Source organism: Streptomyces hoynatensis, from assembly GCF_003626535.1.
Taxonomy (GTDB): domain Bacteria; phylum Actinomycetota; class Actinomycetes; order Streptomycetales; family Streptomycetaceae; genus Streptomyces; species Streptomyces hoynatensis.
Window position 1 is genome coordinate 169,406 of the sequence record NZ_RBAL01000001.1, and the last position, 56,112, is coordinate 225,517.

Here is a 56,112-nt window from a genome sequence, read left to right on the forward strand (position 1 = left end):
AAGACGGTCCTGAAGTCGGGCGACCTGCTGTCGATCGACGCCGGCGCGATCGTCGACGGCTGGCATGCGGACGCGGCGCTCACCGTCTTCGTGGGCGAGGGCCACGCCCCCCGGCTCGTGGAGCTCAACCGGGTGACCGAGGAGTCCCTGTGGGCGGGCATCGCGGCCATGCGGAAGGGCAACCGGCTGGTGGACGTCTCCCGGGCGATCGAGACCTACATCAGGCGGCAGCCGCTGCCCGAGTCCGGCAGGTACGGCATCGTCGAGCAGTACGGCGGGCACGGGATCGGCAGCGAGATGCACATGGACCCGCACCTGCTGAACTACGTGGACCGCAGGCGGGGCCGCGGCCCGCGGCTGATTCCCGGGCTGTGCCTGGCCATCGAGCCGATGATCTCGCTCGGCACCCCGGACACGCACGTGCTGCCCGACGAGTGGACCGTGAAGACGAACGACGGAAGCTGGGCCGCGCACTGGGAGCACTCGGTGGCGCTGACCGAGCAGGGGCCGCTGGTCCTGACGGCACCCGACGGCGGCCGCGAGAAGCTGGCCGCGCTCGGCGTGACGGCGGCACCCGATCCGCTGGCTTAACGATCACTTCCCCTGGGAAGGATCATGGATTCGTCTTTTTGGGTAGGGTGCCGTAGACTGAACAGTCGGTCCTGGTGCCTCCGTGTGTTCAGGGCTGTCCAGGTAGCCGATCCCGGAAGGTGAAGCGCTCAAGCATGGCCAAAAAACAAGGGGCCATCGAAATCGAGGGCACGGTCGTCGAATCTCTGCCGAACGCCATGTTCAAGGTGGAGCTTCAGAACGGACACCAGGTCCTCGCGCACATCAGCGGCAAGATGCGGATGCACTACATCCGTATTCTTCCCGACGACAGGGTCGTGGTGGAGCTCAGTCCCTACGACCTGACGCGCGGGCGGATCGTCTACCGCTACAAGTAGATCTGCCAGTAGATCAAAGACCCGGAGTACCTCACAGCATGAAGGTCAGGCCGAGCGTCAAGAAGATCTGCGACAAGTGCAAGGTGATCCGCCGCCACGGCCGGGTCATGGTCATCTGCGAGAACCTGCGCCACAAGCAGCGTCAGGGCTGACCGACCGCACTTCGCAGCCGCTTCCGCGACGCGAGACGACAAGAAGATACGCAGACACCCGACCCCTCGCGCCGCGCGCTCGCGGCATGCGGGGACGACACCCCCGGTTCGGAGGCCGGGGACCCGGCTCGTAGACACACTTACGGGAACGGTGCTGCGGAAGACCTCCGAAGAGCCCCTCAGGAGCCACATTCATGGCACGCCTCGCAGGCGTCGACCTCCCGCGCGACAAGCGGGTGGAGGTCGCCCTCACCTACGTCTTCGGCATCGGGCGCACCCGTGCCAAGGAGACCCTCGCCCACACCGGGGTCAACCCGGACACCCGCGTCCGCGATCTCGCCGAGGAGGACCTCGTCAAGATCCGCGAGTACGTGGACGCCAACCTCAAGACCGAGGGTGACCTCCGTCGCGAGATCCAGGCCGACATCCGCCGCAAGGTCGAGATCGGCTGCTACGAGGGTCTGCGCCACCGCCGCGGCCTGCCGGTCCACGGTCAGCGCACCAAGACCAACGCGCGCACCCGCAAGGGCCCGCGCCGCGCCATCGCCGGCAAGAAGAAGCCGGGCAAGAAGTAGTCCGCTCCGACTGCGCACAATCCGCGGTCCGGTAGCAGGACCGACCACCTCCACGGGAGTACACCCAGATGCCTCCAAAGGGCCGTACCGCAGGCGCCAAGAAGGTGCGCCGCAAGGAAAAGAAGAACGTCGCCCACGGGCACGCCCACATCAAGAGCACGTTCAACAACACCATCGTCTCGATCACCGACCCGAGCGGGAATGTGATCTCCTGGGCCTCGGCCGGCCACGTCGGCTTCAAGGGCTCGCGGAAGTCCACCCCGTTCGCCGCGCAGATGGCCGCGGAGAACGCCGCTCGCCGCGCGCAGGAGCACGGGATGCGCAAGGTCGACGTGTTCGTCAAGGGCCCCGGCTCCGGCCGGGAGACCGCGATCCGCTCGCTCCAGGCCACCGGCCTGGAGGTGGGCTCGATCCAGGACGTGACCCCGACCCCGCACAACGGCTGCCGCCCGCCCAAGCGCCGCCGCGTCTGACCAGGTGAAGTAGGAGACAAAGAGACAATGGCGCGTTACACCGGGGCCGACTGCAAGCGTTGCCGTCGGGAGAAGCAGAAGCTCTTCCTCAAGGGAGCCAAGTGCGAGAGCGCTAAGTGCCCGATCGAGATCCGTCCTTACCCCCCGGGTGAGCACGGGCGCGGGCGCACCAAGGACAGCGAGTACCTGCTGCAGAAGCGCGAGAAGCAGAAGTGCGCGCGCATCTACGGCGTGCTGGAGAAGCAGTTCCGCGGGTACTACAACGAGGCGAACCGCCAGCAGGGCAAGACGGGTGAGAACCTGCTCCGCATCCTGGAGTCCCGCCTCGACAACGTGATCTACCGGGCCGGCTTCGCCAAGTCCCGCGACCACGCCAGGCAGCTCGTCCGGCACGGCCACATCCTGGTCAACGGCCGGAAGACCGACATCCCCTCGGCGCGGGTGGCGCCGAACGACATCGTCGAGGTCCGCGAGTCCTCCCGGAACCTGACCCCCTTCGAGGTGGCCAAGGCCGAGGCGGGCGACAAGACCGTGCCGGCCTGGCTCGAGGCCATTCCGTCGCGGCTGCGGGTTCTCGTCCACTCGCTGCCCGAGCGCCAGGTGATCGACACCCAGGTGCAGGAGCAGCTGATCGTCGAGCTCTACTCGAAGTAGGGGAGGGCGGGCCCGGGCGCGTCCCGGCGGCCCTCCGAGCCGATCTCGTCCGGGTGGGGCCGCGGAAGTCGCTTCTCGCGGGTTTTCGCGGCCCCACCCGTACCCTTGATCTGAAGAACCCTGAAGAACCCGGAAGAACCCCGAAGAACCCTGAAGAACATCGTCTGGCTCGGCATCAAATAGCGGGTGCCGAAGACTGGAGAATCCATCCCATGCTGATCGCTCAGCGCCCCTCCCTCACCGAAGAGGTCGTCGACGAGTTCCGCTCCCGGTTCGTGATCGAGCCGCTGGAGCCGGGCTTCGGCTACACCCTCGGCAACTCCCTGCGGCGCACGCTGCTCTCCTCGATTCCCGGCGCCGCCGTGACCAGCATCCGCATCGACGGCGTGCTGCACGAGTTCTCGACGGTGCCCGGCGTCAAGGAGGACGTCACCGACCTCATCCTCAACATCAAGCAGCTCGTCGTCTCCTCGGAGCACGACGAGCCCGTGGTGATGTACCTGCGCAAGCAGGGCCCAGGGGTGGTGACCGCCGCGGACATCGCGCCGCCGGCGGGCGTCGAGGTGCACAACCCCGACCTGCTGCTCGCGACCCTGAACAACAAGGGCAAGCTGGAGATGGAGCTGACGGTCGAGCGTGGCCGCGGGTACGTCTCCGCCGTGCAGAACAAGCAGGTCGGCCAGGAGATCGGCCGGATTCCGGTCGACTCGATCTACAGCCCGGTGCTGAAGGTCACCTACAAGGTGGAGGCCACCCGCGTCGAGCAGCGCACCGACTTCGACAAGCTGATCGTCGACGTCGAGACCAAGGAGGCCATGCGGCCCAGGGACGCGATGGCCTCCGCGGGCAAGACCCTGGTCGAGCTGTTCGGCCTGGCGCGTGAGCTGAACGTCGACGCCGAGGGCATCGACATGGGCCCCTCGCCGACGGACGCGGCGCTCGCCGCCGACCTGGCCCTGCCGATCGAGGAGCTGGAGCTGACCGTCCGCTCCTACAACTGCCTCAAGCGCGAGGGCATCCACTCGGTGGGCGAGCTGGTGGCCCGTTCCGAGGCCGACCTCCTGGACATCAGGAACTTCGGCGCCAAGTCCATCGACGAGGTCAAGGCGAAGCTGGCCGGCATGGGCCTGGCCCTCAAGGACAGCCCGCCCGGATTCGACCCGACCACCGCGGCCGACGCGTTCGGCGCGGAGGACGAGGGCGACACCGGTTTCGTCGAGACCGAGCAGTACTGATCGTTTCCGGGGCGGCTCCCGTGGGGGCCGCCCCGGCGCGTGGGGCGCACGCCCACCGGCGGGCCCGGCCGCGAGGCCGCCCGGCCGGAGGGGCCGGCCCCACGGCGCCGGTGCCTGGTACGGCCGGCGCCGTTTCCCGCCTCGGGCGCCCGCGCGGCGCCGCGGGGCAGCCCCGCGGGGGAGGCCCCCCGGGGGACCAGCTGACACCGGTACCTGACACGGCCGGTGCGGATACCGACAGGAGAGAGAGATGCCTACGCCCACCAAGGGCCGCAGGCTGGGCGGCAGCCCCGCCCACGAGCGGATTCTGCTGGCCAACCTGGCCACCGCGCTGTTCGAGCACGGGCGCATCACCACCACCGTGGCCAAGGCCAGGCGGCTGCGCCCGGTGGCCGAGCGCCTGATCACCAAGGCGAAGAAGGGCGACCTGCACAACCGCCGCCAGGTGATGCAGACGATCCGCGACAAGAGCGTCGTCCACACCCTGTTCACGGAGATCGGCCCCAAGTTCGCCAACCGGCCCGGCGGCTACACCCGCATCACCAAGATCGGGCCGCGCCGCGGCGACAACGCCCCGATGGCCGTGATCGAGCTCGTCGAGGCCCTCACGGTGCAGCAGGCGGCGGTCGGCGAGGCCGAGGCCGCCACCAGGCGGGCGGTGAAGGAGGCCGACCAGGCCAAGGCCGACGCCGCGGTCGAGGCGGCCGAGGTCAACGAGGAGGCCACCGAGTCGGCCGAGGAGACCGGCGGGAAGGCCGGCGAGGAGAACGGCGAGAAGGACGCCTGAGGCGTTCCGTTCCGCTCTGCTTCTTCTCCGTGGCTGCCCGCCAGGAAGCCCCCAGCGGCCGCGGCCCGTCTCCCCTTCGCGGGGGAGGCGGGCCGCGGCCGTTTCGCCATTGCGGTGAGAAATCTTGACGGCTGTCCGACTCGGTGCATTCATGTGTCTGGGAGCGCTCCCAAACGATCTGTTCCGAACAGTTCACAAAGGAGCCACACGCACATGCGCCTCACTCGCCTGCCCGGCGCGGTCCTCGCGGCTCTGGCCGCGGTCGCCGCCCTCCTGCTCGGCCAGCCCCTGACCGCCGCTGCCGCCACCCCCGCCGCCGCTGCCGCCGACCCCGTACGCATCATGCCGCTCGGCGACTCCATCACCGGCTCGCCCGGCTGCTGGCGCGCGCTGCTGTGGAACCAGCTCCAGGACACCGGCTACGCGGACATCGACTTCGTCGGCACCCTCCCCGCGCAGGGTTGCGGCGTCGACTACGACGGCGACAACGAGGGCCACGGCGGCTACCTGGCCACGAACATCGCCAACCAGAACCTGCTCCCCGGCTGGCTGTCCGCGACCTCGCCCGACGTCGTCCTGATGCACCTGGGCACCAACGACGTGTGGAGCAACATCGCGCCGGACACGATCCTGGCCGCGTTCACCACGCTGGTGAACCAGATGCGGGCGAACAACCCGGACATGACGGTGCTGGTGGCCCAGATCATCCCGATGAACCCGAGCACCTGCGCCGAATGCGCCCAGCGCGCGGTCAACTTCAACGCCCGCATCCCGGCCTGGGCGGACGCGCTGAGCACCGCCGCCTCCCCGGTGCGCGTGGTGGACCAGTGGACCGGCTTCGACACGGCGACGGACACCTACGACGGCGTCCACCCCAACGACGCGGGCAACGTGAAGATGGCGGCGCGCTGGTACGACGCCCTCACCCCGGTCCTCGACGGCCTCCCCACGGACCCCGGCGACCCCGATGACCCCGGCGACCCGGGCACCGGCGCGGCCTGCACCGCGACCACCCGCACCATCGGCTCCTGGAACGGCGGCTGGCAGGGCGAGGTGACGGTGACCAACAGCGGCTCCTCGGCCCTCTCCGGCTGGCGGGTCACCTTCGTGCTGCCGAGCGGGGTGACGGTGAGCCAGGTGTGGAACGGCACCTACGACGCGACGGCGGGCACCGTCACCAACGCGGCCTGGAACGGCGGCCTCGCCCCCGGCGCGACCGCCGCCTTCGGCTACATCGCCGCGTCCCCGGCGGGCACCCCCGCCGGCCTGACGGCGAGCTGCGCCGCGGCCTGAGCCCGCGCCTCCCCACCCCGGGACACCCGATGCCCGCCCTCCCGTCCTCCAGGGTGGGCATCGGGCCGGGGGCGGCGTTCCAGGGAGTGCTGCACCCGGGAACGGGCGCGCCAGGGCGCCTACCCTCGGTGGTATGGCCACTTCACCGCTCGGGGAGTACCTGAGCAGCAGACGGGCGTGCGTCACCCCGGGCGAGGCCGGGCTTCCCGCGGGCGGTCACCGGCGGGTGCCGGGGCTGCGCCGCGAGGAGGTTGCCCTGCTGGCCGGGGTGAGCGTGGACTACTACGCGCGCCTGGAGCAGGGCCGCGAACGGGCCCCCTCGGCCCAGGTGCTGGACGCGCTGGCCGCGGCGCTGCGGCTGGACGAGGACGGGCACCGGCACCTGTTCCGGATGGCGGGGGTCGCCCCGCGCCCCTGGGCCGCCCCGGCGAGCGATCGGGTCGACCCCGGCCTGCGGCAACTGCTGGACGCCTGGCCGGACAATCCGGCGCTCGTCTACAACCGGGCCTACGACGTGCTCGCCGCCAACGCCCTCGGGGACGCCCTCTTCGGCGGCTGGCCGCGGTCGCGGAACCTGATGGAGGTCGTCTTCTGCGACCCGGGCGCCCGCACCTTCTACCGGGACTGGCCCGAGGTCGCGCGGAACTCGGTGGCCGGCTTCCGCCTCCACCACGGCGAGGCCCCGGGCGCCCCCCGCCTGCGGCGGGTCCTCGCCCGGCTGCTCGCGGAAAGCCCGGAGTTCGCCGAGCTGTGGGCGCGGCACGACGCCCGGGGCAAGGCCCTGGAGCGCAAGCGGTTCCGCCACCCCGAGGTGGGCCCGCTCACCCTGACCATGCAGACCTTCGACGTGCGGTCCTCCCCGGGCCAGGAGCTGGTCGTCTACCAGGCCGAGCCCGGCACCGACAGCGCCCGCGCCCTCGCCCTCCTGGGCACCCTCAGCGCAACGCGGCGCCCCGGGGCACCCCAGCGCCACGGGGCGCCGTAACGGACGGGGCGCGGTGGCGGCGGGGCGCGGTGGCGGCACGGTGCGCGGGGAAGCGGCGTTCGCCGTCGGACGGTTGACCCGCCCGCGGCCCCGGGGCCGGACGGCGGCCGGGCCGTGGCCACGGCACAGCAGCCGTCAGGTGTCCAGATGGTCGACGAAGATGCCCACCAGTACCCGACCGCCCAGGCGCTGCTCGGGCAGCGAGAAGTGAATGCGATCGTGGAGGTGTACAGAAAGTCCCAGAGCGCGCAGCCGTCGAGGCACTCCTGCTGGTCCCACCACTCAGCCTTTGCCACGGCTCGCTCGGTGAGGATGGCCGCCAGGGCATCGTTGAACTCGTCGAATGACGCGGTCAATCGTTCCGGGGCCGTGCCCCTGAAGTCGAAGCTCGTGTCGTCGACGAGCACCCGGAAGCGCTCAGCGTCGGCGTCGGGCACGCGCCAGCCTCCCCAGGTCGGCCTCGATCTGGTCGAAGAATCCCTCGGGCCAGTGCCGCAGTTCCCCTCGCTCGTTGAGTTCGATGGACAGCGGATCTCCCTGGCCGAAGTAGTGAACGAGGGCGTCGTTCGCCCGCAGGGTCTCCTCCTCGGCAACGGCCAGGCGGGCGCCGTTCAGCACGTGGTCGCTGTGTGTCTCGACGATCACCTGTACGCCGCTGCCCGCCACCCTGGCGAGGAAGCGGCCCATCCTGGACTGTCCGGCGGGGTGCAGGTGCGCCTCCGGGTTTTCCACGATCAGGACGTCACCGGGTTCGGTCATCAGTCCCGCGACGATGACGGGCAGCGCATAGGAGACGCCGAAACCGGTGTTGGCCGGGCGGATCACCTCCCCGTACGGCCCCGGGTCCTGGAAGCGGATGGTGCTGGCGGCGATGCCGGGCGCCCACTGGGCGGTGATGCGGAGCGGGCGGATGATGTGCGACGCCCACGCCTCGGCCTGCGACCGCAGGAGCGGCACCTCGGCCTCCGGGTACAGGAGCGGCTCGCGTACCGCCAGCCGCCGGGTGGTCAGGCGTTCCTGCCGCAGCGCGAGGACCTGGGCGGTGTGCTCGCCCTGCACGCCCACGCCGAGGTCGTCGGGTGGAATCGCCGAGACGGAGAGCAGGTCGCGGGGCCCGAGTCGTTCCGCGCAGAGATAGGTGAAGCCGGAACCCGGCCGGTCGAGCCCGGGCGGAGGCTCCGCGGGTGCCGAGGCGATCGAGAGGTGCAGGGCCCGCGCGTCCGGAACACCGAAGCGGTACTCCCAGCTTCCCCCTGCCTCTTCTCCCCCGCCTGCGGTGAGCCGTACGGCGAGTTCGGGGCGCTCGGCATTCGGATGCAGGAGTTCCTGAGCCTCTCCGAGCGCCAAACCGTAGGGGCCGTTGAGTTCGATCGTGCGGGCGCCGGGCGAGGCGGCGGCCTGGCGGGCGAGCAGCACGGCCTGGAGCACCGTGCTCTTCCCCGCGCCGTTGAGCCCCGTGAGGACGGTGAGTGGGCGCAGTGCGAAGTCGGCGTGCGCGAAGCACTTGAAGTGGCGGATGCCCAGGGAGGTGATCACAGACCCGCCCGGGCGTCCTCGGCGGCGGCCTCGAACCGGTAGCGGACCCTGCGTGCGTCTCCGGTGGAGGCCGTGATCGCCTCCAGGTAGCGGAAGTCTTCCGTCATGCGGCGCCGGGCGGCGTGCACGATGGCTTCCCGGCGTCGCTCAAGGTCTGCCGCCTCGTAGAGGGTCAGGGCCACCGACCAGCTTTCGAAGAGGGCCCGGTTGATCGGGTTCCGTGCCTCGGTGCCCTCGGGCCACTTGCGGAAGGCGTACTCGCCGAAGAGCAGGAAGGCGTTGGTCATGGCCGTGCGGAAATCCGCGTACAGGGACTCGACCTTCTCGTCGGGCACCTCTTCGGGGCGGTCGAGCATGCCGGTCACGCGCTCCAAAAAGCTGTCGATCGCCGGTTTCTCCAGATAGGCATCCACGCCTTGCAGCCAGAAGGCCGAAAAGCGCAGAGCCATTTCCCGGTCGTTCATTCGGATGTGGCCGCCGAGGTTGTTGGTCGCGGTGTTGAACTCCGGCATCGAGGTCATGCGTTTGAGGATCTCGCGACTGCGCTTCTTGCTCATGCAGTGCCTGATTTCCTGTGCGTTCAACGGGGTGCCGCCCGTGTTGATGCGTTTGAAGATGTCATACATGACTTCGGTGGGCGTCGCCGGGTCGATGACGTTCACCACGAGCTGGGCGTTGTAGATCCGGCGCTGCCACTGGACCGGCAGGTCCCCGAAGCCGCTGTTCTCCTGGTCCAGGTATTCGAGGCCCTTGAGCCGGAAGCTGTCTCCGCCGCCGCGCACGAAGGCGTGCAGGGTGGAAAGACGTTGCAGGCCGTCGACGACGCGGAAGCGCCCCTCGCTGTCCTCGGCGAAGTAGAAGGCCGGCAGCGGGATCTGGAGGAGCAGGGACTCGACGAGACGGGATTTCTGCTCCGGCTTCCAGACCTTCCCGCGCTGAAAGTCAGGTGCCAGTTCCAAAGACGCTTCGTCGATCATGTCCAGGATGTTGCGCAGCGAGAATGTGCTGGTGGACACCCTGATCTGGGCCGGGTCCCATGGTTTGGCAATCACCGGCTCCGGCGCGGAGGCCGCCGGATCTTCCCGCTCGATCTCGATGCCGGTTGTCTTGCCGTCGAAGACGTCCTCGACGACCTCGGGTGCTTCCTGCGCGTCTGCCGCCGTCATGACGCGATCCTGTCGACGGGCAGCCTTCGCCTTCCGTGGGCGTATGAGGCGATACGGGCGGCGCGGCCACGGCGATACGGGAGGTGCGGCCCGGGAGCGGAAGGCCGGGCCGTGGCCGGTCCGCCCGGCGCCGGCGTGGCGTGCGGGGCCGGTTCAGAAGGTGATGACCGTGGCGGCTTCGAGGGTGTGGCGGAGGAACTCGTCGCGGGCGACGCGCAGGCGCAGGCCGCGGCGGGTCAGTTCGGCCTCGGTGCCCTCGGCGCGGGCCGCGTTGACGCAGGCGGTGACGCGGACGCCGCTCGCGACCAGTGCGTCGATGCGCCGGTTGTAGACCTCGCCCGCCGCCGAGCCGCCGGGGCCGGTGAGGCGCCGCTGGGCCGGGCCGAAGCAGAAGACCTCGACCTCGCAGCCGTGGTCGGCGGCCACCTCGTGGACGCGCTGGGCCGCGCGCGTGCCCAGGGTGAGGGAGTCATCGTCGTCGTGGAACACGTGGAACACGGTCGTGGGCATCGGGCCAGCCTTCCGGTGCGCTGGAGGGGAGGTCACGCAGCCTAGGCCCGTCTCGGATCGCAAGACCGCACGTTTCGTATGGCGAGACGATCGGGAGGGGAGGGGGCCTGCCCCCGGGGCTCTGAGAGGATCGGGGCGTGAGCGGTGAGGTTGCGGATGGGTACGTGCGGGTGCGTCTCGACCTGGCGTACGACGGGCGGGAGTTCTCCGGGTGGGCCAGGCAGGAGGGGCTGCGGACGGTCCAGGGCGAGCTGGAGGAGGCGCTGCGGATCGTCACGCGCTCGGCGCGCGCCTTCGAGCTGACCGTGGCCGGGCGCACGGACGCCGGGGTGCACGCCAGGGGGCAGGTGGCGCACGTGGATCTGCCCGCCGGGGTGTGGGCCGAGCAGGGGGAGCAGCTGGTGCGGCGGCTGGCCGGGCGCCTGCCGCAGGACGTGCGGGTGTGGCGGGCGGAACGCGCCCCGGCGCACTTCGACGCCAGGTTCTCCGCGATCTGGCGCCGCTACGCCTACCGCGTCTGCGACCACCCCGGGGGCGTCGACCCGCTCCAGCGTGGCCATGTGCTGTGGCACAACTGGCCGCTTGACGTGGCGGCGATGAACGAGGCCGCGCGGCTGCTGCTGGGCGAGCACGACTTCGCGGCGTACTGCAAGCGGAGGGAGGGCGCCACCACGATCCGCACGCTGCAGGCGCTGAGCTGGGAGCGGCGGCCCGACGGGATCGTGGAGGGGCGGGTGCAGGCGGACGCCTTCTGCCACAACATGGTGCGCTCCCTGGTCGGCGCGCTGCTCTTCGTGGGCGACGGGCACCGGCCGCCGGACTGGCCGGCGAAGGTGCTGGGGGCGCGGGTGCGGGACTCGGCGGTGCACGTGGTGCGGCCGCACGGGCTGACCCTGGAGGAGGTGGCGTACCCGCCGCGGGACCGGCTCGCCGCGCGGAACCGGGAGGCGCGGCAGCGCCGTTCGCTCCCGGAGGCCGCGGGCTGAGCCGGGTCAGCCGTTGTTGCGGTTGCGCTCCTCGACGATCGCGCTGGCCGAGGCGGAGGCCTGGGCCTCGCCGCGGGCGATGATCCGGGAGAAGGCGTGGTCGTTGCCGTCCTGGGAGGCCTGCAGGGCGGGGGTGTTCTCGCCGCTGTCCGGGGTGCCGTCGCTGTTGCCCGCGATGGTGAAGTAGGCGTACCTGCCCACCTGGTTGGTGGTGATCCGGCAGCCGCCGTTCCCGCAGAAGTCGGGGGCGCCGCCGCCGGTGAGCGGCAGCAGGTTGACCTCGCCGTTCGCGTCGGCCGCCGTGCCGGCGTCCTCGCGGGCCGCCGCGGCCTCGTCCTCGCCGGGGAACTGGGCGACGCCGACGGTCACGGCGACCCCGTCGGCGGTGTAGGTCGCCCGCAGCAGGGTGGCGCAGTCGTGCTCCGTGAGCACCGCGGCGAGTTCGGAGGTGACGGCGTCGGCGCAGCCCTCGGTCGCGTCGCTGGCGGCCAGCGTGTACGTCCGCCCCTCGACCTCCATCGTGTCCCCGGCGAAGAAGGTGCCCGGTTCGAAGGGGGCGAGGTCCTTGTCGGCGTCCGAGATGAATTCCCGCGGCTCCGGCAGGGGCGGCAGCGTCGTCTCGGCGAAGCTCGGCCCGGCGTGGTCGCCGCTCTCCGAGGGGTCGGGCAGGGCGGTCGAGGAGCCGCCTGAGGCGCCCGCCTCGTCGTCGCCGCCCTGGCCCGCGATGACGAACGCCACCACGGTGCCTATCGCGACGGCGGCCAGCACCCCGCCGGTGATCAGCCACGCGCGCCTGCGGCCGCGTTGCCGCTCGGCGTCCGCCGCCAGCGCGTTCCAGTCGGGCTGCCCCTGCGATCCCGCGGGGACCCACCCCGATCCGCCGCCCTGCCCCTGACCCTGCCCAAAGCTCATGGCCGGATTTTATGCGCTGCCGCGGTGCCGGGGACCGCCCGTGGCCGGGCCGCGACGGGCTCGCGACGGCGCCGTGACGGGGGCGGCGGCGCAGGCGGTGGCGCGGGCGGCGGCGCGGGGCGTGCGGGCGGTCGTGCGGGGCGGCGCGGAGCGGTGGCGCGGGGTGTGCGAGGGTGGGGCGCGCAGGGGCGGGGGACCGGCGTGAGACGGCCGTTTTGACCCGGTCGCGGCCGGGGCGGTACCCTGCCTGGTCGAAATATAAAACTCTGCGTATGGCTTGCTCGATCTCACGTGAGGGGCCTTGCGCCGGTCCACCAGGATGGTCCGCCAGCGGCCAGCGCCCGGTTTGCGTCGCCGGAGCGCGGTCGTCACTGCCGTGATCGCCGGGTGGCCTTGTCAGGATCTCTCCACACTGAAGAAGCGAAGGCTACGACCCGTGCGTACGTACAGCCCCAAGCCCGGCGACATCCAGCGGCAGTGGCACGTCATCGACGCGTCCGACGTCGTTCTGGGCCGTCTGGCCTCCCAGGCCGCCTCCCTGCTGCGGGGCAAGCACAAGCCGGTGTACGCGCCGCACGTTGACACCGGTGACTTCGTCATCATCGTCAACGCCGACAAGGTGCACCTCTCCGGCAACAAGGCGACCCAGAAGCTGGCCTACCGGCACTCCGGTTACCCGGGCGGTCTGCGGTCCGTCCGCTACCAGGACCTGCTGGCCAAGAACCCGGAGAAGGCGGTGGAGAAGGCGGTCAAGGGCATGCTCCCGAAGAACAGCCTCGGCCGCCAGATGTTCTCCAAGCTGAAGGTCTACGCAGGCCCCGAGCACCCGCACGCCGCCCAGCGGCCGGTGCCGTTCGAGATCACCCAGGTCGCGCAGTAGTCCGGCCACCCCTAAGACGAAAGAGAATCTGAGGAGAATCGTGGCCGAGCCCACCCCTGAGTCCCTTGACGCCGAGGTCCCCGAGGTCGAGGAGTACACGACCGAGAGCGCGCCGGAGGAGTTCGAGGCCTCGCCCGAGACCGTCGCGGCCCGCTTCGGCGAGCCGCAGCCCGGCGCCGGCACCGGCCGGCGGAAGAACGCGATCGCCCGCGTGCGCATCCTGCCCGGCACCGGCAAGTGGAAGATCAACGGCCGCACCCTGGAGAACTACTTCCCCAACAAGGTGCACCAGCAGTCGGTCAACGAGCCGTTCAAGGTCCTCGAACTCGACGACCGCTACGACGTGGTCGCCCGCATCTCCGGCGGCGGCGTCTCCGGCCAGGCCGGCGCGCTGCGGCTGGGCGTGGCCCGCGCGCTGAACGAGGCGGACGTGGACAACAACCGCGGCCCGCTGAAGAAGGCCGGGTTCCTGACCCGCGACGCGCGTTCCGTGGAGCGGAAGAAGGCCGGTCTGAAGAAGGCCCGCAAGGGTACGCAGTACAGCAAGCGCTAATCGGGTACTTTTCGGCGCCCCGGCAGCACCTCCGTGCTGCCGGGGCGCTCGTTTTATAGGGTTTACGCGCCGGCGATTCTGCCGGAACTGGGCGGAAACTCGGAGGAAAAACAGTGGGAAGACTCTTCGGCACCGACGGCGTGCGGGGCGTCGCCAACGCGGATCTCACGGCCGAGATGGCCCTCGGCCTGTCGGTTGCCGCCGTCGGCGTGCTCGCGGCCCCCTCGGGCGACGGCCCGGCGCGACGGCCGGTCGCCGTCGTCGGGCGCGACCCGCGGGCGTCCGGGGAGTTCCTGGAGGCGGCCGTGGTGGCGGGGCTCGCCAGCGCGGGCGTGGACGTGCTGCGGGTGGGCGTGCTGCCGACCCCCGCCGTCGCCTACCTGACCGGCGCGCTCGGCGCGGACTTCGGCGTGATGCTCTCGGCCAGCCACAACCCGATGCCGGACAACGGCGTCAAGTTCTTCGCCCGCGGCGGGCACAAGCTGGCCGACGAGTTGGAGGACCGGATCGAGGCGGCGTACCGCGAGCACGCCGCGGGCGAGCCCTGGGACCGGCCGGTCGGCGCCGGGGTGGGCCGGGTCACCGACTACGGCGAGGGCTTCGACATGTACGTCTCCCACCTGGTGAGCGCGCTGCCCAACCGGCTGGACGGCCTGCGGGTCGTCATCGACGCCGCGCACGGCGCCGCCTCCCGGGTGGCCCCCGAGGCATTCGCCAGGGCCGGCGCCGAGGTGGTCACGATCGGCGCCGAGCCGGACGGGCTCAACATCAACGACGGCTACGGCACGATGCACCTGGACGCGCTGCGCGGCGCGGTGGTGGCCGAGGGCGCCGACCTGGGCATCGCCGTGGACGGGGACGCCGACCGGTGCCTGGCGGCCGACCGCGAGGGCCGGGAGATCGACGGGGATCAGATCCTGGCGGTGCTCGGCCTCGCGATGCGGGAGGCCGGGCGGCTCGCCCACGACACGGTCGTCGCCACCGTGATGTCGAACCTCGGCTTCACGCTGGCCATGGAGCGCGAGGGCGTGCGGCTGAAGCACACCGCGGTCGGCGACCGCTACGTGCTGGAGGAGATGAAGCGCGGCGGCTACTCGCTCGGCGGGGAACAGTCGGGCCACGTGATCGTCCTCGACCACGCCACGACCGGCGACGGCACCCTCACCGGGCTGCTGCTCGCCGCCAGGGTGGCCGCCACCCGCCGCCCGCTCTCCGAGCTGGCCGCCGTGATGGAGCGGCTGCCGCAGGTGCTGATCAACGTGCCCGACGTCGACAAGAGCCGGGTCTCCGAGTCGCGGGAGCTCGCGGAGGCCGTCGCGGAGGCGGAGCGGCAGCTCGGCGAGACCGGGCGGGTGCTGCTGCGGCCCTCGGGCACCGAGCCCCTCGTGCGCGTGATGGTGGAGGCGGCCGACGCGGCCCAGGCGGGCACCGTGGCCGCCGGTCTCGCGGACGCGGTCAAGTCGGCGCTCGGCTGAGCCCGCAGGACCCGGGGCGTCCGGCGGGGGCGTTCGGCGGGCGGGAGGGGCGTTCGGCGGGCGCGTTCGGCGCGAGACGCACGGCGCGCGTTCACAGCGCGCGCAGGCGCACGCGCCGCACGGCGTGGTCGCCCCCCTTCTGCAGGACGAGCGTGGCCCGGGCCCTGGTCGGGGCGATGTTCTCCACCAGGTTCGGCTCGTTGATGGTCCGCCAGTTCTCCAGGGCGTAGGCCAGGGCCTCCTCCTCCGGGAGGGCGGCGTACGTGCTGAAGTACGACTGCGGGTCACGGAAGGCGGTGGCCCGCAGCGCGCGGAACCGGTCGAGGTACCAGGTCCGGATGTCGGCGGTCCTGGCGTCGACGTAGATCGAGAAGTCGAAGTAGTCGGCCAGGCCCACCCGGCCGGGCGGCGCGGCCTGCAGCACGTTGAGCCCCTCCACGATCAGCACGTCGGGGCGGCGCACGGTGAGCGTCTCGCCGGGGACGATGTCGTAGGTCAGGTGGGAGTAGACGGGGGCGCGCACCGTCTCGCGGCCCGCCTTGACCTCCGCGACGAAGCGGGTGAGCGCCCGCCGGTCGTAGGACTCGGGGAAGCCCTTGCGGCGCATCAGGCCGCGGCGGGCCAGCTCGGCGTTCGGCAGCAGGAAGCCGTCGGTGGTGACCAGCTCCACGCGCGGGTGCTCGGGCCAGCGGGCGAGCAGCGCGCGCAGCAGCCGGGAGACGGTGGACTTGCCCACGGCGACGCTGCCGGCGATGCCGATGACGAACGGGCTCGGCGGCCTCGCGGCGGCGGGGCCGAGGAAGGCGGCGAGGGCGCCGCGCAGCCGGTGGGTGGCGCCGACGTGGAGGTTGAGCAGCCGGGAGAGCGGCAGGTAGACCTCGCGGACCTCGTCGAGGCCGATGACGTCCCCGAGGCTGCGCAGCCCGTCAAGCTCCTGCGCGGTCAGCGGGAGCGGGGTCCGCTCGCGCAGGGCGCTCCACTCCTCGCGGCCCAGGTCGAGAAACGGGGTGGGGCTCGCCTGGGCGCGGGTGGACGCGGCCCCGGGGGCGGGTTTCCCGGCCGGTTCCCGAGCCGGTTGGGGGGCGGATTCCGGGGACGGCTCGGGGCCGGCGGACCGGTGGAGCGAGGTGGACACCCGGACATTCTCCGCCCCCGGCTAGTCTGCCCGCATGTGCGGGATGGTCGGTTACGTAGGAGTCCAGTCGGCCCTCGACGCGGTGCTGGAGGGGCTCGGCCGGCTGGCCGGGCCGGGCGCGGGCCCCGGGGCGGGCCCAGGAGCGGCGGAGGGGCCCAACACGGCGGCGGCCGTGGGCAGTTCCGGGGTCGCCGTGCTCGCGGACGGCGGCCTCGCGGCGGCCGGGGCGTGCGGGGGGCTGCCGAAGTTGCGCGAGGCGCTGCGCGGGCGCCCGCTGCCGACCGGGGCGTGCGCCGTCGGCCGGCTGGGTGGCGCGGCGGGCGCGCACTCCGCCCAGGGCGCGCCGGAGGCGGCGCCGCGGCTGGATGCCTCGGGCCGGGTCGCCGTGGTGCACGACGGCGGCCTGGACAACCGCGGCGAATTGCGCGCCGAGCTGGCCGCGCGGGGCCACGGCCTGGTCTCGGAGGCGGACGCCGAGGTGGTGGCCCACCTGCTGGCCGAGGCCTTCTCCTCCTGCGTGGAGCTCGGCGAGGCGATGCGGCAGGTGTGCCGCTCGCTGCGCGGCAGCTTCTCCCTGCTCGCGGTGCACGCCGACCAGCCCGACGCGGTGGTGGGCGCCTGCCGCGGGGCGCCGCTCGCGGTGGGGGTGGGCGAGGGGGAGTCCTACCTCGCCTCCGACCCGGCGGCCTTCGGCGGACAGGCCACGCGCGAGGTGCTGCGGCTCGGCGGAGAGGCCGGGGTGGTGGTGCTGCGGCGCGACCACCCGGAGGCGGACGAGGTGCGGTGCGAGGTCACCGACCTGGACGGGGGAGTGGTGCGGGCGTGATCGTCGGTGTGGGGATCGACGTGGCGGAGATCGACCGCTTTGCGCGCTCCCTGGAGCGCACGCCCGAGCTCGCGGACCGGCTCTTCGTGCCGGCCGAGCTGCTGCTGCCGGGCGGGGAGCGGCGGGGGGTGGCCTCGCTGGCGGCCAGGTTCGCGGCGAAGGAGGCGGTCGCCAAGGCGCTGGGGGCGCCGGGCGGGCTGCGCTGGAGGGACGCGGAGATCCGCCAGGAGGACTCGGGACGGCCGCGCCTGGAGGTGCGCGGCACCGTGGCGGCCCGCGCGGCCGAACTCGGCGTCCTGGCCTGGCACGTCTCCCTGAGCCACGACGCGGGGGTGGCCTCCGCGGTGGTCATCGCGGAGGGCTGAGCGGCCCGGCGCTCCGAGACGGCGTGCCCGGAAGTTCCCCGTTCGCGCCGAGATCATCCCAAGGAGTGAAAGAACTCGTGACGGCGTGCGCAGGACTGGTGTCCCAGGGCAATCTGCCAACGGGGTGACGAGCCCGGACGTAACCTGGCGAGACCGAGAGGGAGGATGACGGTGACAGCGATGGCCGCCGAGCCCATGAGTGAACCGAAGAACCGCCCGACTGACCTCGACCCCGTGGAACTGCTGGCTGCGTACGAAGCGGCGGCTCCCGCGCCCCTTCGGCACGAGTACTACGAGGGGGCATTGCTTGTGACGCCGTATCCGGACCGCCCGCACAATCGGGCGATCAGGCTGCTGGTCGGCCAGTTCGAGGCCGCGGGCTTCGACCACGTCGGCTTCGGGGAGGGCTTCCGCTTCCCCCCTCGGGAAAAGCTCAAGGCTTCCCTGGCCGTGCCCGACTTCAACGTGCTGCACCGCGAACCGACCGACCTCGACGAGCAGTTCCGCCGGGCGAACGGCGGCTGGTACTCCTCCGAACTGCTCGCGCTGGTGGGCGAGGTCACCTCGACCAACCACGAGTTCGACACCGGCCCCAAGTTCCGCACCTACGCCGCCTCCGGGGTCCCGGTGTACGTGGTGATCCACCGGCAGGAGGGCAAGGCGTACGCGTACCGCGAGCCGGTGCCGGGCGAGGCGCGCTACGAGGCCGTCGAGGAGGTGAAGCTGGGCGACATGCTGCCGCTGCCCGCGCCCTATCCCTCGCTCGACACCTCCGTGGCGCTCAGCAGCTGATCCCACACCTCGGGCAGGGCCGCGGTGACCGTCGTGGCGGTGGCGGGAGTGGGCGCCAGGCGGCCGGCAAGGCCGTGCAGGTAGGCGCCGGTGGCCGCGGCCTGCACCGGCGCGAGGCCCGCCGCGAGCAGGGAGCCCACGAGGCCGGAGAGCACGTCCCCGCTGCCGGCCGTGGCCAGCCAGGGCGTCCCCGTCGGGTTGACGTGCACCGGGCCGCCGCCCGGGGCGGCGATCAGGGTGGTCGAGCCCTTCAGCAGCACGACGGCACCGAAGCGTTCCGCCAGCTTCCGCACCGAGCCCAGCCGGGACGCCTCCACCCCGGCGCGGTCCCCGCCGAGCAGGGCCGCCGCCTCGCCCGCGTGCGGGGTGAGGACCGTGGCCGCGCGGCGTGCCCTGACCCGCTCCGGATCGAGCCCGCGCAGCCCGTCGGCGTCGATCAGCACCGGCACCTCGGCCGCCAGCACGTCGTCCACCGTCGCCCGCGCGTTCGGGTCGTCGCCCACGCCCGGGCCGACCACCCAGGACTGCACCCGCCCGGCCCGGCTCGGCGGCCCCGCGGAGACCAGCGTCTCCGGGTAGCGGGCCAGCACCCCCGCCCCCGCCGGGCCCGCGTACCGCACCGCGCCCGCGCCGCCGCACAGCGCCCCGCCGACCGCGAGCACGGCGGCGCCCGGGTACCGCTCCGAGCCGGCCGCGACGCCCACCACCCCGCGCCGGTACTTGTCGCTCTCCGCCGCCGGGCGCGGCAGCAGCGCCGCCACGTCGGCCGCCTCCAGGGCCACGAGGTCGGGCTCGGCCGGGAGTTCGGGCCTGAGCCCGATGTCCACCAGGCGCACCTCGCCCGCGAACTCCCGGGCGGGGTCCACCAGCAGCCCCGGCTTGCAGGCGCCGAAGGTGACGGTCAGCGTGGCCCGGAGGGCCGCCCCGTGCACCTCGCCGGTGTCCGCGTCCACGCCGCTCGGCAGGTCGACGGCCACCACCGGGGGCCCCTCCTCGCCCGCGCGGTCGAGCAGTTCGGCCAGCTCCGCGGCCCCGGGCCGCAGGCCGCCGCGCCCGCCGATGCCCGTGATGCCGTCCACGACCAGGTCCGCCCGGCCCAGCACCCCCTCCGCCGCGTCGGCCCCGGCCGTTCTGCCGCCCGCCGCGCGCAGCGCCGCGAGCCCGGCCGGGTGCGCCCGCTCCGGGTTCAGCAGCAGGGCCGTGACGCCCACCCCGCGGCGGGCGAGGCGGGCCCCCGCGAACAGGGCGTCGCCGCCGTTGTCGCCGCTGCCGACCAGCAGGGCGACGCGCCGCGGCCGCCCGCCGGGCAGCAGCCGGGCGCAGGCCGCGGCAAGTCCCGCGGCGGCCCGCGCCATCAGGGCGCCCTCCGGCAGACTGGCCAGCAGCACCCGCTCGGCCGCGCGAACGGTCTCCACTCGGTACGCACTCCTCATGGACCCAAGTCTGGCCCGAGCCTTCGCGGGCGGCCCGCCGTGGGGCGAGGATGGTGCCGGGGCGAAGGCCGTCACCGCGAAACCCTGCTGCGACACTGGGAAGCAATGAACGATCCTGCACCGCCGGAAGACTGGCGTCTCCGGGCCGACATCGACCTCGCCGCGCTGCGCGGAAACGTCCGGGCGCTGCGCCGGCGGCTGGCGCCCGGGGCCGCGTTGATGGCCGTGGTCAAGGCCGATGCCTACGGCCACGGCCTCCTCCCGTGTGCCCGCGCCGCCCGTGAGGCCGGGGCCGCCTGGATCGGCACCGCCACCCCCGAGGAGGCCCTGGCGCTGCGCGCCGCGGGGGACACCGGCCGGGTGCTGTGCTGGCTGTGGGTGCCAGGCGGGCCCTGGCGGCGCGCCGTCGAGGCCGGGGTGGACATCTCCGTCAGCGGCCGGTGGGCCCTGACCGAGGCGGTGGCCGCCGCCCGCGCGGCGGGCCGGCCGGCGCGCATTCACCTGAAGGTGGACACCGGGCTCGGCCGCAACGGCTGCCCGCCGGCCGACTGGCCGGACCTGGTCGCGGCGGCCCGGGCCGCCGAGGCGTCGGGCGCCGTGCGGGTGACCGGCCTGTGGTCGCACTTCGCCTGCGCCGACGAGCCGGGGCACCCCTCGATCGCCGCCCAGCAGCGGGCGTTCGCCGACGCCCTGGCCGTGGCGGCCCGGGCCGGGCTCGACCCCGAGGTGCGGCACTTCGCCAACTCGCCCGCCACCCTGACCCTGCCCGAGGCGCACTACGATCTGGTGCGCACCGGCGTCGCCGTCTACGGCCTCTCGCCCTCGCCCGAGGTCGGCACCCCGGAGGACTTCGGGCTGCGGCCCGTGATGACGCTGCGGGCCAGGCTGGCCGCCGTCAAGCGGGTGCCCGGCGGGCACGGCGTCAGCTACGGCCACCGCTACGTCACCCCGGGGGAGACCACGCTGGCGCTGGTGCCCGCCGGTTATGCCGACGGCGTGCCGCGGCACGCCTCGGGCGGCGGGCCCGTGCTGGTCGCGGGCAAGCTGCGGATGATCGCCGGGCGGGTGGCGATGGACCAGTTCGTGGTCGACCTCGGCGGGGACAGCGCGTGCGTCGGCGACGAGGCGGTGCTGTTCGGCCCGGGCGACCGGGGCGAGCCGACCGCGGAGGACTGGGCGCGCGCCGCCGGGACCATCGGCTACGAGATCGTCACCCGCATCGGGCCGCGGGTGACGCGGCACTATTTGGGCGAGACCCCGCCCGCCGCGGAGGCGGCCGGCCCCAAGGGAGGGCAGGCGCGGTGAGCTGGCCGCGGCGGCTGGGGATCGCGGGGGTGGCGCTCGGCGCGATCGCCACCACGGTGGCCGTGGAGCGGCTGACGGTGAGCCGCTCGGTGCGCCGCCAGGCCAGGCTGGCCCTGGACACCGCGGGCCCCTACGGCACGCTGCGCGGCACCGCCGGGTGGGCGCGCGCCGAGGACGGCACGCAGCTGTACTACGAGACCGACGAGCCGGCCGGGCCCGAGGGGCTGGCCGCCGCCGAGGCGGCCGCGCTCCCGCCGGGCGGCCAGGGGCCGGCGGGCGGGGGCGAGGAGCCGGTGACCGTGGTCTTCAGCCACGGCTACTGCCTCAGCCAGGACGTGTGGCACTTCCAGCGGGCCGCGCTGCGCGGCGCGGCCAGGGCCGTGTACTGGGACCAGCGCAGCCACGGCCGTTCCGAACGCGGCCGGGCCCAGCGGGAGGCGAAGGAGCCGGTCACCATCGACCAGCTCGGCCGCGACCTGAAGGCCGTCCTCGACGTGGCCGCGCCGCGCGGGCCCGTGGTGCTCGTGGGCCACTCCATGGGCGGGATGACGGTGATGGCGCTCGCCGAGCAGTTCCCCGGGTACGTGGCCGAGCGGGTGGCCGGGATCGCGTTCCTCGGCGCCTCGGCCGGGGGGCTCACCGAGGTGACGTACGGGATGCCGGCGCCCGTCCACTGGGCGGCGCGCAAGGCGCTGCCGGGGGTGCTCCGGGCGCTCGGCTCGCAGGTGGAGCTCGTGGAGCGCGGCAGGCGCGCGCTCGGCGACCTGTACGCCGGGCTGATACGGCGTTACTCCTTCGGCGTGCCGGCGGATGTGGACGCCGGGGTGGCGCGGTTCGCGGAACGGCTCATCGAGTCGGTGCCGATCGACGTGGTGGCCGACTTCTACCCGGCGGTCAGCGCGCACGACAAGCCGGGGGCCCTCGCCGTGCTGAACCGGCTCGCCGCCCGGCTGCCGGTGCTGGTGCTGACCGGGGACCGGGACGAGATGACGCCGCTGGCGCACAGCGAGCGGATCGCCGCCGAACTGGAGTCCGCGGAGCTCGTGGTGGTGCCGGGCGCGGGCCACCTGCTGCTGCTCGAGGCCCCGGGGGTGGTCAACGAACAGCTGGCCAGGCTGCTGGCGCGTAGCATCCAGTCCCATGAATGAGCTCTCTGCGGGCGTCGCGCTCACGGTGCCGGGGCCGGAGCGGATGCGGGACCTCGGCAGGCGCCTGGCGGCCCTGCTGGCACCCGGCGACCTGGTCCTCCTCACGGGTGAGCTCGGCGCCGGCAAGACGACGCTGACCAGGGGGATCGGCGAGGGGCTCGGGGTGCGCGGGGCGGTCACCTCGCCGACCTTCGTCATCGCCCGCGTGCATCCGCCGCTGGCCGGGGGGCCGCCGCTGGTCCACGTGGACGCCTACCGGCTCGCCGGGGGCCTGGAGGAGATGGAGGACCTCGACCTGGACGTGGCGCTGCCCGACTCCGTGGTGGTCGTCGAGTGGGGCGAGGGCCGGGTCGAGGAGCTGTCCGAGGACCGGCTGCACGTCACCATCCACCGCAGCACGGGCACCGGCGGCCCCTCGGGGGAGCAGGCGGGGAGCGGGGATGCCCGGGGCCCGGTGGGGGAGAACGGAATTCCGGAGGAGGACGTGCGCCAGGTGACCGTGCGGGGCGTCGGCGCGCGCTGGCGGGGCGTGGCCTTCCCCGCCCTGCCGGCCACGGCCTGAGGCCCGGGGCGGCCCCGGGCCCGGGCAGCGGGGCCCGCGCGGCGCCGCCTCAGGACACGACGACGACCGTCGTGCCCTCGGAGGCGAAGTCCCAGGTGGCCGAGCCGTCCTCGCGGGTCTGCCGGATGCCGCCGGTGCGCTGCTCGGCGTTCGGGTCGGGGGCCGAGCCGTCGAGGGCGGCGGAGAAGCCGAAGACGACGCCCTCGGGGTTCGTGTCGAACACCACCGAGTGCTCGATGGGCACGCCGTCGGAGCCGGTGCCCTGCTCGGTCCGCGAGGAGACGTGGTACTCGCCGGGCTCCGGGCTGACCGAGCTGGGGAAGACCTCGAAGGTTCCGGCGACCGCCTCGCCGGTGCCGTCCTCGCTCTCCTCGACGAGCCAGACCCGCTGTTGCCCGAGCGAGTAGACGACGCGCCTGCCCTCTCCCGAGTCGGCGGGCAGCGCCGGCTCCTCGCCGGCCTCGCCCCCGCTGCCGTCGCCCTCGGCGCTCGGCGAGGCCGAGTCGGAGGGCGGCGTGGCGGGGCCCGCGGCCGGCTCGTCCGCCCCCGACGCCTGGTAGGCGAAGAAGGCGACGACGGCGAGCGCGGAGGCGGTCAGGACGGTGACGAAGACACCGGAACCCGAGCCTGACTGATGGCGCGCCACGGTTCTGCTGCCGCCTTTCTCCGGGTGCTCTCCAGGGACGTGCGCGGGGCCGGCGGCTCACCGGCCGGCCCCCGCGGCCCTGCGGCCGGTCGCGGCGCCGGCCTCGGGGGGCGCGGGGGCCGTCCGCGGGTTTTCCGCCGACGCTACCAGGCGGCCGGGTGCCCGCGGGGGAGCCGTACCCTTGCTCCCGTGCTGTTGCTTGCGCTCGACACCGCGACCCCCGCCGTCACCGTCGCCCTGCACGACGGGGAGCGGGTGCTGGCCTCCTCGGGCGAGGTCGACGCCAGACGGCACGGGGAGCTGCTGCTCGTGGCCGTGGACCGGGTGCTCGGCGAGGCGGGGCGCCCGCTGAGGGAGGTGACCGCGCTGGTCGTGGGCACCGGCCCCGGTCCCTACACGGGGCTGCGGGTGGGCCTGGCCACGGCCCAGGCCATCGGTGCGGCCAGGGGGCTGCCGGTGTACGGCCTGTGCACGCTGGACGGCCTCGCGTACGCCACCGGGCTCGGGGAGCCGTTCGTGGTGGCGGCGGACGCCCGCAGGAAAGAGGTCTACTGGGCCCGTTACGCGGACTTCCGCACCCGGACCTCGGGGCCCGCGGTCGACCGGCCCGGCGAGCTGCCGGCCGAGGTCGCGGCGCTGCCCGCGGCGGGCGCCGGGGCGCGGCTGTACCCGGAGTTCTTCCCGGGGCTGCGCGCGGACCTGCCGGAGCACGTGGCGGCCGGGGCGCTGGCCGCGCTGGCGGCCGAGCGCCTGGCCGCGGGGGAGGAACTGCCGCCGCCGCGCCCGCGGTACCTGCGGCGCCCGGACGCGAAGGTGCCCACCGGCTACAAGGCGGTCACCCGCGGATGACGGCAGGGGCGGCGGGCGGCGCGGTGGCGCTGCGCGAGATGCGCTGGTGGGACATCGACGCCGTGCTGGGACTCGAGGCCGAGCTCTTTCCCGAGGACGCCTGGTCGGCCGGGATGTTCTGGTCGGAGCTGGCCGGGGCGCGCGGGCCGCGGCGCAGCCGCGCGTACCTGGTGGCCGAGCGGGAGGGCGGCGGGCTCGCGGGCTACGGGGGCCTCGGGGCGGCCGGCGGGACGGGGGACGTGATGACCCTGGGGGTCACGCGGGCGTACCAGGGCACCGGGCTCGGGGCGCGGCTGCTTGCGGCGCTGCTCGACGCGGCGGCGGGCTTCGGCTGTCACGAGGTGCTGCTCGAAGTGCGGATGGACAACGAGCGGGCGCAGCGGCTGTACACCCGGTTCGGCTTCCGGCCCGTCGGCATCCGCCGCGGCTACTACCAGCCGGGCGGCCAGGACGCTTTGGTGATGCGCCTGGAGCTGCCGCCCGGCGGCCGGGAAGGTCACCGGGGGAGCCCCCCGGAAGGCGGCGGCGAACGTCACAGGGAACGTCACAGGGAACATCGCAGGGAACGTCACAAGGAAAGCGGCAGGGAATGAAGCATGGCTGACGAACCCCTCGTCCTCGGCATCGAGACCTCGTGCGACGAGACCGGCGTCGGCGTCGTCCGCGGCCACACGCTGCTCGCCGACGCCGTCGCCTCCAGCGTGGACGACCACGCCAGGTACGGCGGCGTGGTGCCGGAGATCGCGAGCCGGGCGCACCTGGAGGAGATGGTCCCGACCATCGAGCGGGCGCTGGCCGAGGCCGGGGTCGCGGCCGCCGACCTGGACGCGATCGCCGTCACGGCCGGGCCCGGGCTCGCGGGGGCCCTGCTGGTCGGGGTCTCGGCCGCGAAGGCGTACGCGTACGCGCTCGGCAAGCCGCTGTACGGCGTCAACCACCTGGCCTCCCACATCTGTGTCGACCAGCTGGAACACGGGCCGCTGCCCGAGCCGACGATGGCGCTGCTGGTCTCGGGCGGGCACTCCTCGCTCCTGCTGGCGCCCGACATCACCGCCGACGTCCGGCCGCTCGGCGCCACCATCGACGACGCGGCGGGCGAGGCGTTCGACAAGGTGGCCAGGGTGCTCGGGCTCGGCTTCCCCGGCGGCCCCGCCATCGACCGGCTGGCCAGGGAGGGCGACCCGGAGGCGGTGCGGTTCCCGCGCGGGCTGACCGGCCCGCGGGACGCGCCGTTCGACTTCTCCTTCTCCGGCCTGAAGACGGCGGTCGCCCGCTGGGTGGAGACGCAGCGGGCCGCGGGGGTCGCGGTGCCGGTGGCCGACGTGGCGGCCTCCTTCCAGGAGGCGGTCACCGACGTGCTGACGCGCAAGGCGATCCGGGCCTGCCGCGCCGAGGGCGTGGAGCACCTGATGATCGGCGGGGGCGTGGCGGCCAACTCCAGGCTGCGGGCGATGGCCGAGGAGCGCTGCGCGGCGGCCGGGATCACGCTGCGGGTGCCGCGGCCGAAGCTGTGCACCGACAACGGCGCGATGGTGGCCGCGCTCGGCGCGGAGATGGTGGCGAGGAACCGGCAGCCCTCCGCCTGGGACCTGCCCGCTGACTCCTCCCTGCCGGTGACGCGGCCGCACGTTCCCGCGGGGCACCACCACTGATGGCGGTGGCGCTGATGTGGGAGGCGAGGGCGGCGGCCGGGCGGGGCGGCGAGCTGCTCGACTGGGTGCGCGCCCAGCGGCTGAGCCCGGCCCCGAGCCGCCGCGAGACCTTCACCGCCGAGCCCGACCGGGTGCTGGTGATCACCTGGTACGGGGAGCCGGAGCCTGTCGGCGGCCCGCCCGAGCTGCCGGACCCGCCGGCCGGGCTGCTGCACCGCCCGGTGCACCGCTGGCGGTTCACTCCGGTCGGCTGAAGGGCCGGGCCAGGAGCATCGCCTGGCGTCCCGCCACCCGCGTGAGGAACACCGTGGCCGCGCCCGGGCCCTGGGGCTTGAGCCGCTTCAGCAGCTCCTCAGGGGTGAGCGCGGAGCCGCGCTTCTTGACGGTCACGGTGCCGACGCCGCGCTCCCGCAGCAGGGCACGCAGCCGTTTCACGTGGAAGGGCAGCACGTCGGTGACCTCGTAGGCGGTGGCGAAGGCCGCGTCGCCCTCCGCGGGCGGGGCAGGGGGGCGGTCGCTGGCGATGTAGGCGATCGTCGGGTCCAGGAGGTGGCCGCCGAGGCGCTCGGCGGCCTCGGCCACCAGGTGGGCCCTGATCACGGCGCCGTCGGGCTCGTACAGGTAGCGGGCGGGCGGGCCGGTCGGCGCCTTGGCGGCGCCCGTGCCGGTGAGCGAGACGCCGGAGGGCAGCAGGGTGGCGCGCCGCGGCGGGGCCTGGCCGGCCGGGCGGCCGGTGCCGAACCACAGCACGGCCTCCTTCACCTCCCCCCGGTGGGAGACCCATTCGGCCTCCGCGTCCTCGGGCACGGCCTCGTGCGGGAGCCCGGGGGCGAGCTTCAGCGCCGCCCACCGGGTGTGGCGGGCGGCCCCCAGGGCCCAGGAGAGCGGGGGAGAGTACGCCTCGGGGTCGAAGACCCGGCCGCGTCCGCCGCGGCGCGCGGGGTCGGCGAACACCGCGTCGATCTCGCCGCGCGCGGCCAGGCCCGCGAGGTCGGTGTCCTCGACGGCCTCCCGGCGCACCTCGATGCGGTCGGCGAGGCCGAGCGCCGCCGCGTTGGCCTCGGCGACCGCGCAGGTGAGGGGGTCCCGGTCGACGGCGAGCACGGCGAGGCCGGCGCGGGCCAGGGCGAGGGCGTCGCCGCCGATCCCGCAGCACAGGTCCGCGATCCGGCGCACGCCGAGCGCGGCGAAACGCTCCGCGCGCCGGGCGGCGACGGGGGCGCGGGTGGCCTGTTCCACGCCCTCGGGCGTGAAGTACATCCGCTCCGCCTCCGCGCCGAACTTGGCGGCCGCGCGCTGCCGCAGCCGGGCCTGGGTGAGGGCGGCGGAGACCAGCGAGGGCGGGTGGGCGCGGCGCAGGCGGGTGGCCGTGGCGAGCTCGTCGGCGGGGGCGAGGCCGCGCAGCTGGCCGAGCAGGTCCTGGCCCTCCTCGGTCAGCAGGGCGAGGAAGGAGGCGCGGGGGTCGGGGGCGCCGGGCGGGGCGGGTGCCGCCGGGCGGCGCGGGGGAGAGGAGGCCACCCGGGTCATTCTCCCCGGGCGGCGCGGAACGGCGGTCGGCGGATCGGCGCCCGCGGTGGCAGCATCCCGAGCCATGGAGATTATCGGACAAGTGCGACAAAATGATCAAAGGGTGAAACGTCGGCTGCTGCGGGGTGCCGCCCTGGGCGGGGCGACGATACTCGCCCTGATCTGTTCCGGCGCGGGACTGCCCGCGTTCCTCAGGCCCGCCGCCCCGGAGGGCGAATCCGACGCCTCCGCCCGGTTGCCGAGCGCCGCCGCGCCCGCGCCCGGCGGTCCCGAACTCGGCGGCGGCCTGCCCTTCGGCGCACCGCAGCGCGCCCAGGCGCTCGGCCTCGCCGACGCGCTGGCCGGCTACGCGCGCAACCTCAAGCACGCGGAGGCGCTCCGCGTCGCGGCCGCCAAGTCCTGGGGGCTGCCGCGCGTTCCGCTGCGGGCCCCCACGCCGCCGAGGCGGAAGCCGGGGCTGGTCAGCGAGCCCGGCCACCTCACCGGCAAGGGGCTGCCTCCGGTCCTCGTCCAGGTGCCCACCGAGGAGAAGGTGGTCTTCCTCACCATCGACGACGGCGCGGAGAAGGACCCGGAGCTGCTGCGGATGCTGCGCGAACTCGACGTGCCCTTCACCGGCTTCCTCTCCGACGAGGTGGCCCGCGCCGACTACGGCTACTTCAGGAAGGCGCACCGCGAGGGCGCCGGGATGCAGAACCACACCGTCAACCACCGGGAGCTGACCGCACTCTCCTACGCGGAGCAGCGCGCCGAGATCTGCCGCCAGCAGGACAACCTGGAGCGCGAGATCGGCGAGCGCCCCACCCTCTTCCGCCCGCCCTACGGCGCCTACAACCGCGACACCCTGCGCGCCGCGGCCTCCTGCGGCATCGAGGTGGTGCCGCTGTGGGCGGAGGAGGCGTTCCCCGACCGGATCGACTGGGGCCGGGGCGATCGCAGGCTGCACCCGGGAGACATCATCCTCACGCACTTCCGCGGGGAGGCCGAATGGCAGGCGAGCATGCCCGACATGGTCCGCCGCCTCCTGCGGACCGTGACCGAACAGGGGTTCGCCGTCGCCCGGCTGGAAGACTACGTCTGAGCGCCGCCGGCCCGGCGGCGCGCCGCGCGCCCGGGCCGGGTCGCCTGCGGCTAGGCTCCCGACACCCCGAGGGCGTTGGCACTCTAGTTGACTGAGTGCTAACCGCCGCATAATCTCGGCGTTGGCACTCTCCACCGGTGAGTGCCAATCACCGCGCGACAGGCGGATCCGGCACCCGCGACGACGGGTCCACCAGGTCGCCATCCAGCCATAGATAACCCCGTGATCTCCGAAGGGGGAGGTCGGATCGTGACGACCGTCAGCTCCAAGGTTGCCATCAAGCCGCTCGAGGACCGCATTGTGGTCCAGCCGCTCGACGCCGAGCAGACCACGGCCTCTGGCCTGGTCATTCCGGACACCGCCAAGGAGAAGCCCCAGGAGGGCACCGTCCTTGCCGTGGGTCCCGGCCGCTTCGAGGACGGCAACCGCCTGCCGCTCGACGTCAAGGTCGGCGACATCGTGCTCTACAGCAAGTACGGCGGCACCGAGGTGAAGTACAACAACGAGGACTACCTCGTCCTCTCGGCTCGCGACGTCCTCGCGATCATCGAGAAGTAACGGCACCCGGCGTACCGCAGTACTCCACGCCGCGCCCCGGTACCCGCGCCTGATTCCCGAATCCTGAGTCGGGCCGGGCCCGGGGCCCGGGGCGCGGCCGTTCGGACGACGTTCACCGAGAAGACTAGGCACAAGGGACAACCACACCCATGGCGAAGATCCTGAAATTCGACGAGGACGCCAGGCGCGCCCTCGAACGCGGCGTGAACAAGCTCGCCGACGCGGTCAAGGTGACCATCGGTCCCAAGGGGCGCAACGTCGTCATCGACAAGAAGTTCGGCGCCCCGACGATCACCAACGACGGCGTCACCATCGCGCGTGAGGTCGAGGCGGACGACCCCTACGAGAACCTCGGCGCCCAGCTGGTGAAGGAGGTGGCGACCAAGACCAACGACATCGCGGGCGACGGCACCACCACCGCCACCGTGCTGGCCCAGGCGCTCGTCCGCGAGGGGCTGCGCAACGTCGCCGCCGGCGCCTCCCCCGCCGGTCTCAAGCGGGGCATCGACGCCGCCGTGGCCGCCGTGGCCGAGGACCTGAAGGCGGGCGCCAGGCCGATCGACTCCAAGGAGGACATCGCCGCGGTCGCCGCGCTCTCCGCGCAGGACAAGCAGGTCGGCGAGCTGATCGCCGAGGCGATGGACAAGGTCGGCAAGGACGGCGTCATCACCGTCGAGGAGTCGCAGACCTTCGGCCTCGAGCTGGACTTCACCGAGGGCATGGCCTTCGACAAGGGCTACCTGTCGCACTACATGGTCACCGACCAGGAGCGCATGGAGGCCGTCCTCGACGACCCCTACATCCTGATCCACCAGGGCAAGATCTCCTCCATCCAGGACCTGCTCCCGCTGCTGGAGAAGATCATGCAGGCCGGCTCCTCGCGGCCGCTGCTGCTCATCGCCGAGGACGTCGAGGGCGAGGCGCTCTCCACCCTCGTGGTGAACAAGATCCGCGGCACGTTCAACTCGGTGGCCGTCAAGGCCCCCGGCTTCGGCGACCGCCGCAAGGCGATGCTCGGCGACATGGCGACGCTCACCGGCGCCACCGTGATCTCCGAGGAGGTCGGCCTCAAGCTCGACCAGGTCGGCCTCGACGTGCTGGGCCGCGCCCGCCGCGTCACGGTCACCAAGGACGACACCACGATCGTCGACGGCGCGGGCAACGCGGCCGACATCGAGGGCCGGGTGGCGACGATCAAGGCCGAGATCGAGACCACCGACTCCGACTGGGACCGCGAGAAGCTCCAGGAGCGGCTCGCCAAGCTGGCCGGCGGCGTGTGCGTCATCCGCGTCGGCGCCGCCACCGAGGTGGAGCTGAAGGAGAAGAAGCACCGCCTGGAGGACGCCATCTCCGCCACCCGCGCGGCGGTCGAGGAGGGCATCGTCCCCGGCGGCGGCGCCTCCCTGGTGCACTCCGCGAAGGTGCTGGACGACGGCCTGGGCCGCACCGGTGACGAGGCCACCGGCGTGGCGATCGTGCGCCGGGCCGCGGTGGAGCCGCTGCGCTGGATCGCCGAGAACGCCGGCCTCGAGGGCTACGTGATCACCTCCAAGGTGGCCGACCTCGACAAGGGCCAGGGCTTCAACGCGGCCACCGGCACCTACGGCGACCTGGTGAAGGACGGCGTCATCGACCCGGTCAAGGTGACCCGCTCCGCGCTGCAGAACGCCGCCTCCATCGCCTCCCTGCTGCTCACCACCGAGACCCTGGTGGTGGAGAAGAAGGAGGAGGAGCCGGAGGAGGCCGGGCACGGCCACGGCCACGCGCACTGAGGCCGCGGCGCCCGCCGCACGCACGTGGGCCCGCCGGGCCGGACATCAGGTCCGGCCCGGCGGGCCTTCCGCTTGCCGGGTCGGCTCGTTCGACGGGCGGGGGCGGGCGTGGCGCGCCGCGGTCCCCGCGCCTCAGTGCTGCGGGCCGAACCGGCGGCCGGCCCGCGAGGTCAGGCCGCCGAGCGCCGCGCGCGGCAGCAGCCTGGCGGCTCCCATGAGGATCTTGTAGCGGGCGTCGGGGACGCTGACCGTCCGGCCCCGGGCCAGGTCCCGCAGCCCCGCGTCCACCACCCGGTCGGCGTCCAGCCACATCCACCCGGGGATCCGGTCCACCCGCATCCCGGCCCGCCGGTGGAACTCGGTGCGCACGAAGCCGGGGCACAGCGCCAGCAGCCGCACCCCGCTGCCGCGCAGTTCCCGCGCCGCCGCCTCGGTGAAGCGCACCACCCACGCCTTCGAGGCCCCGTAGGTGCCGCGGTTCAGGAAGGCCGCCACGGAGGCCACGTTCACCACCCCGCCCCGGCCCCGCTCGCGCATCGCCCCGGCGGCGGCCGAGGTCAGCCGGAGCACCGCCTCGCAGTGCACCCGCAGCATCGCCAGCTCCTCGGCCACCGAGGCGTCCAGGTAGGGGCCGCTCAGCCCGAAGCCGGCGTTGTTGACCAGCAGTCCCACCGGCTGGGAACGGTCCTGGAGCCGGTCGGCCACGGCCGCTATGCCCTCCTCGGTCGCCAGGTCGGCGCCGAGCACCGCGGCCTCGACCCCGTGCCGGTCGTGCAGTTCGGTCGCCTGCCGCCGCAGCGCCTCGCGGTCGCGTGCCACCAGCACCAGGTCGTACCGGTCGCGGGCCAGCCGCCGGGCGAAGGCGGCGCCGATGCCCGAGGTCGCTCCTGTCACCAAAGCCGTTGTCATGAGAGGGACCGTAGTGGGCACCCGGCTGGGCGCGTGCCGAGGTGCGGGCGGAGCACGGGCCGGGCCGTGACCCGGCGGGGCCCGTCCCGCCCGGCGCGCCTCTGCTCGCCCCGGGCCGGCCCGGCACGGGGGAGCGGCCAGGACGTCACGGGAGGTCAGTGGTGGGCTTCACGCCGGTGAGCGGCGCTCGCGTCGACCAGGCCGCGCCTGGCCCGGCCGAGCAGCTCCTCGCGCTCGTCCTCGGTGAGACCGCCCCAGACGCCGTAGGGCTCGCGGACCGACAGCGCGTGCGCCGCGCACTCCGCGCGCACCGGACAGCGCATGCACACCTCCTTCGCCGCCTCCTCGCGGGCACTGCGGGCCGCGCCGCGCTCGCCCTCCGGGTGGAAGAACAGCGAGCTGTCCACTCCACGGCAGGCGGCGAGCAGCTGCCAGTCCCACAGGTCGGCGTTGGGGCCCGGAAGGCGGGAGAAATCTGCCATGACAGTGTCCCATCGTCATCAAGGCTGTGGAAGCAGATGTAAATATGACTACCAGTCGAATATAGCCATGAAACCCCCTTGAGGGGCAAAAAGGTCTAAAAAGGGCAAAAAGCAACATCCGGCGTGTTTACCGGAGCACGGCTGTTCCGTGAGCGGTCGCTCACGTAGAGTGCTGCTGCTGTGTGATCGGCGACCGTAACTCTTTCGGGTGACCGTCGTTGAGAGGGCGGAGGCGGTTGGCACGGCCTGCCAATCGCGTAGGTGACGACACGAACTGCCTGGAGGCTCAAGGTGATGCGCATCAGCTGCGGAGGGCGGCCATGACTTCCGTCCTCGTCTGCGACGACTCCCCCCTCGCCCGGGAGGCGCTCCGCCGCGCGGTCGCGACCGTGCCCGGCGTCGAGCGGGTCACGACCGCTGCCAACGGCGAGGAAGTCCTCCGCCGCTGGGGCGCCGACCGCTCCGACCTCATTCTGATGGACGTCCGGATGCCGGGCCTCGGCGGCGTCGAGACCGTCAGGCGGCTGCTGTCCGCCGACCCGGGAGCGCGCATCATCATGCTGACCGTGGCCGAGGACCTGGACGGCGTGGCGCTCGCCGTCGCCGCCGGGGCCCGCGGCTACCTGCACAAGGACGCCTCGCGCGCCGAGTTGCGCGCCACCGTCACCCAGGCGCTCGCCGATCCCACCTGGCGCCTGGCCCCGCGTCGCCTGCGCTCCTCCGACATGGGGGCCGCGCCCACGCTGACCGCCCGGGAGATCCAGGTGCTCGAGGGCATGAGCCACGGCCGGTCGAACGCGGAGATCGGCAGGGAGCTGTTCCTGTCGGAGGACACCGTCAAGACCCACGCCCGGCGGCTGTTCAAGAAGCTCGGCGCCTCGGACCGGGCGCACGCCGTGGCCCTCGGCTTCCGCTGGGGCCTGGTCCGCTGAGGGCGGAGAAGACCGGACGGGGGTCGACGGGGAACGCGGCCGGCCGCTGTCACCCCGTCCGGTGAGGAGCGGGATTCAAAAGATTCCCGGGTGCCGCATCCTTGAATGCATGACGCTCCTTGGGGACGAGCAAGCCTGGTGCGAGGGGAGAGCTGGGGACGTGACTCCCATCGCGCCCGCACATAACGCTTCGGTGCACAACTCGGCCCATGGTGGCCCGGACCGTGCGACGACGGTGCACCATGGACCGATGCGCGATGACGACAGCACCGGGATCGGCGCCCTCGTGCATCGCGCGGCCGAGGGGGACGCCCAGGCCACCCACGACCTGCTGGCCCACGTGCATCCGCTGGCCGTGCGCTACTGCCGGGTGCGGCTGGCCCGGCTGCCGGGAGAGGCCAGGCACTTCGTCGACGACCTCGCCCAGGAGGTGTGCCTCGCGGTGCTGTGCGCGCTGCCGCGCTACCGCGACACCGGGCGGCCCTTCGACGCCTTCGTCGTCTCCATCGCCCAGCACAAGGTCGCCGACCTCCAGCGCGCCGCGCTGCGCGGCCCCGGCAGCACCGCGGTGCCCTCCGACGAGATGCCCGAGCGGCCCGACGACTCCCTCGGACCGGAGGAGCGGGCGCTGCAGAGCAGCGACGCCGAGTGGGCCAGGCGGCTGCTCGCCAACCTTCCCCGGCACCTGCGCGAGCTGGTGCTGCTCCGGGTCGCCATCGGGCTGACCGCGGAGGAGACCGGGCAGAAGCTCGGCATGTCGCCCGGGGCCGTCCGGGTCGCCCAGCACCGCGCCCTCTCCCGCCTGCGCGACCTCGCCGGCCGCTGACCCCGCCCCGGCCGCGGGCCGGGCGTGCTCCCCGGCCGTCCGGGTGAGGTGTGCCGGGGCCGTAAGCTGGACACCCCGGCCGGGTGGGCCCGAGGGGAGCAGGGAAGCGCACGGAAGGCTGTCATGACTGATTACGCGGGTGGGGTGCCGGAGAAGTTCGCGGCGCTTGGACTGACCTTCGACGACGTGCTGCTGCTGCCGGGTGCCGCGGACATGGAGCCGGGCGACATCGACACCTCCTCGCGCCTCACGCGCAACGTCCGGGTGAACGTTCCGCTGATCTCCGCCGCGATGGACAAGGTCACCGAGGCCCGGATGGCCATCGCCATGGCCAGGCAGGGCGGCGCCGGCGTGCTGCACCGGAACCTGTCGATCGAGGAGCAGGCCGCCCAGGTCGACCGGGTCAAGCGCTCGGAGTCCGGCATGGTCGCCGACCCGATCACCATCGGCCCGGACGCCACGCTGCGGGAGGCCGACGAGCTGTGCGGGCGCTTCCGGATCAGCGGCGTGCCGGTCACCGACGCGGCCGGGCGGCTGCTGGGCATCGTCACCAACCGGGACATGGCCTTCGAGCCCGACCGCGGCCGGCAGGTACGCGAGGTGATGACCCCGATGCCGCTGGTCACGGGGCGGGTCGGGATCTCGGCCCAGGAGGCCGTCGAGCTGCTGCGGCGGCACAAGATCGAGAAGCTGCCGCTGGTCGACGACGAGGGCAGGCTCCGCGGGCTGATCACCGTCAAGGACTTCGTGAAGGCCGAGCAGTACCCCAACGCCGCCAAGGACGCCGAGGGACGCCTGATCGTCGGCGCCGCGGTCGGCGTCACCGGCGACGCCTACGAGCGGGCCGAGGCCCTGATCGAGGCCGGGGTGGACTTCCTCGTGGTGGACACCGCGCACGGGCACTCCCGGCTGGTCCCGGAGATGGCCGCCAAGATCAAGTCCCACCACGAGGGCGTGGACGTGGTCGCCGGCAACGTCGCCACCAGGGACGGCGCCAAGGCGCTGGTGGACGCGGGCGTGGACGGCATCAAGGTGGGCGTGGGCCCGGGCTCCATCTGCACCACGCGGGTGGTCGCCGGGATCGGCGTCCCCCAGGTCACCGCGATCTACGAGGCCTCGCTCGCCGCCCGCGAGGCGGGCATCCCGGTCATCGGCGACGGCGGCCTGCAGTACAGCGGCGACATCGCCAAGGCCCTGGTGGCCGGCGCGGACACCGTGATGCTCGGCAGCCTGCTGGCCGGCTGCGAGGAGTCCCCGGGCGAGCTGCTGTTCATCAACGGCAAGCAGTTCAAGTCCTACCGGGGGATGGGCTCCCTCGGCGCGATGCAGTCGCGCGGCGAGCGCCGCTCGTTCTCCAAGGACCGCTACTTCCAGCAGGACGTGGGCGACGACGAGAAGCTGATCCCCGAGGGCGTCGAGGGCCAGGTGCCCTTCCGCGGCCCGCTGGCCTCCGTCGTGCACCAGCTCGTCGGCGGGCTGCACCAGTCGATGTACTACCTCGGCGGCCGGACGATCCCCGAGATCAAGGAGCGGGGGCGCTTCGTGCGGATCACGGCCGCCGGTCTCAAGGAAAGCCACCCGCACGACATCCAGATGACGACCGAGGCGCCCAACTACTCGGGGCGGTGAGCCCCTCCGCGATACTGGGGCGTGCACACCGCAAGGAAGGGCTCTGGACGTGACTGAGATCGAGATCGGGCGCGGCAAGCGCGGACGGCGGGCGTACGCCTTCGACGACATCGCCGTGGTGCCGAGCCGGCGCACGCGCGACCCCAAGGAGGTCTCGATCGCCTGGCAGATCGACGCCTACCGGTTCGAGCTGCCGTTCCTGGCCGCGCCGATGGACTCGGTGGTCTCCCCGGCCACCGCGATCCGCATCGGCCGGCTCGGCGGGCTCGGGGTGCTCAACCTCGAGGGCCTGTGGACGCGTTACGAGGACCCGGAGCCGCTGCTCGCCGAGATCGCCGAGCTCGACGAGGCGTCGGCCAACCGGCGGCTCCAGCAGATCTACGCGGAGCCGATCCAGGAAGAGCTGATCTTCCGGCGCATCCGCGAGGTCAGGGAGTCCGGCGTGGTGACCGCGGCGGCCCTCTCGCCGCAGCGCACCGCGCAGTTCTCCAAGGCGGTGCTCGACGCCGGCGTGGACATCTTCGTGATCCGCGGCACCACGGTCTCCGCCGAGCACGTGTCCGGTGCGGCCGAGCCGCTGAACCTGAAGCAGTTCATCTACGAGCTCGACGTGCCGGTGATCGTCGGCGGCTGCGCCACCTACACGGCGGCGCTGCACCTGATGCGGACCGGGGCGGCCGGGGTGCTCGTCGGCTTCGGCGGCGGCGCCGCGCACACCACCCGCAACGTGCTGGGCATTCAGGTCCCGATGGCCACGGCCGTGGCCGACGTGGCGGCGGCCAGGCGGGACTACATGGACGAGTCGGGCGGGCGGTACGCGCACGTCATCGCGGACGGCGGCGTCGGCTGGTCGGGCGACCTGCCGAAGGCCATCGCCTGCGGCGCCGACGCGGTGATGATGGGCTCGCCGCTGGCCAGGGCCACCGACGCGCCGGGCCGCGGGCACCACTGGGGCATGGAGGCGGTGCACGAGGACGTGCCGCGCGGCAAGAAGGTCCACCTGGGCACCGTGGGGACCACGAAGGAGATCCTCACCGGGCCTTCGCACACCCCCGACGGCTCGATGAACTTCTTCGGCGCGCTGCGCCGGGCCATGGCGACCACGGGCTACTCGGAGCTGAAGGAGTTCCAGCGGGTCGAGGTCACGGTCGCCCGCTCGCGCTGATCCGCGCGCCCGCCGCGCGCCCGCCGGGCGCCCTCGCCGGCGGCTCAGAGCCGGTGCGCGGCGCCCGCCGGGGTGGCGCCGCAGGTGTCGAGCAGCAACTGCGCCTTCGCGGCCAGCCCCTGGAGGTCGTAGGTGGCGTGGTGCTGGAGGAGGAGGGTGAGGTCGGCGGCGGCGGCCGACTCGTAGAGCGACTCCGCGCGCGGCACCTGCCGGCCGCCGATGCACCAGGCGGTGACGAAGGGGTCGTGGAAGGTGAGCCTGGCCCCCAGGCCGAGCAGGCGGCCGGCGATCTCCGCGGCGGGGGCGCGCTCCTGGTCGGGCAGGTCGGGTTTGTAGGTGACGCCGAGCAGCAGCAGGTGGGCGCCGCGCGCCGACTTGCCGTGCTCGTTCAGCAGGGCGGCCGCGCGCCGCACCACGTAGCGCGGCATCCGGGCGTTGATGTCCCTGGCCAGCTCGACCATGGGCTGGCGGTGCCCGGGGTGGACGACGGGCCCGCCGTGGCCGCCGACGCCGGGTCCCGGCCGGAAGGCCTGGAAGCCGAAGGGCTTCGTCTCCGCGCAGCGCACCACGTCCCACAGGTCGATGCCGAGTTCGTGGCAGAGCACGGCCATCTCGTTGACCAGGGCGATGTTGACGTGCCTGAAGTTGGTCTCCAGGACCTTGGCGGCCTCGGCCTCGGGCAGGCCGCGGGCCCTGACCACCTTTTCGGTCAGCCGGCCGTAGAACGCGGCCGCCGCCTCGATGCAGGCGGGGGTGAGGCCGCCGATGACGCGCGGGGTGTTGGGGTAGCCGAAGGCGCGGCTGCCCGGGTCGAGGCGCCCCGGGGCGTGCGCCAGGTGGAAGTCGCGGCCGGCGCGCAGCCCTGAGCCGCGTTCGAGCAGGGGGCGCACCACCTCGTGGGTGGTGCCCGGGTAGACGGTGGACTCCAGGACGACGAGGGTGCGCGGCCTGAGCCGGGTGGCCAGGGTGCTGGCGGCGGCGCGCACGGCGCTCAGGTCCAGCGCCCCGTCGGTGGCCGGCGGGGTGGGCGCGCAGATCAGCGCGGTGCGCACGCGGCCGAGCACCGCCGGGTCGCTCGTCGCGCGGAAGCCCTTGGCCAGCATCCGGCGCAGTTCGGCGGCGGTGAGGGCCCCTTCCGCCGGGGGGCGTCCGGCGTTCAGTGCGGCGGCGTCCTGGGGCCGTGGCACGAAACCGACGGTGCCGATGCCGACGGCGGTGGCGGCCTGAGCGGCGGGCAGCCCGAGCTGCCCGAGGCCGAGAACGGCGAGATCAGCGGGCATCCGATTCGGCTCCTTCTCCCCACATGCGCGTCAAGTCAGCTTAGGCACATATATGAAAGTTCTGGGTGATTGACCGGTACGGCCCGGGTGCGGGCGCGCCAAACCCGCGGAAATGGGGGAGCATCGGTAGCGGAGCCGGTGTCACATGGGGTCGGACGGGTATACAGCCGATCCCACGACCGGGTGAGGCGAGGGCGTCCGGGCCGGAACGCGGGCGAACCACAGGCGAACGCAGGCGAGTCACAAGCGAACGCAGGCGAGTCACAGGCGAACCACAGGCGAACAGGGAGGCAGCGTGAAGACAGCCGCACTGGGGCCGGAGCAGCGCACGGGCGCACTCGCCCGGATGGCGGAACGGGAACTCGACATTCTCGTGGTCGGGGGCGGCATCGTCGGCGCCGGAACGGCACTGGACGCGGCCACGCGGGGCCTCGCCACCGGCCTCGTGGAGGCGAGGGACTGGGCCTCCGGCACGTCGAGCCGGTCGAGCAAGCTGATCCACGGCGGCCTGCGGTACCTGGAGATGCTCGACTTCGGGCTGGTCAGGGAGGCGCTGAAGGAGCGTGGGCTGCTGCTCGGCCGCATCGCCCCGCACCTGGTGCGCCCGGTCCCCTTCCTCTACCCGCTGCGGCACCGCGGCTGGGAGCGGCTGTACGCCGGCTCGGGCGTGGCGCTGTACGACGTCATGTCCGTCTCCTCGGGCCATGGCCGTGGCCTGCCGCGGCACCGGCACCTGAGCCGCCGGCACGCGCTGCGGGTCGCGCCCTGCCTCAAGAAGGAGGCACTGGTGGGCGCGTTGCAGTACTACGACGCGCAGGTGGACGACGCGCGGTACGTGGCCACGCTGGTGCGCACCGCCGCGAGCTACGGGGCGCACGTGGCCAACCGGGCGCGGGTGACCGAGTTCCTGCGCGAGGGGGAGCGGGTCGTCGGCGTGCAGGTGCGCGACCTGGAGCAGGAGGGCGTGTACGAGGTGCGCGCCCGGCAGGTGGTCAACGCCACCGGCGTGTGGACCGACGACACCCAGGCGATGATCGCGGAGCGGGGGCAGTTCCACGTCAGGGCGTCCAAGGGCATTCACCTGGTGGTGCCCAAGGACCGCATCCACTCCACCACCGGGCTGATCCTGCGCACCGAGACCAGCGTCCTGTTCGTCATCCCCTGGGGCAGGCACTGGATCGTCGGCACCACGGACACCGCCTGGGACCTGGACAAGGCCCACCCGGCCGCGTCCAGCGCCGACATCGACTACCTGCTCGAACACGTCAACGCCGTGCTGGCCGTGCCGCTCACCCGCGACGACGTGGAGGGGGTCTACGCGGGGCTGCGCCCGCTGCTGGCCGGGGAGTCGGACGCGACGAGCAAGCTGTCCCGGGAGCACACCGTGGCGCATCCGGTGCCGGGGCTCGTGGTGGTTGCGGGCGGGAAGTACACCACCTACCGGGTGATGGCCAAGGACGCCGTCGACGAGGCGGTGCACGGGCTCGACCAGCGGGTGGCCGCCTGCTGCACCGAGGAGGTACGGCTCGCCGGCGCCGAGGGGTACCACGCGCTGTGGAACGCGCGGGCCAGGCTGGCGGCGCGGTTCGGCCTGCACGAGGCGCGGGTGGAGCACCTGCTGCACCGCTACGGCTCTTTGACCGAGGAGGTGCTCGAACTCGTCGCGGGCGACCCGGTGCTGGGCGAGCCGCTGCCCGCGGCGGACGACTACCTGAAGGCCGAGATCGTCTACGCCTGCACACACGAGGGCGCCAGGCACCTGGAGGACGTGCTGACCCGCAGGACCCGGATCTCCATCGAGACCTTCGACCGCGGCACCCGCAGCGCCCGGCTGTGCGCCGAGTTGATGGCCGGGGTGCTCGGCTGGACGCCGGAGCAGGTGGAGCGGGAGGTCGAGCACTACGAGAAGCGGGTGGAGGCGGAACGGGAGTCGCAGCTGCAGCCGGACGACCAGACCGCGGACGCGGCCAGGCTCGGCGCCCCGGACACCGTGCCGCTCTGATTCCTTGCGGCTGCTCCCGGGACGCGGGCGGCTTCCGGAACGCGGCGGCTCCGCGGCCGGCCGGCCGGTCCCGTTCCGCCCGCGGGGCGGGGCGGTCCGGCGACCGAGCGGCCGGCCGGCCGCTAGTCCAGCACCGCGCGGAAGGTGCGCTCGCCGATGCCGCGCATCAGCGGGTTGTCCGCCGAGTGGGTCAGGAAGACCAGGGACAGGGCAAGCGCCCATCCCCGGGCCCGCTCCCAGGTCGCGTCGTCCGCGCGGCCGTACGCCCGCCGAAGCGCGGCGCGCTGCTCCGCCGTGAACAGCATCCAGGCCACGGACAGGTCGGTGGCGGGATCGCCCGAGGTGAGGTCGCCGAAGTCGATCACGGCGCTGACGCGGCCGCCCTCGACCAGGATGTTGGCCGGGTGCAGGTCCCCGTGCAGCCACAGCGGCGGCCCGTCCCAGGCGGGCGCGGCGGCGGCCGCCTCCCAGATCCGCAGCGCGGCGGCGCGGTCGGCCGGGTCGAGGTGCGTCAGCCGGGTCAGGACGCTCTCGGCGCGTGCGGCCAGCGGAATCCCGCGATGGGGGTTGACGGGCGCCTCCGCGGGGGCCGGGGCGTGCAGCGCGTCCAGGAAGCCGCCGAGTGCCGCCGCGGCCGACCAGGGGTCGCCGGGCGCGGCATCCGCCGCGATCCGGCCGGGGAAGTACGGCACGATGCTCCAGGACCAGGGGTACCGAGCCGCCGGCTGCCCGACCCGCACCGGCGCGGGCACCGGCAGGGGCAGGCGGCCGGCCAGCTCCGGCAGCCACCGCTGCTCGTGCGCGACGAGCGCGGCGGCCAGGGCGCGCCGCGGCAGCCGGACGAGGAGTTCCTCGCCGAGCCGGCACACGAGGTTGTCCCAGCCGTTGGCCGCCACCTCGATCGGCAGCCCCGCCAGGTCGGGGTGCTGCTCGTCGAGCAGGCGGCGCACCAGCTCCACGGAGACCGCCACCTCGGCGGCGGGCATGCGGTGAACTGTCACGGGGAGAACCCTACGGCCGCGCCCCGGCCGGTTCCGGGGGCGCAGTGCGGGGCACACCGGGGGGCACGGTGCGGCACGCCGGAGGGCATGCCGCCGGGCAGGAGGGACAGGGCCGGGCCGCGCGGTTCCGGCACTCCGCCGCCCGCCGCGGGCGGGCCCCCGACCGGCGCGTACGCGCGGCGGGCGGGAGCGGTCCCGGCCGGACGCGGGAAGACTGCCCGGGCACGGGGCGTCAGGGCGCGCCGCGCCGACCGGGATTGTGGCGCGGGCCCAGCGGTCCGCCTGTCGGTGGGATGGGTGACAATGGCCGGGGAAGCCGGAGGGGACGCGACGCATGGGCCAGGACGACCGGGACATCCGGGAACACCGGAACGACCCGCACGAAGACCCGAACGATGGGGATGCCGGGGCGAGCGGCGAGGCGGCGAGCCCGCGCGAGCCGGCCAGGCCGGACGCGACGCGTGAGCTCGCCGCGCCGGCCGGTGCGGGCGCGCCCGCGGACGCCGGGGCAAGGCCGGAGGAGGAGAAGCCCTCGGGGGACGGCGAGTTCGCCGGGGCCGCGGACGAGGACGAGGACGAGGCGCAGCCGGCGGGCCGGGCCGGGGACGACGCGCGGGAACCGGACGCGGAGGACGACGCGCCGGAAGCGGACGCAGAGGACGACGGGGACGGCAGCGCGGAGCGGGCCCGGATCGCGGAACGCCTCGCCGGGGCGCGCCGGCTGGAGAGCCCGCGGGAGTCCGGGGACGCCCGGGACGCGGAAGACGACGCGGCGGACCGCGCCGAGGAGGAGGCGGCCGCGGCGCAGCGGCGCGCCGAGGCCGAGACCGCGCCGCGCCTCGACCTGTCCGCGGTGCGCGGGGCGAAGGAGGCCGACGGGGTGCCCGGGGTGGGCCGCCTGCTGAACGGGCGTTACCGCCTCGCCTCCGTCGTCGGCCGCGGCGGCATGGGCACCGTGTGGCAGGCCCAGGACGAGGTGCTCGGCCGGCGGGTTGCCGTCAAGGAGCTGCGGCTGCCGCCCGGCGTCGACGAGGGCGAGCGCAAGCGCATGATCACCCGCACCCTGCGGGAGGCCAAGGCGATCGCCGCCATCCGCAGCCGGGGCGTCGTCACCGTCTACGACGTGGTGGACGAGGGCGCCAGGCCCTGGATCGTGATGGAGCTGATCGAGGGCCGCTCGCTCGCCGACATCATCCGCAACGACGGGCCGATGTCCTCCCGCCGGGCCGCGGGCATCGGGCTGGCGATCCTCGACGTGCTGCGGGACGCCCACGCGGCCGGGATCCTGCACCGCGACGTCAAGCCCTCGAACGTGATCGTCGCCGAGGAGGACGGCCGGGTGGTGCTGACCGACTTCGGCATCGCCAAGGTCGAGGGCGACCCGTCGATCACCTCCACCGGGATGCTCGTCGGCGCCCCCTCGTACATCTCGCCCGAGCGGGCCCGCGGCGAGGCCCCGGGTCCGCCCGCCGACCTGTGGTCGCTGGGCGCGCTGCTGTACTGCTGCGTGGAGGGCCGCCCGCCCTACGACGAGGGCAGCGCGATCGCCACGCTGGCCGCGGTGATGCACGACCCGGTGCGCCCGCCCCGGCACGCCGGCCCGCTGACCGAACTGGTGAACGGCCTGCTGATCAAGGACCCGGCCGGCCGCCTCGACGAGAGGCAGGCGCGGGCCCTGCTCGGCCGCGCCCTGGCCGCGGAGCCCGAGCGGCCCGCGCCGCAGCCCGGTTCCGACCAGGCCACCGTGGTCGTGGGCCTGGGCGCGCGCCGCCCGCGGGACCCGCGCGTGCCCGCCGCCCCGCGGCGGCAGGCGCCCGCGGTCGCCGAGACGCCGCCGCCCCCGCGCACCCCGCTGCCGCCCTCGGGGGACTCGGGTCCCGGCCGGGGCGAGGACGGGGCGCGCCGGCGGGCGCTGCTCCTGGGGGCCGCGGTCGTGGTGCTGCTCGCGCTGATCGCGACCGTGCTCGTCGTGGTCCTCGGCGACGACGGCGGCTCGGACGGCGCGGGCTCCTCGGGTGGGGCGACCCAGCAGCAGACCGCGGACGAGGGCGCCGGCGAGCAGGGCGGCGAGGAGGGGGCCGGCGGCGATCCCCCGGCCGACCCGCAGGAGGGCGGGGAGCAGAACGGCGAGGAGAGCGGGGAGGGTTCCTCCGGCTCCCCGGAGGGCGAGGAGAACGAGGCGGCGCCTCCCGGCACCGCACCCGAGACCGACCCGGGCGCCGACATGCCGGGAAGCCCCGCGGGATACGCGGCGGTCGAGGACGAGGACTTCCACTTCCGGATATCCCTGCCGCAGGGCTGGCAGCGCATCGGCATAGCCGGCCAGAACTCGGGCGGCATCTACGCCGCGGGCGACGGGCAACCCCCCAAGGTGCAGGTCGACTTCACCGCCGACCCGACCGAGGACGCCGAGGCGGCCTGGCACGACCTGGAGGCCGCCGTGAGCGGCAGCAGCCAGGACTACCGGCTGCTCGGCATCCAGAGCGTCCAGTGGCGGGACTATCCGACCGTCGCCGACTGGCAGTTCGAGCGCACGGAGCACGGGCAGCGGGTGCGGGTGCTCGACCGCGGGTTCCGCATCGACGACGAGCACGGCTACGCGATCATGATCACCTGCCTCGCGGACGAGTGGGACTCCGAGGAATGCCGCACGCTGCGCGAGACGGCCTTCGACACCTTCCAACCTCTCGACTCACCCAACTAATTGGCATCAAGAGTTGACAGACCGTAGCCGTGGTGTGTCTACGGCACGTATCGTGTGAGGGCCGGAGAGCGCCGCGGGCGCGAGTACGCGGTGGGGAGGCATCGTGGACCAGTACGCGGGTCGGCTGCTAGCTGATCGTTATCGTCTGCCGAGGACTCCCTCCGAGGAGTTCGAACTCGCCGAGTCCCGGGCCTTCGACACCGCGAGCGGCCAGGAAGTCCTCGTGCGCCAGGTGCCGTTGCCCGAGGTGGTGGACGCCGAGACGCTCGACGAGGACGGCCGCGGCCCTCTCCACGCCGGCTCCTCCCGGCCGCGCGACCGCGCGACCCGGCTCCCCGACGACCCCGTGGTGCGCCGGGCGGTCGCCGCGGCGGTGGCCGCGGCCAGGCTGCCCGACCATCCGAGGCTGGATCAGGTCTTCGACGTCTTCGTGCAGGGTGACGGCCTGTGGATCGTCAGCGAGTTGGTGAACGCCAGGCCCCTGGCGGCCCTGCTCGCCGAGGAGCGGCTCGGCCCCTACCGCGCGGCCGAGGTCGCCGCCGACCTGCTCGCCGCCCTGCGGATCGTCCACGCCCACGGCTGGGTCCACCGCAATGTGACGGCCCGTACGGTGCTGATCTGCGAGGACGGCAGGGCGGTGCTCACCGGGCTCGCCGTCGGCGCCTGCGAGGAGGTGCTGTGCGGGTACGACCCGCTGCCCCAGGCGGAGGGCGGGGGCGGTCCGGCCGCCGACGGCCCGGCGCAACTGCCGCCGGGGGGCGCCGAGTCGGGGCCGCCGGCCGGGGACCACGCGGAGCCGGGAGTGGCGGACGGCCGGTGGCAGTCGCCCGCGCCCGGGCCGTCCGCGACTGGGCCGTCCGCGCCCGGGCCGTCCGTGGCCGGGCCCCGCGAGGGGGTTGGCGCGGCGCCGGGCGGCGAGGCCGCCGGGGCGCACGCGGCCGGGGCGGTGCCTGACGGGCAGTGGTGGGAGGAGTCCACGCGGCCCGCAGGCCGGGGCCCGGCGGGTGGCTCCCCGGGGCGAGTGGGCCACGGCGCGCCGGCCGGCGGCGCGTCGGGGCAGGCGGCCGGCGGGGCCGCCGAGTGGTGGGAGAGCGTCACCCGCCCCCACCCGGCCGGCGGCGGGCAGCGGGACGAGCCGCCGCAGGGGGCTCGCGGCCCGGCGCGGGACGCCGGGCAGCAGGGCGGCGGCGGGTACGGCGCCGCGCGCGGCGGGCGGGAGCGGCCGGGCCGCGGGGCCGTTCCCCCGCAGGCCGGGCAGCCCTGGGACACGCGCGCCGCGGGCCGGGGAAGCGGCAGCGTTCCGGCGCGCGAGGGCCACGGCGAGGTCACCGCGCGGCTTCCGGAACAGGATCGCCGGGCGTACGGGCCCGGCCGTGGGGCGCCCGAGACGGACCCGCAAGGACCGGTCCCGGACGCCTATCAGCGCTGGGAGAGCGGCCCGAGCGAGCGGGACGGCGCGGGAGCCGGGCGGCTTCCCGGGCCGCGGGGCGGCGAGGCGCTGCCCTCCTCCTGGGACTTCGAGGGCGGCGCCTACGCCTCGGGCGGCGAGGGCCCCCGGCTGCCTCCCGAAGGCCGCGGCGGGGAGGCGCCGCCCACCGCACCTCCCCACGCCACGCCCCATGGGGTGCCTCCCGCGGCTCCCCACGCGGCGCCTCGTGCAACGTCACATCCCGCGGGGCAGCCGGGCTCTCCTGGCGCCGCGGGACCCGTCGCGTTCGGGCCCCAGCCGCGCCCCGGGCAGGACCCGGCGTGGGGCGCGGGCGGCGACTCGGGCCCCGGTACCGCGCCGCTGCCCAGGATCTCCGGGCAGCCGGGCCAGGGTTCGGGTTCCGGTTCTGCCGCCGACCGGGCCGCCCGCAGCGGCGCCATCGCCGCCTACCGGGCCGGCACCCAGGCGGGGGCGGCGGCCCGCGGCAGGCCCCAGGGCCCCGGCGCGCCGGGCACCGGCCCCACGGAACTGCCCGGCTCGCCCCGGCCGAGCCACCCGGTGCGCACCGGGTGGGAGCCGCCGCCGAAGCAGCAGCAGCGGCCGTTTTCCCCGCAGCAGCCTGGCGACCCTGGCGCCGCGCCGCCCCCGGACGGCCCAGGCCCCGGGCAGCGGCCCGGGGCCGGCCGGGAGCAGGGGCCGCGGCAGGGCGCGGCGGGCGCCGCGCGGCCGGAGGCCGAGCCGGCGCGGGGCCCGGCGGTGCCCCCGGCCCCGCGCGGGCCGGGCCGGGAGCGGATTCCGGCCGGCGCGGGCCGGTACCGCGGCCCGGACACGGCGCTCGCCGCCGAGCGCGCGCGGCAGGCGCGCATCATGACCGTGGGCGCCGTCACCGAGCGCTGGGCGCCCGAGCAGGCGGGCCCGGTCTACGAGCACTGGCGGCTGGCCCCGCCGGTGGGGGCCGCGGCCGACTTCTGGGCGCTGGGCGCCCTCCTCTTCCGTGCCGTCCAGGGCTACCCGCCCTACCCGGAGGAGAGCGCGGAGGAGCTCACCCAGGCGGTGTGCGCGGAGCAGCCGGCCTTCGCCGAGGACTGCGGCGCGCTGCGGCCGATCATCGAGTCGCTGCTGCGGCAGGACCCGACCGAGCGGCCGAGCGCGGAGGAGCTGCGCGGCTGGCTGCGTTCCCTGCTGCGCAGCGCGCCCGAGCCCGAGGTGGGCCGCCACACCGTGACCGCGCCGCCCGCCCTGGAGCCGGGGCGCCCGGCCGACCCGCGGCGGCTGCCGATACTGCGCCGCCGCGGCGAGCTGGTCGGCCCGCGCCGCCGCCCCCGCGCGCACGGGCAGCACAGCCCGCGCCGCCTCGGCCGCACCCTGCTGACGCTGGTGCTGCTCGGGCTCGCGGGCGCGATCGCCTACGTGCTCGCCTTCATGTCGGACGCCGAGGAGGACAAGGGCTCCCGGGCCGAGGGCAGCTCCCCCGCGGCCACCCCGGGCGGCGAGGAGAGCCCGGGCCCGAGCCGCTCGCCCGAGGCCACCGAGGAGGACTCCAGGCAGCCCTCGCCCGAGGGCGAGCAGCAGCCCGCGCCGCCGCCGGAGGGGTTCGGCCCGCAGGAGGACCCGGCCGGGTTCACGCTCACCGTGCCCGACGGCTTCCAGCGGCAGGGGCCCAACGGCGAGGGCGAGGTGATCTACCGCGACGGCGACCTGGAGATCGTCGTGGTGCCGGGACGGGACGGCACCGACGAGTTCGGCACGGAGCCGATGGACTACCAGCTCGGCGACGAGCCCGAGTTGCAGGCGTTCCGCGACTACCAGTACGCCACCTCAAGCGGCCTGTACGAGACCCAGGTGGGCAACACCGTGATGGCCGAGGGCGTCTTCGGCTGGCAGGAGGGCGGCGAGCGGCTGGCGTACAACCGGGTGATGCTGCTCGACGGCCACTACCACGTGGTGATGGTGCGCGGACCCGCCGGCGAGGAGCAGCGGATCTCCGAGATCTACGAGGTCACCGCCGAGAGCTACCGCTGGCACGGATAGCCGTGCGCCCGGCGTGAGCCCGGGGGGCGTGCTCCCCGGGCCGCGCCCGGCGCGCGGTGTGCGCGACCAGCAGCACGACGGCCAGCACCAGCGCCAGGTCGATCAGCGCGCAACGCGCCATCGCGGCCGCGTGCCCGCCCCCGGGCCCGGCGAGGGCGAAGAAGACGGTGCCGATGACGGCGACGCCGGCCGCCGAGGCGAACTGCTGCGTCGTGGTGACCACCGCCGCGCCGATGCCGGCCTGCCGCGCCGAGACGTCCAGCAGCGCCACCCCGATCAGCTGCGGCAGCACCAGCCCGTTGCCGAGCCCGACGAGGGCGACCGCGGGCACCAGCCAGCCGAGCCCCGCGCCCTCGCCCGCCGCGAGGAGCCGCAGCGCCAGCAGACCGAGCCCCAGCGCGGTCACCGCCCCGCCGCCCACGACGACCCGCATGCCGTACCGCGCCACCAGCCGGGCGCCCAGCAGGGCGGTGACCCCGAACAGCAGCCCCGAGGGCGCGAAGACCAGCCCCGCCTCGAAGGCGTCGAGCCCGAGCCCGCCCTGGAGCAGCTGGGTGAGCGTGAACATGAACGAGGCGAAGTACGCCATGAACGCGGTGACGGACGCGATGCCGGCGCGGAAGGAGGGCCGCAGGAACAGCGTCACGTCCACCACCGGGGCGCCGCCGCGCGCGTGCAGCCGCCGCTGCCAGGCCGCCACCAGGCCGCCGAGGGGCACGCCCGCGCCCAGGCACAGCCAGGTCCAGGCGGGCCACCCCTGGTCCTGGCCGAGGGTGAGCGGCACCAGCAGCAGGGCGAGCGCCGCCGCGATGCCCACGGCGCCCAGCGGGTCCTGGCCGCGCGCGCCGGCCCGGGGCGCGGGCGGCGGCAGGAGCCGGGCGGCGAGCGGGGCCGCGATCAGCCCGACGGGCACGTTGACCAGGAAGACCGCGCGCCAGCCCAGGCCCAGGACGTCCTGTTCGAGCAGCAGCCCGCCCAGGACCTGGCCCGCGATCGAGCCGAGCCCGCCGGTGACGCCGTGCCAGCCGAGGGCCCGGGCCCTGGCCGGTCCCGGGAACGCCGCGGTGATCACCGCGAGCACCTGCGGCACCATCACCGCGGCGGCCAGGCCCTGCGCCAGCCGGGCGGCGACCAGCTGCCAGGGTCCTGCGGCGAGCCCGCACAGCAGCGAGGCGAGGGCGAAGGCCGCCATCCCGCCCACGAACAGCCGCCGCTGGCCGTAGCGTTCGCCCAGCCGCCCGCCGGTGATCATTCCGGAGGCGTAGGCGAAGGCGTAGCCGCCGACGATCAGCTGGAGCGCGGCCGGGCCCGCGCCGAGATCCCGCTCCAGGGAGGGGGCGGCGACGTTCACCACGAAGAAGTCGAACTGGGCCAGGAACCAGGCGCTGAGCAGCACCGCGAGCATCGCCCCGCCCCGCCGCGCGGCCGGAGCCGTCCCCGCCCCTCCCGCCCCGCTCGCCCGGCCCGCTCCGTCCGCCTGCTCCGCTCCGTTCGCTGCGTCCGCTCCGTCCGCGCGCCGGGCGCCGGTCCCGGGCCGCCCGCTGCGGTCACCCTGCTCGTTCACGCTGTCTCCTTCGAGCGCTCTTTTCCCTGCGGTTTCCCGCGCTGTGCCGCGCCGTGCCGCCGTGCCCCGTGGCGTCCCGCGGTGCCCGGTGGCTCCCGGGCGGCCCGGGTTTTCCGGGGGGTTTCCGGGGCCGCGGGTCCGGTCGCCCTGACCGGCGGCCGGGCCCGCGCTCCCCGCTAAAGTCTATTAGAAGCTTTTTATGTCCGAGATATACTGCCTGACATGAAGTTGTCGCAAGGCGTGGAGTGGGGACTGCACTGCGCCGCGCTGCTCGCGCTCGCGCCCCCGGGCATGACCGTTCGCCGCGAGGGCCTCGCCGGGCACTACGCCCTGCCGGTCACCTACCTGGCCAAGCACCTGCAGGCCATGGCCCGCGCGGGGGTGCTGCACGCCGTCACGGGACCCAGGGGCGGCTACCGCCTCGCCAGGCCCCCGGGCGACATCACCGTGCTCGACGTCGTCGAGGCCATCGAGGGCCCGGCCCCGCCCTTCGTCTGCCAGGAGATCCGCCAGCGCGGCACCGGGGCCGTTCCGCCGGAGTCCTGCCGGCGGCCCTGCGCCATCGACGCCCTGATGACCCAGGCCGACCGCGCCTGGCGCGACTCCCTGCGCGCGGTCACCATCGCCGACCTGGTCGACCGCTACCCGCCTGGACTGCGGGAGCGCAACGCCGAGCTGGTCGCCAAGGCCGCCTCCTGAGCCAGGCCCCACGCCGCGGGCCCACGTGGCCGGTCCACGCCGCGGCCCGGGCAAAAACCCGTTACCCACAGGTAGGCAGCGCCCACGGGCCGGTCCTACCCTCCGCCTATGACGACAGCGCAGTCAGACGCCAGGGCGCAGGCCGCCCGCGTGGTCACCCCCGAGCTGCTCGACCGGCTCACCCACGGCATCGCGGGCAGGGGCACGACGGCCTGCCACAGCCCGCTGACCGGCGAGCGGCTCGCCGAACTGCCCGCGGCGGGCGAGGCCGAGGTCGCCGAGGCCTTCGAGCGCGCCGCCGTGGCCCAGCGCGCCTGGGCGGCCAGACCCGTCAGGCAGCGCGCCGCCGTGCTGCTGCGCTTCCACGACCTGCTGCTGCACCGGCAGTCCGAGGTGCTCGACCTCATCCAGCTGGAGACGGGCAAGGCCAGGCTGCACGCCCACGAGGAACTGCTCGCGGTCGCCCTCGCCGCCCGGCACTACGGCCGCAAGGCCCCCGCCTACCTGCGCCCGCGCCGCCGCACCGGGGTGATCCCGCTGCTCACCCGGGTGCGGGAGACGAAGCAGCCGCGCGGGGTCGTCGGGCAGATCTCCCCCTGGAACTACCCGCTCGAACTCACCGCGGGGGACGCCATCCCCGCCCTCGCCGCCGGCAACGCCGTGGTGTTCAAGCCGGACACCGAGACCGCGCTGACCGCCCTGTGGGCCAGGCGGCTGATGGTGGACGCCGGCCTGCCCGCCGACGTGTGGCAGCTCGTCCTCGGCCCGGGACCCGAGCTCGGCCCGCTGCTCGTGCGGCACGCCGACTACGTCTCGTTCACCGGCTCCACCCGCACCGGCCGCGAGGTCGCCCAGGGCGCCGCCGCCCGGCTGATCGGCGCCGGCCTCGAACTCGGCGGCAAGAACCCCATGCTGGTGCTGGACGACGCCGACCTGGACCGGGCGGCCGAGGGCGCGGTGCGCGCCTGCTTCTCCTCGGCCGGGCAGCTCTGCGTCTCCGTCGAGCGGCTCTACGTGCAGCGGGACGTCGCGGACGAGTTCCTGCGGCGGTTCGTGGAACGGACCAGGGCGCTGCGGCTCGGCGCCCCCCTCGACTGGGGAACGGACGTCGGCTCGCTGGCCTCCGGGGCGCAGCTCGCCACCGTCGAGCGCCACGTCGAGGACGCCGTCGCGCACGGCGCCCGGGTGCTCGCCGGCGGCAGGCCGCGGCCCGAACTGGGGCCGCTCTTCTACGAGCCGACCATCCTGGAGGGGGTCAGGCCCCCCATGCTGGCCTGCGAGGAGGAGACCTTCGGCCCCGTCGTCTCCGTCTACCGCTTCGCCGAGGACGCCGAGGCCGTCGCCCGTGCCAACGCCTCCCCCTACGGCCTCAACGCGAGCATCTGGTCGCGCAACTCCCGCCGCGCCCGCCGGATAGCCGCCCAGCTGCGGACCGGCACCGTCAACATCAACGAGGGCTACGCCGCCGCGTACGGCAGCGTGCAGGCGCCGATGGGCGGCATGGGCGACTCCGGGCTCGGCCGCAGGCACGGCGCCGAGGGCATCCTCAAGTACACCGAGTCGCAGACCGTGGCCCAGCAACGGCTGCTCCCGCTCGCGCCCTCGCTCGGCATGGACGACCGGAGGCACGCGGCGTTCATGAACCACTCCCTGAAGGTCATGAAGACACTGAGGTTACGCTGATGACTCACCGCGACTCCCCCGAAGGCCCCGAGGATCCCCGGCAGTCCCGCCCCCGCGGCGCCCCCCGCGGGCGCCCGGGACCCGCCCGGGAGGCCGAGGCCGGCCTGGACTACGACGTCCTCGTCGTCGGCTCCGGCTTCGGCGGCGCGGTCAGCGCGCTGCGCCTGACCGAGAAGGGCTACCGGGTCGGCGTCCTGGAGGCGGGACGCCGCTTCGCCCGCTCCGAACTGCCGAAGAACTCCTGGGCCTTGCGCGACTACCTGTGGGCCCCGCGCCTCGGCCTCTACGGCATCCAGCGCATCCACCTGCTCGGCAAGGTGATGATCCTGGCGGGCGCCGGGGTCGGCGGCGGCTCGCTCAACTACGCGAACACCCTCTACGTGCCGCCCCCGGCCTTCTTCCGCGACCCGCAGTGGCGCGAGATCACCGACTGGCGGCGCGAACTCGCCCCGTACTACGGGCAGGCCAGGCGCATGCTCGGGGTCCGCACCAACCCCACCTTCACGGACTCCGACCGGCACCTGAAGGCCGCGGCGGAGCGCATGGGCGTGGGGGACACCTTCCACCTCGCCCCCGTCGGCGTCTTCTTCGGCGACGCGCAGGACGCCGACGGCGCCTCGCGGGCGCGCCCGGGCCAGGAGGTGCCCGACCCGTACTTCGGGGGCGCGGGGCCCGCGCGGCGGGCCTGCCTGCAGTGCGGCGAGTGCATGACCGGCTGCCGCCACGGCGCGAAGAACACCCTCAACGAGAACTACCTCCACCTCGCCGAGCGGGCGGGCGCCGAGGTGCACCCCCTCACCACGGTCACCGCCGTGGCCGAACTCCCGGGCGGCGCGGGCTATGCGGTCACCGTCCGGGCCACCGACGCCAGGTGGCCCGGCCGCCGCCGGCGCCCCCGCACGCTGCGGGCCAGGTACGTGATCCTGGCCGCGGGCACCTACGGCACGCAGACGCTGCTGCACCGGATGCGCGACACCGGGACGCTGCCCCGGGTCTCGGCGCGCCTGGGCAGCCTCACCCGCACCAACTCCGAGGCGCTGGTGGGCGCCCGCACCACGCCGCGCCGCTACCGCGCCAGGCCGGGCGCCGCCTCACAGGCCGCCGCCCCGGGGACCGGGGAGGCCGGGAGCACCGGGAGCACCGCGGAGGCCGGGAGCACCGAGGGCAGCGAGGAGGCAGGAAAGGGGCCGGTGCCCGACTTCACCCGCGGCGTCGCCATCACCTCCTCGATCCGCCCCGACGCGGACACCCACATCCAGCCCGTCAGGTACGGCAGGGGCTCCAACGCGATGGGGCTGCTGTCCGTCAAGCAGTTCCGCAGGGGGCGCCTGCCCAAGCTGCTGGCGTACGTGCTGACCTCGCTGCGTCACCCCCTGGTGTTCCTGGTGTCGATGTCCAACCGCAGGTGGTCGGAGCGCACCATCATCGGCCTGGTGATGCAGTCGGTGGACAACTCCCTGATCACCTACCGCAAGCGGCGCGGCCCCGGCCGTGGCAAGCTCGCCGCGCGTCAGGGGCACGGCGCCCCCAACCCGGACCACCTGCCGCAGGGCGAGGAGGCCGCCCGGCGCATCGCCGAGGACATCAACGGCTTCGCGGGCACCAACGTGGGCGAGCTGTTCGGCGCCCCGATGACCGCGCACTTCCTCGGCGGCTGCTCGATCGGGGCCGACCCGGAGCGCGGCGTGGTCGATCCCTACCACCGGCTGTTCGGCCACCCGGGCATCTCGGTGGTGGACGGCTCCGCGGTCTGCGCCAACCCGGGCGTCAACCCGGCCCTCACCATCACCGCCCAGGCGGAACGGGCCATGGCGCTGTGGCCGAACAAGGGGCAGCCCGACCCACGCCCGCCGCAGGGCGCCCCCTATGTCCCGCTCACGCCCGTCGCCCCCGCCCGGCCGGCCGTCCCCGCCACCGCCTTCGCCGCGCTGCGCGTGGAGGCCCCGGCGCCGGCGGCGAAGGAGGCGAACGCGGGGCGCACGGAGCGTGCCGGGGAGGAAGTGGGCGCCGCGAGCGCCGGGCGCGCGGGAAGCCCGGGACGCGCAGGGGACGGCGCGGCGCGGCGGGCGTACGAGACGGCGAAGGGGCCCGCTCCTCGGGGGAAGTAGGAGCGGACCCCTTCGGTCCTTGACCGGCCGGCGACCGTGCGGGCGCGGCCGAGGGTGCGGTGGGTCATTGCTAAGACCGGTCACCCCCGCCCGCGGTTGCCCCCGGAACGCTCACGGAATGGACACGAACTCCACACGGCCGCCGTGATCTTCGCGGCGCGGCACGGCTCCCGGCCCGCACCGCCCCGTACCGCCCCGCCCCGCCCCGGCCAGGCAGGGCCGGGCTCAGGCGCCCAGGCCGCGCCGGCGGGCGCCGCGGGCGAGCACCCCGCCGAGGGCCACCGCGCCGCCGGCCGCCGCCAGCAGCGGGAGGGTTCCCACCGCCCCGCTCGCGGCCAGCTGCCCGCCCTGCGGCCCGGGCGCGTTGCCCGAGGGGCCGCCGCTCCCGCCCTGCCCCGGCGCGGAGGGCGTGGGGTCGGGCGTGGGCTCGCCCGGCTGCCCCGTGTCGCCGGTGCCGCCCGTGTCCCCGCCGTCACCGGGTCCGCCGCCGTCCCCGGGGCCGCCGGAATCGCCGGGGCCGTTCGGGTCGCCGGGCTGGTCGTCCGGCTCCGGGAGCGCGATCTCGTAGGTCTGCCGCTCCGGGGCCCAGTGGCACTCCGCCTCGCCGACCCGGGTGAAGGCGCTGGTGGTGAGCTCCGCGGTGCCGGGGCCCGGCTCGGTGACCCGCACCCGCATCCGCGCCTCGGCGGAGATCCCCGACTGCATGATGCGGGCGATGCCGAAGGCGCCGTGGGCGAGGTCCGACTCGAACTGGACGTCCGTCCAGTGGCCGTTCGTGTACCACTGGAAGTCGAAGTCGTAGACGTCGCTGCCTTCCTCCGAGTCGGCCGGGTACGTCCAGAACGAGGCGTAGGTGTAGAGGTACTCCATCTCCCCGTCGCTCAGGTTCGTGGCGCGGTAGGTGAACTCCGCCCAGGTGCCGGGCTCCAGGGTCTGCGGCAGGCCCGTCACCTCGACGTCGACCGGCGCCGCCGGACCCGAGGTGGAGCACTCGACCGAGTCGTTGGGCCACAGGTCGTCGATCGGCACGGCGGCCGCGTGCGCGGGGGCGGCGGCCAGCAGGAGGGCGGAGGCGGCGAGTAACGGCGTGGTCGCCGCGATGAGCCGGCGGTGGGTCATGGTGTTCCCCTCGTGAGTGAACGTGCGGTGAAGCCGAATTCCGGCATCTGGTCTGACCGTTCACCCTGGGGCGTGGTTGTGCTCCGGCACGGCGCCGGGAAAGGGGGGACGCGGGCGGGGTGGTTGCGGCCCCTCGCGCGGGGGGCCCGGCCGCGGGGGGCGCGGCCGGGCCGGGCGACGCGCACGGGCGACAGGGCGGCACCGGTGCGACGTCGCGGCATCCTGGACCGAGCGGCGGCCGGTCCCCGGCGTCCCGGGGACCGGCCGCCCGAGGTCGTGACCGGCCCGCTGTCCCCTGCTGCCCGGCCACCGCACCGGGGCGAGGTCCCACGACGCGCCGCCCTCGCCACACCGCGGAGGCCGGTGCGCCACATCGCCCCGGGAACATCCCGTTCAACGAAGCCCCGCGCGGGGCGGTCACGCTCCGTACGGGTGACGTGGCGGGGCGGAGTCGGCGGCGCCGGGTCCGGGCCGGCGCGGCCTGATCCGCGAAGATCCGAACGACGCGGCCTAACGGCCGCGGCAGAGTTCGAGCAGCGTCATCGCCAGCTGGGTGCCGGGACGGCCCAGGCCCTCGCGGTAGTGGCGCAGGATCTCCATCTCGCGGGCCAGGTGCACCCGCCGCCCGCCGGCCGCCAGGCGCGTGCGCTGCACGTGCGCGGAGACGGCCATGCGCTCCCTGATCAGGGCGATGATCCGCCCGTCGAGCTCGTCGATGCGGCCCCTGGCGGCGGCGATCACGGCCTCGGGGTGGCCGGCGTCCGGCACGGCCGCGGGCGAGGCCGGGGCGGCGGGCTCCGGCTCGGGGGTGGCGGGGGTGCCGGTGCCGGTGGCGTTCCTGGTGGTCACGGAGGGTCTCCTCGATCCGTCTCGGCGAGGACGGCCCCACGCGAACGCCCCGGGCCGCCGCTCATGGGCCCGGGGCGCGAAGGGTGTCGGTGTCAGCGAGGTACGCCGAACTCCCCATGGCACTCGGCCGGGCCGGTGCCATAGGTAAAGCGGGCGAGACGCACCACGCAAAGCATGTCGCCGAGTATGCCATCTAGACTTGGCGGCACACATCCCCCCAGCACCACCGCCGCAAGGCACGAAAGGCAGTGACGTGGCACACGTGGCAGACCCGGACGCCGGCCGCGACGCGGGTCCCCGCGCCGACACCGTCCTCGTCGTCGACTTCGGGGCCCAGTACGCGCAGCTCATCGCGCGCCGGGTCAGGGAGGCGCGGGTCTACAGCGAGATCGTGCCCTCCACCACGCCGGTCGCCGAGCTGCTGGCCAGGAAGCCGCGCGCGATCATCCTCTCCGGCGGCCCCGCCTCGGTGTACGCGCCGGACGCGCCGGGCATCGACCCGGCCCTCTTCGAGGCCGGGGTGCCGATCTTCGGGATGTGCTACGGCTTCCAGCTGATGGCGCAGGCGCTCGGCGGGCGCGTGGACAACACGGGGGCCCGCGAGTACGGCCGCACCGCGCTCAGCGTCTCCGCGCCCGACTCGACCCTCTTCCACGGCACCGCGAGCGAGCAGCAGGTGTGGATGTCGCACGGCGACGCCTGCTCCGCCGCGCCCGAGGGCTTCACCGTCACCGCCGCCACCGGCACCGTGCCCGTCGCCGCCTTCGAGGACGACACGCGGCGGCTGTACGGCGTGCAGTACCACCCGGAGGTCGTGCACTCGACCTACGGGCAGCAGGTGCTGGAGCACTTCCTCTACGAGGGCGCCGGGATCACGCCCTCCTGGACCACCGGCAGCATCGTGGCCGAGCAGGTCGCCGCCATCAAGGC

Annotated in this window: 53 protein-coding genes (2 of these 53 only partly in view); 38 read left to right on the forward strand and 15 right to left on the reverse strand. The window is 74.5% G+C overall.

All coding sequences use genetic code 11. The features are described 5' to 3' along the window. The 10 genes from map to D7294_RS00770 all read left to right on the forward strand — a co-directional run. On the forward strand, positions 1–591 hold the 3' portion of the coding sequence (map, locus tag D7294_RS00720; RefSeq protein ID WP_120674301.1) for a type I methionyl aminopeptidase. 246 nt of this gene lie to the left of the window's left edge; the window shows 591 of its 837 coding nt (coding positions 247–837); its start codon lies beyond the left edge, outside the window; the stop codon is at positions 589–591. A 134-nt stretch (positions 592–725) separates the two neighbouring features. Then, a complete protein-coding gene (infA, locus tag D7294_RS00725; protein ID WP_003948620.1) occupies positions 726–947 on the forward strand; it encodes a translation initiation factor IF-1 in 222 nt (73 codons plus the stop codon). 38 nt (positions 948–985) lie between these two features. Further along, a complete protein-coding gene (gene rpmJ / locus D7294_RS00730; protein WP_049567412.1) occupies positions 986–1,099 on the forward strand; it encodes a 50S ribosomal protein L36 in 114 nt (37 codons plus the stop codon). Between the two features lie 194 nt (positions 1,100–1,293). Continuing rightward, positions 1,294–1,674 (forward strand): 30S ribosomal protein S13, encoded by a 381-nt coding sequence (rpsM, locus tag D7294_RS00735; protein ID WP_120674303.1) that lies wholly within the window; start codon positions 1,294–1,296, stop codon positions 1,672–1,674. A gap of 68 nt (positions 1,675–1,742) precedes the next feature. Then, complete coding sequence (rpsK, locus tag D7294_RS00740) at positions 1,743–2,147, forward strand: 30S ribosomal protein S11 (RefSeq protein ID WP_019433438.1); 405 nt, start codon at positions 1,743–1,745, stop codon at positions 2,145–2,147. Positions 2,148–2,174: 27 nt separating this feature from the next. Next, entirely contained in the window at positions 2,175–2,801 is a 627-nt protein-coding gene (gene rpsD, locus D7294_RS00745) for a 30S ribosomal protein S4 (RefSeq protein ID WP_120674305.1), read from the forward strand. A gap of 212 nt (positions 2,802–3,013) precedes the next feature. Beyond that, positions 3,014–4,036 carry a DNA-directed RNA polymerase subunit alpha gene (locus D7294_RS00755; RefSeq protein ID WP_120674309.1) on the forward strand — a complete coding sequence of 341 codons (1,023 nt, stop codon included), beginning with the start codon at positions 3,014–3,016 and terminating at the stop codon, positions 4,034–4,036. 250 nt (positions 4,037–4,286) lie between these two features. Beyond that, a complete protein-coding gene (rplQ, locus tag D7294_RS00760) occupies positions 4,287–4,823 on the forward strand; it encodes a 50S ribosomal protein L17 (protein ID WP_120674311.1) in 537 nt (178 codons plus the stop codon). 213 nt (positions 4,824–5,036) lie between these two features. Further along, the gene (locus D7294_RS00765) at positions 5,037–6,116 is read left to right on the forward strand and encodes a GDSL-type esterase/lipase family protein (RefSeq protein WP_120674313.1); all 1,080 of its coding nucleotides are present in this window, start codon (positions 5,037–5,039) and stop codon (positions 6,114–6,116) included. Between the two features lie 133 nt (positions 6,117–6,249). Further along, positions 6,250–7,101, forward strand: a complete 852-nt coding sequence (locus D7294_RS00770; RefSeq protein WP_120674315.1) for a helix-turn-helix domain-containing protein — start codon at positions 6,250–6,252, stop codon at positions 7,099–7,101. A 417-nt stretch (positions 7,102–7,518) separates the two neighbouring features. On the opposite strand, the gene D7294_RS00775 is transcribed toward D7294_RS00770, so the two are convergent. From D7294_RS00775 to D7294_RS00785, 3 genes are all read right to left on the reverse strand, one after another. After that, a complete protein-coding gene (locus D7294_RS00775) occupies positions 7,519–8,637 on the reverse strand; it encodes an AAA family ATPase (RefSeq protein ID WP_120674317.1) in 1,119 nt (372 codons plus the stop codon). Further along, positions 8,634–9,803 (reverse strand): DUF262 domain-containing protein, encoded by a 1,170-nt coding sequence (locus D7294_RS00780; protein ID WP_120674318.1) that lies wholly within the window; start codon positions 9,801–9,803, stop codon positions 8,634–8,636. The genes D7294_RS00775 and D7294_RS00780 overlap by 4 nt, the downstream gene beginning before the upstream one ends. A gap of 153 nt (positions 9,804–9,956) precedes the next feature. Further along, positions 9,957–10,313, reverse strand: a complete 357-nt coding sequence (locus D7294_RS00785; RefSeq protein WP_120674320.1) for a DsrE family protein — start codon at positions 10,311–10,313, stop codon at positions 9,957–9,959. A 137-nt stretch (positions 10,314–10,450) separates the two neighbouring features. Between D7294_RS00785 and truA the strand changes: the two genes are divergently transcribed. Continuing rightward, on the forward strand, positions 10,451–11,299 hold the full coding sequence (truA, locus tag D7294_RS00790) for a tRNA pseudouridine(38-40) synthase TruA (protein ID WP_120674322.1): 849 nt from the start codon (positions 10,451–10,453) through the stop codon (positions 11,297–11,299). Positions 11,300–11,305: 6 nt separating this feature from the next. Here truA and D7294_RS00795 read toward each other — a convergent pair whose 3' ends face one another. Then, positions 11,306–12,211, reverse strand: coding sequence for a hypothetical protein (locus D7294_RS00795; RefSeq protein ID WP_120674324.1), 906 nt, complete (start codon positions 12,209–12,211; stop codon positions 11,306–11,308). 436 nt (positions 12,212–12,647) lie between these two features. On the opposite strand from D7294_RS00795, the gene rplM reads away from it, so the two are divergent. The 3 genes from rplM to glmM all read left to right on the forward strand — a co-directional run bounded on the left by rplM (position 12,648) and on the right by glmM (position 15,119). Further along, positions 12,648–13,091: a 50S ribosomal protein L13 gene (rplM, locus tag D7294_RS00805; protein WP_120674326.1), complete on the forward strand. Its 444-nt coding sequence runs from the start codon at positions 12,648–12,650 to the stop codon at positions 13,089–13,091. A 40-nt stretch (positions 13,092–13,131) separates the two neighbouring features. Then, positions 13,132–13,644: a 30S ribosomal protein S9 gene (gene rpsI / locus D7294_RS00810; RefSeq protein ID WP_120674328.1), complete on the forward strand. Its 513-nt coding sequence runs from the start codon at positions 13,132–13,134 to the stop codon at positions 13,642–13,644. 113 nt (positions 13,645–13,757) lie between these two features. Further along, positions 13,758–15,119, forward strand: coding sequence for a phosphoglucosamine mutase (gene glmM / locus D7294_RS00815; protein WP_120674330.1), 1,362 nt, complete (start codon positions 13,758–13,760; stop codon positions 15,117–15,119). A 91-nt stretch (positions 15,120–15,210) separates the two neighbouring features. Here the strand turns inward: glmM and coaA are convergent, their stop codons facing one another. Further along, positions 15,211–16,254: a type I pantothenate kinase gene (gene coaA, locus D7294_RS00820; protein WP_120674332.1), complete on the reverse strand. Its 1,044-nt coding sequence runs from the start codon at positions 16,252–16,254 to the stop codon at positions 15,211–15,213. A 34-nt stretch (positions 16,255–16,288) separates the two neighbouring features. Here coaA and D7294_RS00825 point away from each other — a divergent pair, with 34 nt between their 5' ends. From D7294_RS00825 to D7294_RS00835, 3 genes are all read left to right on the forward strand, one after another. Further along, positions 16,289–17,080, forward strand: coding sequence for a glutamine--fructose-6-phosphate aminotransferase (locus D7294_RS00825; RefSeq protein ID WP_120674334.1), 792 nt, complete (start codon positions 16,289–16,291; stop codon positions 17,078–17,080). Next, complete coding sequence (locus D7294_RS00830; RefSeq protein WP_120674336.1) at positions 17,077–17,445, forward strand: holo-ACP synthase; 369 nt, start codon at positions 17,077–17,079, stop codon at positions 17,443–17,445. The genes D7294_RS00825 and D7294_RS00830 overlap by 4 nt, the downstream gene beginning before the upstream one ends. A 180-nt stretch (positions 17,446–17,625) precedes the next feature. After that, on the forward strand, positions 17,626–18,237 hold the full coding sequence (locus tag D7294_RS00835) for a Uma2 family endonuclease (RefSeq protein WP_120674338.1): 612 nt from the start codon (positions 17,626–17,628) through the stop codon (positions 18,235–18,237). Here the strand turns inward: D7294_RS00835 and D7294_RS00840 are convergent. After that, positions 18,198–19,670: an NAD(P)H-hydrate dehydratase gene (locus tag D7294_RS00840; RefSeq protein WP_120674340.1), complete on the reverse strand. Its 1,473-nt coding sequence runs from the start codon at positions 19,668–19,670 to the stop codon at positions 18,198–18,200. The genes D7294_RS00835 and D7294_RS00840 overlap by 40 nt on opposite strands. Positions 19,671–19,775: 105 nt before the next feature. Between D7294_RS00840 and alr the strand changes: the two genes are divergently transcribed. Genes alr through tsaE form a run of 3 tightly spaced genes read left to right on the forward strand, consistent with a single transcriptional unit; the run spans position 19,776 to position 22,685 of the window. After that, positions 19,776–20,975: an alanine racemase gene (gene alr, locus D7294_RS00845; protein WP_241562005.1), complete on the forward strand. Its 1,200-nt coding sequence runs from the start codon at positions 19,776–19,778 to the stop codon at positions 20,973–20,975. Beyond that, a complete protein-coding gene (locus D7294_RS00850; protein WP_241562006.1) occupies positions 20,972–22,123 on the forward strand; it encodes an alpha/beta fold hydrolase in 1,152 nt (383 codons plus the stop codon). The genes alr and D7294_RS00850 overlap by 4 nt, the downstream gene beginning before the upstream one ends. After that, on the forward strand, positions 22,116–22,685 hold the full coding sequence (gene tsaE / locus D7294_RS00855) for a tRNA (adenosine(37)-N6)-threonylcarbamoyltransferase complex ATPase subunit type 1 TsaE (RefSeq protein WP_241562007.1): 570 nt from the start codon (positions 22,116–22,118) through the stop codon (positions 22,683–22,685). The genes D7294_RS00850 and tsaE overlap by 8 nt, the downstream gene beginning before the upstream one ends. 49 nt (positions 22,686–22,734) lie before the next feature. Here tsaE and D7294_RS00860 read toward each other — a convergent pair whose 3' ends face one another. Further along, positions 22,735–23,331 carry a hypothetical protein gene (locus D7294_RS00860; RefSeq protein WP_174248235.1) on the reverse strand — a complete coding sequence of 199 codons (597 nt, stop codon included), beginning with the start codon at positions 23,329–23,331 and terminating at the stop codon, positions 22,735–22,737. 189 nt (positions 23,332–23,520) lie between these two features. On the opposite strand from D7294_RS00860, the gene tsaB reads away from it, so the two are divergent. The 4 genes from tsaB to D7294_RS00880 are packed head-to-tail and all read left to right on the forward strand — an operon-like array spanning position 23,521 to position 26,086. Beyond that, positions 23,521–24,180 carry a tRNA (adenosine(37)-N6)-threonylcarbamoyltransferase complex dimerization subunit type 1 TsaB gene (tsaB, locus tag D7294_RS00865; protein ID WP_120674344.1) on the forward strand — a complete coding sequence of 220 codons (660 nt, stop codon included), beginning with the start codon at positions 23,521–23,523 and terminating at the stop codon, positions 24,178–24,180. Next, the gene (gene rimI / locus D7294_RS00870) at positions 24,177–24,773 is read left to right on the forward strand and encodes a ribosomal protein S18-alanine N-acetyltransferase (protein ID WP_120674346.1); all 597 of its coding nucleotides are present in this window, start codon (positions 24,177–24,179) and stop codon (positions 24,771–24,773) included. Before tsaB ends, rimI begins: the two co-directional genes overlap by 4 nt. Positions 24,774–24,776: 3 nt before the next feature. After that, the gene (gene tsaD / locus D7294_RS00875) at positions 24,777–25,832 is read left to right on the forward strand and encodes a tRNA (adenosine(37)-N6)-threonylcarbamoyltransferase complex transferase subunit TsaD (protein WP_120674348.1); all 1,056 of its coding nucleotides are present in this window, start codon (positions 24,777–24,779) and stop codon (positions 25,830–25,832) included. Between the two features lie 14 nt (positions 25,833–25,846). Next, a complete protein-coding gene (locus D7294_RS00880; RefSeq protein WP_422070637.1) occupies positions 25,847–26,086 on the forward strand; it encodes a hypothetical protein in 240 nt (79 codons plus the stop codon). Here D7294_RS00880 and D7294_RS00885 read toward each other — a convergent pair. After that, positions 26,070–27,359 (reverse strand): THUMP-like domain-containing protein, encoded by a 1,290-nt coding sequence (locus tag D7294_RS00885; RefSeq protein ID WP_120674353.1) that lies wholly within the window; start codon positions 27,357–27,359, stop codon positions 26,070–26,072. The two genes, D7294_RS00880 and D7294_RS00885, sit on opposite strands and share 17 nt — an antisense overlap. A 103-nt stretch (positions 27,360–27,462) precedes the next feature. Here D7294_RS00885 and D7294_RS00890 point away from each other — a divergent pair, with 103 nt between their 5' ends. The 3 genes from D7294_RS00890 to groL all read left to right on the forward strand — a co-directional run bounded on the left by D7294_RS00890 (position 27,463) and on the right by groL (position 30,770). Further along, on the forward strand, positions 27,463–28,440 hold the full coding sequence (locus D7294_RS00890; RefSeq protein WP_241562008.1) for a polysaccharide deacetylase family protein: 978 nt from the start codon (positions 27,463–27,465) through the stop codon (positions 28,438–28,440). Between the two features lie 249 nt (positions 28,441–28,689). After that, positions 28,690–28,998 (forward strand): co-chaperone GroES, encoded by a 309-nt coding sequence (gene groES / locus D7294_RS00895; RefSeq protein WP_113686677.1) that lies wholly within the window; start codon positions 28,690–28,692, stop codon positions 28,996–28,998. 149 nt (positions 28,999–29,147) lie between these two features. Beyond that, a complete protein-coding gene (groL, locus tag D7294_RS00900) occupies positions 29,148–30,770 on the forward strand; it encodes a chaperonin GroEL (protein WP_120674357.1) in 1,623 nt (540 codons plus the stop codon). Between the two features lie 132 nt (positions 30,771–30,902). Here the strand turns inward: groL and D7294_RS00905 are convergent, their stop codons facing one another. Together D7294_RS00905 and D7294_RS00910 are read right to left on the reverse strand one after the other, a co-directional pair. Next, a complete protein-coding gene (locus D7294_RS00905) occupies positions 30,903–31,679 on the reverse strand; it encodes an SDR family NAD(P)-dependent oxidoreductase (RefSeq protein WP_120674359.1) in 777 nt (258 codons plus the stop codon). Positions 31,680–31,834: 155 nt separating this feature from the next. Further along, the gene (locus tag D7294_RS00910) at positions 31,835–32,161 is read right to left on the reverse strand and encodes a WhiB family transcriptional regulator (RefSeq protein ID WP_120674361.1); all 327 of its coding nucleotides are present in this window, start codon (positions 32,159–32,161) and stop codon (positions 31,835–31,837) included. Positions 32,162–32,481: 320 nt separating this feature from the next. Between D7294_RS00910 and D7294_RS00915 the strand changes: the two genes are divergently transcribed. From D7294_RS00915 to D7294_RS00935, 4 genes are all read left to right on the forward strand, one after another. Next, a complete protein-coding gene (locus tag D7294_RS00915) occupies positions 32,482–33,093 on the forward strand; it encodes a response regulator transcription factor (RefSeq protein WP_019431595.1) in 612 nt (203 codons plus the stop codon). Positions 33,094–33,343: 250 nt separating this feature from the next. Further along, complete coding sequence (gene shbA / locus D7294_RS00920; protein ID WP_277751059.1) at positions 33,344–33,919, forward strand: RNA polymerase sigma factor ShbA; 576 nt, start codon at positions 33,344–33,346, stop codon at positions 33,917–33,919. A gap of 123 nt (positions 33,920–34,042) precedes the next feature. Beyond that, the gene (gene guaB / locus D7294_RS00930) at positions 34,043–35,548 is read left to right on the forward strand and encodes an IMP dehydrogenase (protein WP_120674365.1); all 1,506 of its coding nucleotides are present in this window, start codon (positions 34,043–34,045) and stop codon (positions 35,546–35,548) included. 49 nt (positions 35,549–35,597) lie between these two features. Then, positions 35,598–36,713, forward strand: a complete 1,116-nt coding sequence (locus D7294_RS00935) for a GuaB3 family IMP dehydrogenase-related protein (protein WP_120674367.1) — start codon at positions 35,598–35,600, stop codon at positions 36,711–36,713. Positions 36,714–36,757: 44 nt separating this feature from the next. On the opposite strand, the gene D7294_RS00940 is transcribed toward D7294_RS00935, so the two are convergent. After that, positions 36,758–37,993 carry a nucleotide sugar dehydrogenase gene (locus D7294_RS00940; protein WP_120674369.1) on the reverse strand — a complete coding sequence of 412 codons (1,236 nt, stop codon included), beginning with the start codon at positions 37,991–37,993 and terminating at the stop codon, positions 36,758–36,760. A gap of 295 nt (positions 37,994–38,288) precedes the next feature. Between D7294_RS00940 and D7294_RS00945 the strand changes: the two genes are divergently transcribed. Next, the gene (locus tag D7294_RS00945) at positions 38,289–39,995 is read left to right on the forward strand and encodes a glycerol-3-phosphate dehydrogenase/oxidase (protein ID WP_120674371.1); all 1,707 of its coding nucleotides are present in this window, start codon (positions 38,289–38,291) and stop codon (positions 39,993–39,995) included. Between the two features lie 122 nt (positions 39,996–40,117). On the opposite strand, the gene D7294_RS00950 is transcribed toward D7294_RS00945, so the two are convergent. Beyond that, positions 40,118–40,996: an aminoglycoside phosphotransferase family protein gene (locus D7294_RS00950; protein ID WP_241562009.1), complete on the reverse strand. Its 879-nt coding sequence runs from the start codon at positions 40,994–40,996 to the stop codon at positions 40,118–40,120. A 334-nt stretch (positions 40,997–41,330) separates the two neighbouring features. Between D7294_RS00950 and D7294_RS00955 the strand changes: the two genes are divergently transcribed. Both D7294_RS00955 and D7294_RS00960 read left to right on the forward strand, forming a co-directional pair. Next, entirely contained in the window at positions 41,331–43,700 is a 2,370-nt protein-coding gene (locus D7294_RS00955; RefSeq protein WP_120674373.1) for a serine/threonine-protein kinase, read from the forward strand. Positions 43,701–43,803: 103 nt separating this feature from the next. Continuing rightward, on the forward strand, positions 43,804–47,160 hold the full coding sequence (locus D7294_RS00960; RefSeq protein WP_120674375.1) for a protein kinase: 3,357 nt from the start codon (positions 43,804–43,806) through the stop codon (positions 47,158–47,160). Here D7294_RS00960 and D7294_RS00965 read toward each other — a convergent pair. Then, complete coding sequence (locus D7294_RS00965; protein ID WP_241562010.1) at positions 47,129–48,724, reverse strand: MFS transporter; 1,596 nt, start codon at positions 48,722–48,724, stop codon at positions 47,129–47,131. The genes D7294_RS00960 and D7294_RS00965 overlap by 32 nt on opposite strands. Before the next feature lie 222 nt (positions 48,725–48,946). Here D7294_RS00965 and D7294_RS00970 point away from each other — a divergent pair, with 222 nt between their 5' ends. From D7294_RS00970 to D7294_RS00980, 3 genes are all read left to right on the forward strand, one after another. After that, positions 48,947–49,423, forward strand: coding sequence for an RrF2 family transcriptional regulator (locus D7294_RS00970; RefSeq protein WP_120674377.1), 477 nt, complete (start codon positions 48,947–48,949; stop codon positions 49,421–49,423). A gap of 108 nt (positions 49,424–49,531) precedes the next feature. Then, complete coding sequence (locus D7294_RS00975) at positions 49,532–51,106, forward strand: succinic semialdehyde dehydrogenase (protein ID WP_120674379.1); 1,575 nt, start codon at positions 49,532–49,534, stop codon at positions 51,104–51,106. Then, entirely contained in the window at positions 51,106–53,214 is a 2,109-nt protein-coding gene (locus D7294_RS00980) for a GMC oxidoreductase (RefSeq protein ID WP_120674381.1), read from the forward strand. The genes D7294_RS00975 and D7294_RS00980 overlap by 1 nt, the downstream gene beginning before the upstream one ends. A 225-nt stretch (positions 53,215–53,439) precedes the next feature. Here the strand turns inward: D7294_RS00980 and D7294_RS00985 are convergent, their stop codons facing one another. Together D7294_RS00985 and D7294_RS32705 are read right to left on the reverse strand one after the other, a co-directional pair. Further along, on the reverse strand, positions 53,440–54,333 hold the full coding sequence (locus D7294_RS00985; protein ID WP_120674383.1) for a hypothetical protein: 894 nt from the start codon (positions 54,331–54,333) through the stop codon (positions 53,440–53,442). Between the two features lie 510 nt (positions 54,334–54,843). Then, positions 54,844–55,101 carry a chorismate mutase gene (locus D7294_RS32705; protein WP_241562056.1) on the reverse strand — a complete coding sequence of 86 codons (258 nt, stop codon included), beginning with the start codon at positions 55,099–55,101 and terminating at the stop codon, positions 54,844–54,846. A 343-nt stretch (positions 55,102–55,444) separates the two neighbouring features. On the opposite strand from D7294_RS32705, the gene guaA reads away from it, so the two are divergent. Next, positions 55,445–56,112 carry the 5' end (the start) of a glutamine-hydrolyzing GMP synthase gene (gene guaA / locus D7294_RS01000; RefSeq protein ID WP_120674390.1) on the forward strand. Its footprint extends 931 nt past the window's final position, so 668 of the gene's 1,599 nt are visible here — the first part of the coding sequence; it begins with the start codon at positions 55,445–55,447; the stop codon falls past the right edge of the window.

Coding starts and splice junctions, on each gene's coding strand:
- infA (WP_003948620.1), top strand. CDS start 726: ATGGCCAAAAAACAAGGGGCCATCGAAATCGAGGGCACGGTCGTCGAA.
- rpmJ (WP_049567412.1), top strand. CDS start 986: ATGAAGGTCAGGCCGAGCGTCAAGAAGATCTGCGACAAGTGCAAGGTG.
- rpsM (WP_120674303.1), top strand. CDS start 1,294: ATGGCACGCCTCGCAGGCGTCGACCTCCCGCGCGACAAGCGGGTGGAG.
- rpsK (WP_019433438.1), top strand. CDS start 1,743: ATGCCTCCAAAGGGCCGTACCGCAGGCGCCAAGAAGGTGCGCCGCAAG.
- rpsD (WP_120674305.1), top strand. CDS start 2,175: ATGGCGCGTTACACCGGGGCCGACTGCAAGCGTTGCCGTCGGGAGAAG.
- D7294_RS00755 (WP_120674309.1), top strand. CDS start 3,014: ATGCTGATCGCTCAGCGCCCCTCCCTCACCGAAGAGGTCGTCGACGAG.
- rplQ (WP_120674311.1), top strand. CDS start 4,287: ATGCCTACGCCCACCAAGGGCCGCAGGCTGGGCGGCAGCCCCGCCCAC.
- D7294_RS00765 (WP_120674313.1), top strand. CDS start 5,037: ATGCGCCTCACTCGCCTGCCCGGCGCGGTCCTCGCGGCTCTGGCCGCG.
- D7294_RS00770 (WP_120674315.1), top strand. CDS start 6,250: ATGGCCACTTCACCGCTCGGGGAGTACCTGAGCAGCAGACGGGCGTGC.
- D7294_RS00780 (WP_120674318.1), bottom strand. CDS start 9,803: ATGACGGCGGCAGACGCGCAGGAAGCACCCGAGGTCGTCGAGGACGTC.
- D7294_RS00785 (WP_120674320.1), bottom strand. CDS start 10,313: ATGCCCACGACCGTGTTCCACGTGTTCCACGACGACGATGACTCCCTC.
- D7294_RS00795 (WP_120674324.1), bottom strand. CDS start 12,211: ATGAGCTTTGGGCAGGGTCAGGGGCAGGGCGGCGGATCGGGGTGGGTC.
- D7294_RS00825 (WP_120674334.1), top strand. CDS start 16,289: ATGTGCGGGATGGTCGGTTACGTAGGAGTCCAGTCGGCCCTCGACGCG.
- D7294_RS00835 (WP_120674338.1), top strand. CDS start 17,626: ATGGCCGCCGAGCCCATGAGTGAACCGAAGAACCGCCCGACTGACCTC.
- D7294_RS00840 (WP_120674340.1), bottom strand. CDS start 19,670: ATGAGGAGTGCGTACCGAGTGGAGACCGTTCGCGCGGCCGAGCGGGTG.
- alr (WP_241562005.1), top strand. CDS start 19,776: ATGAACGATCCTGCACCGCCGGAAGACTGGCGTCTCCGGGCCGACATC.
- tsaE (WP_241562007.1), top strand. CDS start 22,116: ATGAATGAGCTCTCTGCGGGCGTCGCGCTCACGGTGCCGGGGCCGGAG.
- rimI (WP_120674346.1), top strand. CDS start 24,177: ATGACGGCAGGGGCGGCGGGCGGCGCGGTGGCGCTGCGCGAGATGCGC.
- tsaD (WP_120674348.1), top strand. CDS start 24,777: ATGGCTGACGAACCCCTCGTCCTCGGCATCGAGACCTCGTGCGACGAG.
- D7294_RS00880 (WP_422070637.1), top strand. CDS start 25,847: ATGTGGGAGGCGAGGGCGGCGGCCGGGCGGGGCGGCGAGCTGCTCGAC.
- D7294_RS00885 (WP_120674353.1), bottom strand. CDS start 27,359: ATGACCCGGGTGGCCTCCTCTCCCCCGCGCCGCCCGGCGGCACCCGCC.
- groL (WP_120674357.1), top strand. CDS start 29,148: ATGGCGAAGATCCTGAAATTCGACGAGGACGCCAGGCGCGCCCTCGAA.
- D7294_RS00905 (WP_120674359.1), bottom strand. CDS start 31,679: ATGACAACGGCTTTGGTGACAGGAGCGACCTCGGGCATCGGCGCCGCC.
- D7294_RS00910 (WP_120674361.1), bottom strand. CDS start 32,161: ATGGCAGATTTCTCCCGCCTTCCGGGCCCCAACGCCGACCTGTGGGAC.
- D7294_RS00915 (WP_019431595.1), top strand. CDS start 32,482: ATGACTTCCGTCCTCGTCTGCGACGACTCCCCCCTCGCCCGGGAGGCG.
- shbA (WP_277751059.1), top strand. CDS start 33,344: ATGCGCGATGACGACAGCACCGGGATCGGCGCCCTCGTGCATCGCGCG.
- guaB (WP_120674365.1), top strand. CDS start 34,043: ATGACTGATTACGCGGGTGGGGTGCCGGAGAAGTTCGCGGCGCTTGGA.
- D7294_RS00940 (WP_120674369.1), bottom strand. CDS start 37,993: ATGCCCGCTGATCTCGCCGTTCTCGGCCTCGGGCAGCTCGGGCTGCCC.
- D7294_RS00955 (WP_120674373.1), top strand. CDS start 41,331: ATGGGCCAGGACGACCGGGACATCCGGGAACACCGGAACGACCCGCAC.
- D7294_RS00970 (WP_120674377.1), top strand. CDS start 48,947: ATGAAGTTGTCGCAAGGCGTGGAGTGGGGACTGCACTGCGCCGCGCTG.
- D7294_RS00975 (WP_120674379.1), top strand. CDS start 49,532: ATGACGACAGCGCAGTCAGACGCCAGGGCGCAGGCCGCCCGCGTGGTC.
- D7294_RS00980 (WP_120674381.1), top strand. CDS start 51,106: ATGACTCACCGCGACTCCCCCGAAGGCCCCGAGGATCCCCGGCAGTCC.
- D7294_RS00985 (WP_120674383.1), bottom strand. CDS start 54,333: ATGACCCACCGCCGGCTCATCGCGGCGACCACGCCGTTACTCGCCGCC.